The sequence below is a fragment of the Pseudoalteromonas rubra genome (genome assembly GCF_001482385.1).
GTDB lineage: Bacteria > Pseudomonadota > Gammaproteobacteria > Enterobacterales > Alteromonadaceae > Pseudoalteromonas > Pseudoalteromonas ardens.
Map to the genome: position 1 here is coordinate 1,555,990 of NZ_CP013611.1, position 57,671 is coordinate 1,613,660.

General features: G+C 48.9%; 51 protein-coding genes (2 of these 51 only partly in view). 30 read left to right on the top strand and 21 right to left on the bottom strand.

The features are described from left to right. The 14 genes from mrdA to AT705_RS06945 form a co-directional block, all read left to right on the top strand. Nucleotides 1-1,826 carry the 3' portion of a penicillin-binding protein 2 gene (gene mrdA / locus AT705_RS06885; protein WP_058796030.1) on the top strand. 46 nt of this gene lie to the left of the window's left edge, so the window shows 1,826 of its 1,872 coding nt (coding positions 47-1,872); its start codon lies off the left edge, out of view; its stop codon occupies nt 1,824-1,826. Further along, nucleotides 1,823-2,929: a rod shape-determining protein RodA gene (gene rodA, locus AT705_RS06890; RefSeq protein ID WP_049865199.1), complete on the top strand. Its 1,107-nt coding sequence runs from the start codon at nt 1,823-1,825 to the stop codon at nt 2,927-2,929. Before mrdA ends, rodA begins: the two co-directional genes overlap by 4 nt. Beyond that, entirely contained in the window at nt 2,929-3,690 is a 762-nt protein-coding gene (locus AT705_RS06895) for a septal ring lytic transglycosylase RlpA family protein (RefSeq protein WP_058797917.1), read from the top strand. The genes rodA and AT705_RS06895 overlap by 1 nt, the downstream gene beginning before the upstream one ends. 53 nt (nt 3,691-3,743) lie before the next feature. Further along, nucleotides 3,744-4,907: a serine hydrolase gene (locus AT705_RS06900; RefSeq protein ID WP_040644641.1), complete on the top strand. Its 1,164-nt coding sequence runs from the start codon at nt 3,744-3,746 to the stop codon at nt 4,905-4,907. Between the two features lie 140 nt (nt 4,908-5,047). Next, on the top strand, nt 5,048-5,326 hold the full coding sequence (gene ybeD, locus AT705_RS06905) for a DUF493 family protein YbeD (protein WP_040644649.1): 279 nt from the start codon (nt 5,048-5,050) through the stop codon (nt 5,324-5,326). 14 nt (nt 5,327-5,340) lie between these two features. Further along, nucleotides 5,341-5,994: a lipoyl(octanoyl) transferase LipB gene (gene lipB / locus AT705_RS06910; RefSeq protein WP_058796031.1), complete on the top strand. Its 654-nt coding sequence runs from the start codon at nt 5,341-5,343 to the stop codon at nt 5,992-5,994. Next, complete coding sequence (gene lipA / locus AT705_RS06915; protein ID WP_058796032.1) at nt 5,991-6,956, top strand: lipoyl synthase; 966 nt, start codon at nt 5,991-5,993, stop codon at nt 6,954-6,956. The genes lipB and lipA overlap by 4 nt, the downstream gene beginning before the upstream one ends. Before the next feature lie 123 nt (nt 6,957-7,079). Next, nucleotides 7,080-7,247, top strand: coding sequence for a hypothetical protein (locus tag AT705_RS25205; protein ID WP_157576690.1), 168 nt, complete (start codon nt 7,080-7,082; stop codon nt 7,245-7,247). Beyond that, nucleotides 7,229-7,567 (top strand): hypothetical protein, encoded by a 339-nt coding sequence (locus tag AT705_RS06920; RefSeq protein WP_058796033.1) that lies wholly within the window; start codon nt 7,229-7,231, stop codon nt 7,565-7,567. The genes AT705_RS25205 and AT705_RS06920 overlap by 19 nt, the downstream gene beginning before the upstream one ends. Before the next feature lie 290 nt (nt 7,568-7,857). Further along, nucleotides 7,858-8,706: a hypothetical protein gene (locus AT705_RS06925; RefSeq protein WP_058796034.1), complete on the top strand. Its 849-nt coding sequence runs from the start codon at nt 7,858-7,860 to the stop codon at nt 8,704-8,706. A 1,192-nt stretch (nt 8,707-9,898) separates the two neighbouring features. Beyond that, nucleotides 9,899-11,101, top strand: coding sequence for a cytochrome P450 (locus AT705_RS06930; RefSeq protein ID WP_058796035.1), 1,203 nt, complete (start codon nt 9,899-9,901; stop codon nt 11,099-11,101). Beyond that, complete coding sequence (locus AT705_RS06935; protein WP_058796036.1) at nt 11,098-12,228, top strand: cytochrome P450; 1,131 nt, start codon at nt 11,098-11,100, stop codon at nt 12,226-12,228. Before AT705_RS06930 ends, AT705_RS06935 begins: the two co-directional genes overlap by 4 nt. Nucleotides 12,229-12,500: 272 nt before the next feature. Beyond that, nucleotides 12,501-15,620 carry a LodA/GoxA family CTQ-dependent oxidase gene (locus AT705_RS06940; protein WP_082668934.1) on the top strand — a complete coding sequence of 1,040 codons (3,120 nt, stop codon included), beginning with the start codon at nt 12,501-12,503 and terminating at the stop codon, nt 15,618-15,620. Between the two features lie 11 nt (nt 15,621-15,631). Beyond that, the gene (locus AT705_RS06945) at nt 15,632-16,783 is read left to right on the top strand and encodes a tryptophan 7-halogenase (protein ID WP_058796037.1); all 1,152 of its coding nucleotides are present in this window, start codon (nt 15,632-15,634) and stop codon (nt 16,781-16,783) included. Nucleotides 16,784-16,866: 83 nt separating this feature from the next. On the opposite strand, the gene AT705_RS06950 is transcribed toward AT705_RS06945, so the two are convergent. Continuing rightward, the gene (locus AT705_RS06950) at nt 16,867-17,649 is read right to left on the bottom strand and encodes a hypothetical protein (protein WP_058796038.1); all 783 of its coding nucleotides are present in this window, start codon (nt 17,647-17,649) and stop codon (nt 16,867-16,869) included. A 526-nt stretch (nt 17,650-18,175) separates the two neighbouring features. After that, nucleotides 18,176-18,319, bottom strand: a complete 144-nt coding sequence (locus AT705_RS25210; RefSeq protein WP_157576692.1) for a hypothetical protein — start codon at nt 18,317-18,319, stop codon at nt 18,176-18,178. Between the two features lie 431 nt (nt 18,320-18,750). Between AT705_RS25210 and AT705_RS06960 the strand changes: the two genes are divergently transcribed. Beyond that, nucleotides 18,751-19,890, top strand: coding sequence for a S8 family serine peptidase (locus AT705_RS06960; protein WP_058796040.1), 1,140 nt, complete (start codon nt 18,751-18,753; stop codon nt 19,888-19,890). A gap of 89 nt (nt 19,891-19,979) precedes the next feature. Here AT705_RS06960 and AT705_RS06965 read toward each other — a convergent pair whose 3' ends face one another. Beyond that, entirely contained in the window at nt 19,980-20,330 is a 351-nt protein-coding gene (locus AT705_RS06965; protein WP_237113794.1) for a helix-turn-helix domain-containing protein, read from the bottom strand. Nucleotides 20,331-20,607: 277 nt separating this feature from the next. Here AT705_RS06965 and AT705_RS06970 point away from each other — a divergent pair, with 277 nt between their 5' ends. Continuing rightward, the gene (locus AT705_RS06970; protein ID WP_049866054.1) at nt 20,608-21,312 is read left to right on the top strand and encodes an XRE family transcriptional regulator; all 705 of its coding nucleotides are present in this window, start codon (nt 20,608-20,610) and stop codon (nt 21,310-21,312) included. Nucleotides 21,313-21,426: 114 nt separating this feature from the next. On the opposite strand, the gene AT705_RS06975 is transcribed toward AT705_RS06970, so the two are convergent. The 4 genes from AT705_RS06975 to AT705_RS06985 all read right to left on the bottom strand — a co-directional run bounded on the left by AT705_RS06975 (nt 21,427) and on the right by AT705_RS06985 (nt 23,350). Continuing rightward, nucleotides 21,427-21,804 carry a calcium-binding protein gene (locus tag AT705_RS06975; RefSeq protein WP_058796041.1) on the bottom strand — a complete coding sequence of 126 codons (378 nt, stop codon included), beginning with the start codon at nt 21,802-21,804 and terminating at the stop codon, nt 21,427-21,429. A 21-nt stretch (nt 21,805-21,825) separates the two neighbouring features. Continuing rightward, on the bottom strand, nt 21,826-22,041 hold the full coding sequence (locus AT705_RS06980; protein WP_058796042.1) for a hypothetical protein: 216 nt from the start codon (nt 22,039-22,041) through the stop codon (nt 21,826-21,828). Between the two features lie 581 nt (nt 22,042-22,622). Next, on the bottom strand, nt 22,623-22,784 hold the full coding sequence (locus AT705_RS25480) for a hypothetical protein (protein WP_164487840.1): 162 nt from the start codon (nt 22,782-22,784) through the stop codon (nt 22,623-22,625). 98 nt (nt 22,785-22,882) lie between these two features. Beyond that, entirely contained in the window at nt 22,883-23,350 is a 468-nt protein-coding gene (locus tag AT705_RS06985) for a VOC family protein (protein WP_058796043.1), read from the bottom strand. Between the two features lie 232 nt (nt 23,351-23,582). On the opposite strand from AT705_RS06985, the gene AT705_RS06990 reads away from it, so the two are divergent. Together AT705_RS06990 and AT705_RS06995 are read left to right on the top strand one after the other, a co-directional pair. Then, complete coding sequence (locus AT705_RS06990; protein WP_058797920.1) at nt 23,583-24,338, top strand: Nif3-like dinuclear metal center hexameric protein; 756 nt, start codon at nt 23,583-23,585, stop codon at nt 24,336-24,338. Nucleotides 24,339-24,341: 3 nt separating this feature from the next. Beyond that, complete coding sequence (locus AT705_RS06995; protein WP_058796044.1) at nt 24,342-25,163, top strand: methyltransferase domain-containing protein; 822 nt, start codon at nt 24,342-24,344, stop codon at nt 25,161-25,163. A 212-nt stretch (nt 25,164-25,375) separates the two neighbouring features. Here AT705_RS06995 and AT705_RS07000 read toward each other — a convergent pair whose 3' ends face one another. The 3 genes from AT705_RS07000 to AT705_RS07010 all read right to left on the bottom strand — a co-directional run bounded on the left by AT705_RS07000 (nt 25,376) and on the right by AT705_RS07010 (nt 27,826). Further along, entirely contained in the window at nt 25,376-26,254 is an 879-nt protein-coding gene (locus AT705_RS07000; RefSeq protein WP_058796045.1) for a winged helix-turn-helix domain-containing protein, read from the bottom strand. Between the two features lie 162 nt (nt 26,255-26,416). Next, complete coding sequence (locus AT705_RS07005) at nt 26,417-27,103, bottom strand: DUF4336 domain-containing protein (RefSeq protein ID WP_058796046.1); 687 nt, start codon at nt 27,101-27,103, stop codon at nt 26,417-26,419. A 141-nt stretch (nt 27,104-27,244) separates the two neighbouring features. Next, complete coding sequence (locus AT705_RS07010) at nt 27,245-27,826, bottom strand: TetR/AcrR family transcriptional regulator (protein WP_058796047.1); 582 nt, start codon at nt 27,824-27,826, stop codon at nt 27,245-27,247. A gap of 126 nt (nt 27,827-27,952) precedes the next feature. Between AT705_RS07010 and AT705_RS07015 the strand changes: the two genes are divergently transcribed. Beyond that, the gene (locus AT705_RS07015) at nt 27,953-28,996 is read left to right on the top strand and encodes an alkene reductase (protein WP_058796048.1); all 1,044 of its coding nucleotides are present in this window, start codon (nt 27,953-27,955) and stop codon (nt 28,994-28,996) included. Between the two features lie 65 nt (nt 28,997-29,061). Here AT705_RS07015 and AT705_RS07020 read toward each other — a convergent pair whose 3' ends face one another. Beyond that, nucleotides 29,062-29,460: a rhodanese-like domain-containing protein gene (locus AT705_RS07020; RefSeq protein ID WP_058796049.1), complete on the bottom strand. Its 399-nt coding sequence runs from the start codon at nt 29,458-29,460 to the stop codon at nt 29,062-29,064. A gap of 600 nt (nt 29,461-30,060) precedes the next feature. Between AT705_RS07020 and AT705_RS07025 the strand changes: the two genes are divergently transcribed. The 3 genes from AT705_RS07025 (at nt 30,061) to phaC (ending at nt 33,143) form a co-directional block, all read left to right on the top strand. Further along, nucleotides 30,061-30,810 carry an SDR family oxidoreductase gene (locus AT705_RS07025; RefSeq protein ID WP_010382709.1) on the top strand — a complete coding sequence of 250 codons (750 nt, stop codon included), beginning with the start codon at nt 30,061-30,063 and terminating at the stop codon, nt 30,808-30,810. Between the two features lie 90 nt (nt 30,811-30,900). Then, a complete protein-coding gene (locus AT705_RS07030) occupies nt 30,901-31,248 on the top strand; it encodes a phasin family protein (RefSeq protein ID WP_010382711.1) in 348 nt (115 codons plus the stop codon). A 125-nt stretch (nt 31,249-31,373) separates the two neighbouring features. Further along, nucleotides 31,374-33,143: a class I poly(R)-hydroxyalkanoic acid synthase gene (phaC, locus tag AT705_RS07035; RefSeq protein ID WP_058796050.1), complete on the top strand. Its 1,770-nt coding sequence runs from the start codon at nt 31,374-31,376 to the stop codon at nt 33,141-33,143. A 29-nt stretch (nt 33,144-33,172) separates the two neighbouring features. On the opposite strand, the gene AT705_RS07040 is transcribed toward phaC, so the two are convergent. Further along, nucleotides 33,173-34,039 carry a M61 family metallopeptidase gene (locus AT705_RS07040; RefSeq protein WP_058796051.1) on the bottom strand — a complete coding sequence of 289 codons (867 nt, stop codon included), beginning with the start codon at nt 34,037-34,039 and terminating at the stop codon, nt 33,173-33,175. Between the two features lie 219 nt (nt 34,040-34,258). Here AT705_RS07040 and AT705_RS07045 point away from each other — a divergent pair, with 219 nt between their 5' ends. The 5 genes from AT705_RS07045 (at nt 34,259) to AT705_RS07070 (ending at nt 42,525) form a co-directional block, all read left to right on the top strand. Then, nucleotides 34,259-35,014, top strand: coding sequence for a TetR/AcrR family transcriptional regulator (locus tag AT705_RS07045; RefSeq protein WP_058796052.1), 756 nt, complete (start codon nt 34,259-34,261; stop codon nt 35,012-35,014). Between the two features lie 193 nt (nt 35,015-35,207). Continuing rightward, on the top strand, nt 35,208-37,559 hold the full coding sequence (locus AT705_RS07050) for an efflux RND transporter permease subunit (protein ID WP_058796053.1): 2,352 nt from the start codon (nt 35,208-35,210) through the stop codon (nt 37,557-37,559). Between the two features lie 101 nt (nt 37,560-37,660). After that, the gene (locus tag AT705_RS07055; protein WP_237113795.1) at nt 37,661-38,488 is read left to right on the top strand and encodes an outer membrane lipoprotein-sorting protein; all 828 of its coding nucleotides are present in this window, start codon (nt 37,661-37,663) and stop codon (nt 38,486-38,488) included. A 3-nt stretch (nt 38,489-38,491) separates the two neighbouring features. Continuing rightward, the gene (locus tag AT705_RS07060; RefSeq protein ID WP_058796054.1) at nt 38,492-39,751 is read left to right on the top strand and encodes a hypothetical protein; all 1,260 of its coding nucleotides are present in this window, start codon (nt 38,492-38,494) and stop codon (nt 39,749-39,751) included. An 884-nt stretch (nt 39,752-40,635) separates the two neighbouring features. Continuing rightward, nucleotides 40,636-42,525: a hypothetical protein gene (locus AT705_RS07070; protein ID WP_058796055.1), complete on the top strand. Its 1,890-nt coding sequence runs from the start codon at nt 40,636-40,638 to the stop codon at nt 42,523-42,525. A 505-nt stretch (nt 42,526-43,030) separates the two neighbouring features. Here the strand turns inward: AT705_RS07070 and cysS are convergent. Next, nucleotides 43,031-44,410, bottom strand: a complete 1,380-nt coding sequence (gene cysS / locus AT705_RS07075; RefSeq protein WP_058796056.1) for a cysteine--tRNA ligase — start codon at nt 44,408-44,410, stop codon at nt 43,031-43,033. A 206-nt stretch (nt 44,411-44,616) separates the two neighbouring features. Here cysS and AT705_RS07080 point away from each other — a divergent pair, with 206 nt between their 5' ends. Continuing rightward, nucleotides 44,617-45,111, top strand: a complete 495-nt coding sequence (locus tag AT705_RS07080; protein WP_010382721.1) for a peptidylprolyl isomerase — start codon at nt 44,617-44,619, stop codon at nt 45,109-45,111. An 82-nt stretch (nt 45,112-45,193) separates the two neighbouring features. Next, the gene (locus AT705_RS07085) at nt 45,194-45,916 is read left to right on the top strand and encodes a UDP-2,3-diacylglucosamine diphosphatase (RefSeq protein WP_058796057.1); all 723 of its coding nucleotides are present in this window, start codon (nt 45,194-45,196) and stop codon (nt 45,914-45,916) included. 1 nt (nt 45,917) lies between these two features. Here the strand turns inward: AT705_RS07085 and miaE are convergent, their stop codons facing one another. Next, nucleotides 45,918-46,709 carry a tRNA isopentenyl-2-thiomethyl-A-37 hydroxylase MiaE gene (miaE, locus tag AT705_RS07090; protein ID WP_010382724.1) on the bottom strand — a complete coding sequence of 264 codons (792 nt, stop codon included), beginning with the start codon at nt 46,707-46,709 and terminating at the stop codon, nt 45,918-45,920. A 342-nt stretch (nt 46,710-47,051) separates the two neighbouring features. Here miaE and AT705_RS07095 point away from each other — a divergent pair, with 342 nt between their 5' ends. Further along, a complete protein-coding gene (locus AT705_RS07095; protein WP_058796058.1) occupies nt 47,052-47,651 on the top strand; it encodes a Yip1 family protein in 600 nt (199 codons plus the stop codon). A gap of 119 nt (nt 47,652-47,770) precedes the next feature. Here the strand turns inward: AT705_RS07095 and purF are convergent, their stop codons facing one another. The 7 genes from purF to AT705_RS07130 all read right to left on the bottom strand — a co-directional run. After that, complete coding sequence (purF, locus tag AT705_RS07100) at nt 47,771-49,297, bottom strand: amidophosphoribosyltransferase (protein WP_058796059.1); 1,527 nt, start codon at nt 49,295-49,297, stop codon at nt 47,771-47,773. An 18-nt stretch (nt 49,298-49,315) separates the two neighbouring features. After that, nucleotides 49,316-49,810 (bottom strand): CvpA family protein, encoded by a 495-nt coding sequence (locus AT705_RS07105; RefSeq protein WP_010382727.1) that lies wholly within the window; start codon nt 49,808-49,810, stop codon nt 49,316-49,318. A gap of 61 nt (nt 49,811-49,871) precedes the next feature. After that, a complete protein-coding gene (locus AT705_RS07110) occupies nt 49,872-50,570 on the bottom strand; it encodes an SPOR domain-containing protein (RefSeq protein WP_058796060.1) in 699 nt (232 codons plus the stop codon). A 12-nt stretch (nt 50,571-50,582) separates the two neighbouring features. Then, on the bottom strand, nt 50,583-51,845 hold the full coding sequence (folC, locus tag AT705_RS07115; protein ID WP_058796061.1) for a bifunctional tetrahydrofolate synthase/dihydrofolate synthase: 1,263 nt from the start codon (nt 51,843-51,845) through the stop codon (nt 50,583-50,585). Nucleotides 51,846-51,866: 21 nt separating this feature from the next. After that, complete coding sequence (gene accD, locus AT705_RS07120) at nt 51,867-52,742, bottom strand: acetyl-CoA carboxylase, carboxyltransferase subunit beta (RefSeq protein ID WP_058796062.1); 876 nt, start codon at nt 52,740-52,742, stop codon at nt 51,867-51,869. 166 nt (nt 52,743-52,908) lie between these two features. Further along, the gene (truA, locus tag AT705_RS07125; RefSeq protein ID WP_010382734.1) at nt 52,909-53,706 is read right to left on the bottom strand and encodes a tRNA pseudouridine(38-40) synthase TruA; all 798 of its coding nucleotides are present in this window, start codon (nt 53,704-53,706) and stop codon (nt 52,909-52,911) included. Nucleotides 53,707-53,800: 94 nt separating this feature from the next. Then, nucleotides 53,801-57,671: the 3' portion of a FimV/HubP family polar landmark protein gene (locus tag AT705_RS07130; RefSeq protein WP_058796063.1), read on the bottom strand. 1,394 nt of this gene lie beyond the right edge of the window; the window shows 3,871 of its 5,265 coding nt (coding positions 1,395-5,265); its start codon lies off the right edge, out of view — the gene reads right to left on this strand; its stop codon occupies nt 53,801-53,803.

Sequence of the window (57,671 nt, forward strand, 5' to 3'; positions counted from 1 at the left end):
ACCTGTTTGCGCGTCGCGCCTTTATTGGCTTTGTCTTCGTGGTTACCCTGATAGGTATGCTGCTACACAACGTGTATAAGTTACAGGTCACAGAGCACGAAACCTACCAGACCCGCTCCAACGATAACCGCATCAAAGTCATCCCGGTCGCACCAAACCGTGGGCTGATCTACGACCGCAACGGCATCATTCTGGCCGAAAACCGCCCGGTTTATAACCTGGAAGTCATCCCCGAAGACGTGGACGATCTCGAAGCCGCGCTCACGCAGGTACGTCAGCTTATCGACATCAGCGATCAGCAGGTCGAAGAATTTCGTAAAGACATTCGTCACAATCGTCGCTTTAAAAGTCAGATCCTGAAAGGTCGTCTGAATGAACAAGAAGTGGCCACGTTTTCCGTAAATCAGCACAAGTTCCCCGGCTTCAGTATTGAGGCCCGACTGGCACGCTATTACCCTTATGGCGATACCCTCACTCACGCGCTGGGGTATGTCGCCAAACTGAATAAAAAAGAACTCGCCGAGCTGGAGTCAGAAGGCAATGCCAGCAACTATCGCGCAACCCGGGATATCGGCAAACTGGGCATTGAGAAGTTTTATGAGTCTCGTCTGCACGGCGTGGTCGGCTCACAACGCGTAGAAGTCAACAATCGTGGCCGTATCATTCGTACCCTGGGCGTGGAGCCACCACAACCCGGTGACGATCTAATCCTGACTATGGATATTGGCCTGCAGCAAATCGCCCAGAAAGCGCTTGAAGGTGTGCGTGGCGCCATTGTTGTGCTTGACCCCAAAGATGGCGGTGTACTGGCCATGTACTCTAACCCCAGCTATGACCCTAACTTATTTGTCCACGGGATCAGCAGTAAAAAATATCGTGAATTACTCAACCCCGACAGGCCCCTGATCAACCGAGTCACGCAGGGTCGCTATGCACCGGCGTCGACAGTTAAACCACATTTAGCCGTTCTCGCTCTGGAAGAAGGGCTGGTCACAGAACAAACTAAACTCTGGGATCCTGGTTTTTTCCAGATCCCCAATGTTGACCATCGCTGGCGTGACTGGAAACGCTGGGGACATGGTCACGTTGACGTCTATAAAGCCATCGAAGAATCGTGTGATACCTATTTTTATCATACTGCTTACCAGCTGGGGATCACCAAGATCAGTAACTTTATGAGCCAATTTGGCTTTGGTGATTTATCAGGCATAGATATCCATGAAGAGACCTCTGCCATTATGCCCACCACTGACTGGAAGCGTCAGCGTTTCAGGGAAAACTGGTGGCCAGGCGACACCATTTCGGTTGGTATCGGTCAGGGCTACTGGACCGCGACCCCAATCCAAATCGCCAACGCAGTATCTATTTTGGTTAACAAGGGGGCACACAGACCGCCGCATCTGGCACAGGTTGCCCGTCATGACAATGAAGTTACCCAAATGTACATCGATGAGAAGCCCCCCGTGGTGTTAGAGAACCCGGATCACTGGCGAATTGCCCTGGAGGCGATGCACAACACAGTATACAAAACCACAGGCACGGCGCACAAAGCATTCAAGGGCGCAACCTACGATCCAGCCGGTAAAACCGGCACTGCGCAAATCGTCAGTATCGCTCAGGGCGAAAAATACGATGCCGATAAGTTACAGGAAAGACACCGGGACAACGCCATTTATACCGGCTTTGCCCCTTATAACGATCCACGTATTGTAGTGGCCATTGTGGTCGAAAACCAAGGCGGTGGTTCAGCCATTGCAGCCCCGATTGCCCGGCGTCTGATGGACTATTATTTTGCCACCTACCCCAGTGACACGGAGGGACAATGAGCCCGTTGAATCAACAACGCACTATCTGGCAACGGTTGCATATCGACCTGCCGCTGCTGCTCGCCATGCTGGCGATGATGCTCGGCAGTATCACCATAGTCTACAGTGCCAGTGGCCAGGACATGGACATGGTGGTGCGCCACAGCAAACGTATGTTTGCTGCCTTTGCAGCTATGCTCATTGTCGCACAGCTGTCTCCCAACACTTTAAAGAGGCTGGTGTTTCCCATGTATACCATCGGCCTGCTGATGCTCATTGCGGTGTTGTTTGTCGGGGTCAGCAGTAAAGGTGCGCAGCGCTGGCTGGATCTGGGCATTACCCGCTTTCAGCCGTCCGAAATCATGAAAGTCGCCGTACCTATGATGGTTGCATGGTATATCGGCCGCCACCATATGCCGCCGCGCTTTATTCATATTATTGTTGGCTTTGCCATGGTGCTGGTGCCAACTTTGCTTATCAAAGAGCAGCCCGACCTGGGCACCTCAATCCTGATCGCCAGCTCGGGGATTTTTGTGCTATTTCTCGGCGGACTCAGCTGGAAGCTGATAGGCTCAGGTGTTCTGCTGGCCATTCCGGGCGGGTTTGCCCTGTGGCATTTTGGTATGCATGCTTATCAAAAGCAGCGAGTGCTGACCTTTTTGGACCCTGAAAGTGACCCGCTGGGCTCAGGCTATCACATCATACAGTCTAAAATTGCCATTGGCTCAGGCGGCATTGAGGGCAAGGGCTGGCTTCAAGGTACGCAGTCCCAGCTGGAGTTTCTGCCCGAACGTCATACTGACTTCATTTTTTCCGTGTTAAGTGAAGAATTCGGGCTGACGGGTGTGGTGATTTTACTCAGCCTGTACCTGTTTATTATTGGCCGCGGATTATACGTTGCCGTGAATGCGCAAGATGCCTTTAGTAAACTGCTGGCCGGCGCACTGACACTGACCTTTTTCGTATATATTTTTGTTAATATCGGCATGGTTTCGGGCCTGCTTCCTGTCGTCGGGGTGCCATTGCCACTGATCAGTTACGGCGGCACCTCCATGGTGACCCTGATGGCCGGGTTTGGCATTATCATGTCGATAGCCACAGATAAGAGGATGTTATTGAAGTGATCAAGAGGACGTTTAAACAAGCCGCACTACTGGGTTTTGTTGTTGTATTAAGCGCCTGTAGCAGTCGCTATCATGTGAAACAGGACAAAGCACCTGTGCGTGTGCCTACCGAACTGGAAATGCAAGATGCGCTGGTGACCGACGAAGCCAAAAGTGTCAGCGCAGGTCGCCCCTACGAGGTTTTGGGCAAGCACTACACGCCTATGTCGGATGAAAAAGGCTATCAGGCCGAAGGCACCGCATCCTGGTACGGGCGAAAATTTCATGGCTACTACACCTCGAATGGTGAAGTATTCAATATGTTCGATATGACAGCCGCGCACAAAACGCTGCCGTTACCGAGCTTTGTGCGAGTCACCAACATTGAGAATGGTAAAAGCGCGGTGGTACGTGTCAATGACCGTGGACCTTTTCACGAGGACCGCCTGATTGACTTATCCTATGCCGCCGCCTATAAACTAGGCTTTCATCATCAGGGTACAGCACAGGTTAAGATTGAATCCATTACCATAGCGCGCGATACGCCCAGGCTTACCTATGTGCAGGTGGCCGCTGCCAGCAACATCGAAAATGTACAGGCGCTGGCCAGCACTTTGTCGCAGCAATTTCAGCTCGACACGCCCATTGCCTTTGAGGATAACTTATACAAGCTAAGATTAGGCCCGATCACCGACGATAACACGGCGCAGCAGCTCTTAGAGACATTGCGCCAGGGGGAATTTAATCGCGCCTTCTTGCTTTACACTGAGCATGAACTTTAAAATGTTCAGTAATGACTTTAAACATGCCGATCAACAACCAAAAAGCGAGCATAATGACAGTTTTCAAACCTAAATTTATTAAACACTTAGTGGGTGCCGTGTGTTCGTTCACCCTGTTTTCGGCCAGCGCGCAGATCTTACCGTCGCCGCCTCAGGTCAGTGCTAAGGGCTATTTCCTGGTCGACTTTACCACAGGTAAGGTCATTGCCGAGGGTAACCCGGACACCAAACTGGCACCGGCCAGTCTGACCAAAATGATGACCAGCTATGTGATTGGTACTGAGCTGTTAGCCGGTAATATCTCCAACGATGACATGGTTACCGTGAGTGAAAAAGCGTGGGCAAAGAACTTCCCGGAATCTTCTAAGATGTTCATCGAAGTGGGTAAACAGGTCAGCGTTAAAGATTTGAACTATGGCGTAATCATCCAATCGGGTAACGATGCCTGTGTGGCCATGGCCGAGCATATCGCGGGCAGTGAAAGTGCCTTCACCGATCTGATGAACGCCCATGCCGAAAAACTGGGGATGAGCAATTCGCACTTTGCCAATAGTCATGGTCTGGACAGCACTGAGCAGTTCACCACACCAAGAGATATGGCGACCCTGGGTGCCGCACTGATCCGTGACGTGCCAGAAGAGTATGCCATCTACAAAGAGAAATCGTTCACCTTTAATGGTATCAAGCAATACAACCGTAACTCGCTACTGTGGGATGCCAGCCTGGACGTCGACGGAATTAAAACCGGTCACACCTCAGAAGCCGGCTACAGCCTGGTGACTTCTGCGACCAAAGGTGATATGCGTCTGATTGCCGTTGTCATGGGCACAGCCAGTGAACGCGCCCGTAAGGTCGAGAGTAAAAAGCTCCTGAACTACGGTTTCCGTTTCTTCGAAACCATCACGCCTTATAAAGCAGGCGACAGCTTTGCCGACCAGCGCATCTGGATGGGTAACAAAGAAACGGTTTCTCTGGGTATTGCCCAGGATACACCGATCACCATTCCACGTGGTCAGCGTAAAAACCTCAAAGCCCACTTCGAGCTGGACAAAACCCTCGAAGCGCCACTGGCGAAAGGCAGCAAGGTCGGTACTTTATTCTTGCAACTGGAAGGGGAAGACATCGCTCAATACCCACTGGTTACACTTGAAGAAGTGGAAGAAGGCAGCTTCTTCAGCAAGATTTACGACTACTTACGTTTACAGATCATGCAATAACCCCGGTTTTAGTGGGTTTATAATCCAGGACGCCTCCCACCGGAGGCGTTTTTTTTTGCCGCAAAAATGCTAGAATGCCCGCCAAGATATGTAGTGTGCCAGGGTCTGTTCAGACCCAGCCAAGTAGTGAGGATACCGTTGTGGTAACACCTGTAAAAAATACTAAGTTTGACGAGTACTTAGAGTTCCCTTGCCCGTTTACTTTCAAGATCATGGGTCTGGCAAACGTCAACCTGACCGATCAGGTTGTGGCAAAGATGCAAACTTTGGCACCCGGTGACTATGCGCCAAAGACCAAGCCTAGCAGCAAAGGCAACTACGAATCCGTCACTTTAGTTGCCACTGTCACGTCAAAAGAGCACATTGAGCAAATCTATACTGAGATTGGCTCGCTGCCAGACGTCAGATACGTGCTATAAGGCGCAAGCGAGATATGAGCAACCGCAGTATCATAGTTCGTCAACTGGGCCGTCAGGCTTATGAGCCAATCTGGCAAAAAATGCAGTCGTTTACCGACACCCGTGATGATGACAGCCCGGATGAGATTTGGCTGGTTGAGCACGAGCCGGTATTTACTCAGGGCCAGGCTGGCAAAGCTGAGCACCTGTTAGCGCCCGGTGACATTCCTGTCGTCAAAGTCGATCGGGGTGGTCAGGTAACCTATCATGGGCCGGGCCAGCAAATGATGTATGTGCTGTTTAATCTGCGCCGGCTAAAAATTGGTGTACGCGAGCTGGTAACCTGGCTTGAAGAAACCATCATCGACATGCTTCAGGAGCACGGCATTGAGGCCTATGCCAAGCCAGATGCGCCGGGCGTCTATGTCAATGATGCCAAAATCGCGTCGTTAGGACTGCGGGTCCGCCGAGGTTGCTCTTTTCATGGTCTGGCGCTAAACGTCAACATGGATATGAGTCCATTTTTACGCATCAACCCGTGCGGCTATGCCGGCATGGAAATGGTGCAAACCAGTCAACTTAATGGCCCTGCTACGCTTATCGAGGCGGGCAATGGCCTGGTAGAACATATGCTCAAGCGCCTCGCGGCCGAGCAGGTTATACACACCCAGGGGTTTGAAAACGAATGAGTAAACCAGTGAAAATTGAGCCAGGGGTAAAGCTCCGCGACGCAGAAAAAATGGCGTTGATCCCGGTTAAAGTAATGCCGACCGAGCGCGATGAAATGCTCCGTAAACCGGACTGGCTGAAGATCCGTCTGCCTAAATCCAGCGAGCGTATCGATGGCATTAAACAGGCAATGCGTAAACATGGCCTGCACTCCGTCTGTGAAGAAGCCTCGTGCCCTAACCTGTCTGAGTGTTTTAACCATGGTACTGCCACCTTCATGATCTTGGGTGCCATCTGTACCCGTCGTTGTCCATTCTGTGACGTCGCGCATGGTCGCCCGCTGAAGCCAGATGCCGCAGAGCCGGAAAAACTGGCACTAACTATCAAAGACATGAAGTTAAAATACGTGGTAATCACCTCGGTTGACCGTGATGATTTGCGTGACGGCGGTGCACAGCACTTTGCAGACTGTATTCGCGAGATCCGCAAACACAATCCGGGCATTACCATTGAGATCCTGGTACCGGATTTCCGTGGCCGGATGGACCGCGCACTGGAGATCTTAACCGAGACGCCGCCGGATGTGTTTAACCACAACCTGGAAACCGCACCACGCCTGTACAAAATGGCCCGCCCGGGTGCTGACTACAAATGGTCACTGGAACTATTACGTCGTTTTAAAGAAGCACACCCGGAAGTCAAAACCAAGTCTGGCCTGATGGTCGGTCTGGGTGAAGAAATGCCAGAAATCGAAGAAGTACTGCGCGACCTGCGTGAGCACAACGTCGACATGCTGACCGTTGGTCAATACCTGGCACCATCTAAGCACCACCTGCCGGTCAAACGCTATGTGCCACCCGCAGAGTTCGATGCGCTGAAAGAATACGCCGAAGAAATTGGCTTCAGCCATGCCGCCTGTGGTCCGTTCGTTCGCTCCAGCTATCACGCTGATCAGCAAGCTGCGGGTAAAGAGGTAAAGTAGCAACACCTCACACAGTAAAAAACGCGACCAGGGTGTCGCGTTTTTTTATGCCCGCCTCATTAAAATTTATCTCTGGCTCTTGGACCAGCTCCACACCCCATACTCGAAGATTTTAAAACAATCATGACCGGTGAAACCCTGAATGAGTTTTTGCGTTTGTTTGCGCGCCCGGATAAAGCACAACGTATCAAAATAGCGTCAGCGTTTGCGGCAGTGCAAATCAAGTACACGCATAATGAACAAAGTGGTTACCCTAAAAAAGAAACCAATTCATGGCAGACAAAAGTTTAACGCCTCACTACCCTTCAACCCGAAACGCACTTGCCGAAGTGCTCATCGCCACAGCCAGAGAGGCTATCCCTACGCGTATTCCTTATACACTGGCGTGGTTGACCGGACAGGGCCAGGAGACCATTGAATTATTTAGCTGGTCTGCGCAGCATCATCCAGATCATAACGTCAGGCGCTCGTCAATTTATTACATATCAATCCTAGAAGGCGAAGAAGAGGTTACTGCTTCAATTTTGTACAGCCGTATCCATGATCTTGTATACAGTGTTCGAGAACTGGCGCTGGAGCTGCGCTTCAAAAGACTCATCGGAGAAATTTAACTGATCAAGCCACTTGATTAATTCAGTGATTGGTCAGCACGCGTTATTAAAGCCATATTTATCACCGCCAACCATCAAAATAAAAATTATTTTATTATTTTTCAAGATCTTGAATAATGTTATGGAGTTCACATCTGTAAGCTTTCCAGCCATAGCCCAAAACATCGCTCAGCCAGCATGAAATCAACAAAAAGTCAGTGCAAAATCAGGCACTACACAACAAACGCGTTACTGTAGAGACCACTTTATCATATTCCAACCAACTAAAATCAGAAACATAAGGACCCTCAATGCACTCTGTTAATCAATTATTGCCGTTATTGCTTGCAGTATTCACAGCCAGCTACAGTAGCAACGCACACGAAGACACGCCTCTATTCAAAGGTCCTTACCTCGGTCAGCCCTCTCCGGGGCTGATGCCTAAAGCATTTGCACCTGACGTGATTGCAACAGAAGAGCACCTTGAAAGTGAAGTCTTGTTTTTACCCAATATGACAGAACTTTCATTTACCCGCTCTGGTGGCAAGTATGGCCAGAGTACGCTGCTGACAATGCAATACACGAATGACAGCTGGCACTGGAAGACTATCCCTGCTGGTGAAGCGAGCGCCTATCAGTCTCGATATAACCCACCCGTTTCAGAGCTCAGAGAGATAGCACCGCTCAAAGATATTCCCATCATTGGCTACACCCGCTCAGCTGCCGATACCATTTACTTTTACGTATTAGATTTTGACGATGGCAGCGGGCATTTGAGCTATTCACGGCGGGTTGACGGCAAGTATGAAACGCCGATAAAAATGAGCAAAGCAGTAAACAAAGGCAAGTACATCGCCCACCCCTTTGTAGCGCCAGACGAATCATACCTTATGTGGGATGCGGAACAAGACGGCGAAGATACACCCGACATCTACATTAGCTTCCGACAGCCAGATGGCAGCTGGGGAGAAGCGATTGATATGGGCAACAAGATCAACACACCGCTCTACGAACAACGTCCCAAAGTAACGCCGGATGGCAGATATCTGTTCTTCTGGCGCGGAGATGTTAAAACAAGAGAAGACGGCAGCCGCTCTGTTGTTGGCAGCCCCTATTGGGTGGGTGCTCAGATCATTGAACAACTCAGACCAAAGTTATAATTACTATCTGTACCATCTATCATAAATTGAACTGGACCCATGCATCATTTTTTAACCTGTTAGTATCGCCTCCTGGCGCATATACCATGTTAACCTGAATTCGTCACCTCGCGTATAGCGAGGTGCAAGCAGGCACGATGAACTTTATTATGATGCACCGTTCAGCCTACTCAAACCTTAATAAAAACCTAACCAACTAATAAGTATAAATAAAATATAATTACACCTTGTTATTCGGCTGGCAAACCGATTGAGTATCTCTATGTTTATACCCGGAATCATCAAAAAACCACCGCCGTTTCTTCATCCACCTGTGCAATTTACCTCCCATTGTAAACCCACCCCAAATTATCAGGCGTTTAACTCAAATCCCATCTTTTGGTCAAAAAACATTCTTGACATATTCACAATTCGTTAATAGTGTGGAAATGCGACTTATTATTCGCAACAACAAACAATAGAAGGAATTAGTTATGAAAACGATTAAAGCCAAGCTTCTACGTGCACTCGGCGTTCGCAGTGCTAAGCCATCAGCTTCAACGAAATATATATGGCCTTACTATAACAACATCTAATCAACAAGTTAGAAGGAATTAGTTATGAAAACGATTAAAGCTAAGCTACTACGTGCACTCGGCGTTCGCAGTGCAAAACCCTCCACCTCAGCGAAGTATTTCTGGCATCACTACAACAACATCTGATCATTGAAATAGAAGGAATTGACTATGAAAACACTGAAAAATAAGGTGCTTCGCGCACTGGGCGTTCGCGCAACATCCCCTTCTCAGTCCAAGCGTTACCTCTGGATTATGTACAACAATATCTGATTGATATTGCCTGACTAACCACAACTTAGAAGGAATTGATTATGAAAACACTGAAAACTAAGGTGCTTCGCGCACTGGGCGTTCGCGCTACATCGGCCTCTCAGTCCAAGCGTTATTTTTGGATTATGTACAATAATATCTGATTGATATGACCTGAATAACCGCAATCTAGAAGGAATTTAACTATGAAAGCACTTAAAACAAAAGTAATGCGCGCATTGGGCCTTCGCACCGCCACTCAGTCAAAGCGCTATCTGTGGAAGTTGTATAACAACATTTAATTCCGCTCTTCAGCCCATGACCTAACCCATGGGCTGTTTCACCACCTCTCCCCTGAATGGCAACCCACAGAGCGAATAATAACAATGATGATACCCAAAGAGCGCCCTGACATTACGGCAATGAGAGAAGATTGCAGTAAGGGAAAAGAAGATTATCAGGTTGACGACCAGAGCTATGCCTTTTTTAACCCACAAAGTGCCCGGCTGGCGAATCAGCTGAACTTTGCAGACATGACCCTGCCGGAGTCCCTGTTTGATACCCAAGACAACGGTCAGCAGGCAATGAGCTGGCAGCATATTCGCAGTGGCTGGCTTAAAACCCTCAAAGAGTTAGACACTCAGACTGCGCTCAGTCAGGTCAAACAGACAATGAAGGCGCATTTACTGAGTGTCGCTGGCAAGCCTGCTAACCTGGACCTGCTGATCCAGGAATGTATTGCGTTTTCTGTCCTGGATGTGATGATCTGCGATCTCACCGCACAACAGCGGGCACTGATAACGCGCCACATGCGCGCCCAGATCCAGGTGTTATTAAAACCCGAAACGCACACTCGACTAAGACAATATCCCTTGCTCTGGTATAACCTGCGTGCGGCTCAGGTGATCCGCAAGGCGATCCATAAACGCCGCAAAAGCAAGGAGCCCAGGCTCGACCTGTTGCAAAGCATTGTCGATAACTACGCTGCATTGGGTACCGACAGAGCACTGGACGCCATGATGACCCTGGTCACTGCGGTTTCGGGCCCGCCCGGCGCCGTCGCCAGTTGTATGGCTGCGCAGCTGCTGCAATCTCCCCAATGGCAAGACAAGCTTCGCGCAGAACTTAACGCAGCACCCACTCAGGTGCCCGCTCTGCCCTTTAAACACACACCGCAGTTACACTGGTTTATCAAAGAATCGCTGCGCATGTGGAGTGTGCCGATTGTATTTCGTGAGGCACGCTGTCCGTTTAGCGTGGGTAAATTGACCGTGCAGGCTGGCGATACCTTTTTTAACAGCAGCTACTTTGTGCACCGTAACGAGCAGTACTGGCCCGAGCCTCATGTGTTCGATCCGCTGCGCTGGCAACAGGCAAACGTGCAACCCAACACCTATGTGCCATTTGGCTGGAACCCCCGCGCCTGTGTTGGTGCGCAGCTGGGCACCAACCAGCTGGCCATCTTGTGTCAGCTGTTATTGTGTGATCTCAACATCACCCTCACGAGTCCATCGGCGCTCGCGTTTGAAAATATGAACATCCCCTCTGTATCCGGTTTTGAGGGCACCATTAGCGAGCAACAGGCATGAGATTAGAAGACACCGAAGAAAAATTTAACAAGCCTTTTCAGGCGCTGGACCAGGCACTGTCCAAGTGTCCCGCACACATTGAGTTTGAGCAGGATAATTACTATGTGACTGACTTTGACTCCGCGAAACAGGCGATGGGGAATCCCGACGGCAATTATGTCGAACAATCCGATTTTTTTAGCGTTAACGGCGCGATGTTTTCGACCCGGGATGTACAAATTGCCATCGGCAAAGACGCCATCCTCAGCCTCAAACGTTACTATGAGCAGCGCCGGAGCAAGATAATTGAGCAATTCAAACATCAGATAAACCTTGGCCAGCGCTGGCCGGATAGTGCCAATGACCTGATGTACAATGCGTTTTATGACTTTTTAGTCGATAACCAGCGCAGTCCCCAGCTACGTAAACTGCTCGATCAGGTGCTCATTTATTCTCTCTACAGTGGTCAAAAAACCCATGGGGCTGGATGGCGACGCGCCTTTATCCGCATGCGGGTGCACCGGGCACTGCGCGCAGTATTTAAAGCACGCCGCCAGCAAAGCCCGTATCAGGGCAATAACCGCGATGTGATTGACATCTTGCTGGCATCGAGTCCGGAAAACGAGTCGCCCAAAGCGCTGGCACAGATTTTTTTATCCTTCTTTTTTGCCATTAACAGTTCCATGGCGTTTACCCTGGCCTGGTCTTTGTATTTTTGTGCCAAAGAAGGCGGCGTTTTGCACCCCGCCCCCTGGATTGTCAAAGAAGCTTTGAGGCTCTGGCCCGTCGCCTGGAACCTGCCCCGCACACCCAGCAAAGCCCATACCCTGGGGGAACTGAACATCAAGCAGACGGACACAGTTACTGTCTGCCCATACGTGCTGCACCGCCACCCGGACAACTGGCCGCAACCCGAGCGCTTTTATCCGCCACGCTGGGAAAATGCCTCTGCTGACGCGCCCTATATGCCGTTTGGCTGGGGCACCCATAAATGCATTGCCTCTGCCTTTGCACTGACCTTTACCGCAGATCTGATTGGCGCGATACAAGGCCAGCAACTGACATTTGAGCAGCTGTCGGACGAACTGCATCCGGAGCCTGCCATCGCGCCGCCCGCCTTTAAAGTCACAGCACACAACCCAGCCTGATCCTGTTATGTAAAAGCCCGCTCTGCGGGCCTGTCCGAGGACCCTACTCCCTCGCGTAACCGCTTGTAATAGTTATTACACGACTTTGCGTCTAGAGTTTATGCAGATACCGACCGGTGCAACACGGCTATACTCTCAGCCGGCAGGCGTGGATCGTAAGGCCCGGTCGGGACAGGTAAACGGCGTATCTGTGGCTCACGCGTCAACTGGCAAGTGAGTTTGTGCGCCATTGCAGTTACCTGACAAGGAAACATAGATAAGCGGAAACCGTTATGAGCGATAAGAAAAAACGTAGTAAGCAACAACAAGGTGAACTGGTTAACCCCAAGTATCTGGATAAAAACTCCAAACATGCCCCTACTGCCAACAAGGTCAAGTGCTGGACCGGTGGCGATGACTACCAGCCTATTGAGCTGGCCACTCAGCGCCTCAAAGAAATGTTTGTTGAAATGGGACAAAAAACCCGTATAGAGCGCGGTCAGAAACCCGCAGAGCGGGCCGTATTTCGTAAGCAACATGGCATCGCCTATGGTACCTTCGAAATACACGGAAAACTCGATAAAGCCCTCCAGAAAGGTGTGTTTGCCAAACCCGCGAGTTACGACTGTGTGGTGCGTTTTTCCAGCGATACAACACCAGATAGCCCGGATCTGCACACCACCTTAGGTGTTGGGATCAAACTGTTTGGCGTGAAAGGCCAGAAGTTGCTGGGCGACAGCGACAATGTTGATTTTATCATGCAAAACATCGATCGCTTTTTTGCCCGCGATGCCTCACAAATGTGTGCCTTTACCACCGCCGGTGTCATCAACCGCGATTATCCGGCTTATCTTAAAAAGCACCCAAAAACAGCCGCCGTGCTTGATGCCATGACCAAGGTCGAAGCCAGCTGCCTGAGTGCGCATTATTGGGCAATACTGCCATTCAAACTTGGTGAGCAAAATGCCGTGAAATACCGTATTCGCCCTGTGGATACCTATCGCGGTGCGCCGGCACAGGGCAATAATTACCTGGCTGATGATCTACAGATCCGCCTGCGTCAGGGTGAAGCCAAATTTGTATTTGAAATTCAGCGTCGTCCAGCCAATGCCTCAGAAGAAGACTTTCCGATGGACAACGCCATGGTGGTGTGGCCGGAAGATCAGGCACCTTTTGAGCCCGTTGCCACGCTAACGCTGCCACAACAAGATATTTGCACCATTGGTCAGGCCGAGTTTGGTCGCAATCTCGCCTTCAATATCTGGCGAACACTGGCCGACAATGAACCTCTGGGTTCCATCGCTCAGGCACGAAAAGTGGTATATCAGGCCAGTGCCGATACCCGCCACCAGGCCAATGGTCAGCAAATGAATGAGCCCAATGCCATTGAGCCAAAGTTTACTGGTAATACAGACGAAGACAGCACGTGTATTGTGCGTGCCGGCATTTATCCCCCCATTGGTGTGATGCGGGTTGGTGGCAGTAACGAATACTTTATTGGCCCGCAAGTGCCTAACCCCAAACCCCGGCTGGAAAAAGATGCCTATCGTGATGGCAAAGGACTGCTTAAACGTCAGGCGGCCGAATTCCGGATCTATGGCTTCAATGCCGCAGGTAAGGCCGTCAAAGAACTAACTATGGACAATGCCAAAATCAGCTGGCAGGTGCATTTGGCCAATCAAAAGTCGTCCTGGTATGAATTTCAGCTGGCTCTGGACGTACCGGAAGCGGCCGATGCGCCACCCAGCCTGCTGCGTAACGCCAATGTTGCCGATCGCAACCGCTTGCTGATCGATGGCGGCAGCCACACGCTCGATAAGCCCAAAGTGAAAAAAGGCCCGCAATTCCATGGCGAGTTTATGGGAGAAGAAGTCTATTTGGGTGAGCTTAAATCCGATAAACAGGGTCGTTTGATTGTACTGGGCGGCAATGGTGTATCACGTAATATCAACGGCGATATCGCAATCACCTTTGCCAACAATGAAGGCTGGCACGACGACATTTCCGACGGTCCGGTCACTGCCGAGGTAGAATATGAGGGCGTTAAGCTGCAAGTTGACCCGGCCTGGGTGGTGTGTGCCCCACCTGACTATGCGCCAATGCAAAAATCCGTGCGTACCATGTGGGACTTAATGCGCTCAGTGGCCGTCAATGCCGGTATGCTCACCCGCCCGGTTCGTCCTTCTTTCAGGCAGGATATTTTGCCCATTTTCGAGCGTATGACCGACTTGCAATGGGTCAATGCGGGTTTTGCCGCCGGGTTTGGATTTAAAGCCCCCTTTAATTACACCAGCGAAGAATGGAAAGCCAAACTCGGTAACCCCTCCCCGGCTTATAAAGAGCTGCGTCGCACGCTGTCGAACAATTTCCGTCGCTACGGACAACCTGGTGCTCAGGCAGCGCAACTGTGGCCCTGGCTTTATGGCGATGCGTTGTCTATCCCGCCAGCGGGCTCTGAGCGACAGCACTCCACGTTATCAGCACTGCAATTGTCTTTCTTAGATCAGTGGGTTGAGGGCGACTTTACTGCCGACTATATCGATCCGGCAATTTGTCCGCATGCGGCTGAGCCCGATGACATAGACAAAGTACCGGTTGCCGAGCAACCCGATATGCTGACCCGTGGCGCACTGGATTTTTGTCTTGCTGATGCCTTCCACCCGGGGTGTGAAATGACCTGGCCTATGCGTACGGCCGGTATGTATTCAGCGCCGTTCCGTATTAAGCATGCAGACAAAGCGATCTGTAAAGACACCACCTATTATGGTGCGCAGATCAATGGCGATACCATTACACTGGCTCAGGGTCCCATTCTGGGCGGCCAGGTTGCCGGTGGTATCACGCGCTGGATGGCGATCCCCTGGCAAACCGACACAGCCAGTTGCCGGGACGGCTACACACCAGAATACGACCCGTATCTGCCTACCTTCTGGCCAGCGCGGGTACCCAATAATATTCTGGATGTCGCGCGCTACGAAGCAGCAATCAACCCGGCACTGGATCCTCAGACCCGCGTCGAAGCATTCAATTACCGCAGTGACTGGCTGGATGCCCTGCCGCTATATGGTCAGCCGGCCACCTACACCGCACAGATCAACAGCATGATCAAAAACTTCGACAAGCTCGCTGTGGTACAGGGTCGTCCGGGCGCAACCGACGACGTCGAACTGCCCGCCAGCATGCAAGTCGGTATCACGGCTGAAGATCATCGCGAGGGGCTGGCCAGCGAGGCCGAAATCACCGAACTGGGCAAGCTACAAACCATTGCTGAGATTGCTGCTAATCTGGTACCCAGCCCGGATGGCCGCGATCCGGCTCAACCGGTGATGGCAACCTCGCGTTCTCGGGTCGATCTCGGGGTCATCGAAAAGGTCAGCCGCTTTGCGGTGAACTTCCCAAAAGACTTTAAGTAAGGTCGAACGCAATGACACAGGTAAAACACTGTCAAATTGCGATTATAGGTGCCGGGGTGGCGGGCTGTATCGCCGCCCTGGCACTGAGTCGCCACTTTCAGGTACTCTTGATTGATAAGCAAGCTGCCTGCCCCGACAAGGTTGGAGAGTGCCTGCCGCCTGCTGCGGCGCGGGTACTTCGCAACCTGGAGCTGTTGCATGCTTTTGAACAGCGCCAGGATCTGCATATACCAAACTATGGCATTCGAAGCCATTGGGGCAGTGAACATGGCCTTATCAACGATACGCTCAGTAACCCGGATGGAACAGGCTGGCAGCTTAACCGGGCCGGATTTGAAAACTGGTTACGCGAGCAGGTGACTGCGCGGGGCATAGAGACGCTCTGGCCTGCTAAGTTGCTGGATGCTCAGCCTGGCAGCGATGGTTGGCTACTGCACCTGGCTACGCAAACACAAATTCAGGCCAGCGCGCAAAGTATCGCGGTACCTTGTCACTTCGTGATTGATGCAACCGGACGTCACAGTGCGTTTGCCACCAAACTCGGGCTCAAACGTAAAGTACTGGATAAGCAAATTGCGCTGTGGGCCAGCCTGGATTGCGCCATGGAAAATCAACTGGCATGCATTAATACGAGCCCACAAGGGTGGTGGTATAGCGCCAAGTTACCCGCCCAGCGTCGCGTACTGGCATTGCAAACAGACAGCGACTTACTCGAAAAAGGACTGCAACATGACCTGAGTCAGTTTTGCCACCTTGCGCGCTCACAGGCAGGATTAAAAGCTCTGCTGCCAAAGGGGATTGAACAATCAGGGAACATGCAGCTGCATGGAGTGGTATCAGCCAACAGCACCTGTCTGACCCAAACCGCAGGACATCGCTGGGCCGCTTTGGGCGATGCGGCATGTAGCTTCGATCCTTTGTCTTCGCAGGGGATGTTCAATGCCATGGCAACCGCCATGCAGCTGACCAATAGCCTGACAGGCCATGGCCTGACCGATCCCAGTGCCACAATTGAAATTGCCCGCTTGCATCAAACGCAAATCGGCGCAATATGGCAGCGCTATCTGTCTCATCGGGCGCATTTTTATGGCCAGGAGCAACGCTGGCCCGATGCCCCCTACTGGCAACGTCGCCAAACACAAAAAAACGCCGAGTTAAGTTAAGCCCGGCGTGAGGTTCGCAATTCAAGTCCTTTTTAGATACCTATCCATTTTATGTTTGCTCATTTGGGGGGAGCAAAGTGGTATTATTTTACAATCAGCTGATCTTCATAGGTGTAGATGCTGTTTGGATCTGTCAGGTTAAAGACTTTCACTGCCATAGTCTTACCTACTGCGTTTTCACACTCAAGAATTTGATATAGCACTGGATTCTTAGCTTTGTTATCTACCACAGTGTCCAGAGTGAAAACGTCTGAATGGAATGGACCCTTGCGATCTTCACCATGGAATAAGCCCAAAGACACACCACGATCTGCTACTATGCTACAACGCGCGTCGTTGTTCTGGTTATCAATGACCAGGCGGCTGCTAATGTGATAAGCCGTGTGATAGCCATATGAGTAAGGCTGATTCACGAAGTCACCAGCGGGTGTCAGCTCAATTTGCCAATCGACTACAGGCGCTCCCGGTACGTTAACCAGTACTTTGTACCAGTCACCCGCCGCATCATAACAGCTGACATGCAGTACTTTCTTTTCGGTCAGTGTCGCTTCAGGAATAGCAACACCCATTTCAACTGTATTGCGATCCGCAATCGTCTTCACACCCAGGTTAACAATATGACGGCCGTCATTTGCAGAATACAGGTTTGCAGATTCACAGTAAGCACCTTCACCGCGCAGAACCAGTTGCGCTTCAAAATTATGCGCAAACTCACCGGTTAGTAATGCTGAGCTTACCGGGCCTGAGGTGTAGTTAGTCAAACGCTCGTATCCATCAGTATCAAACACATTTTGATAAGCCGTAGCCTGGCTACCAAATGCACTGAACAAAGCGACTGCAGCAAATGACAAAGATAAGGTTTTCATGGTTATGTCCTTTTAGAAAGTAACGAGTAAAAAGTGTTAATGGTTAAACAGAGCAGCGCAGGTCAACGATTGACCATCATATCTGACCCTTGCAGGCTAACTGAGGTCACCATAGCAAGAGAAATTCGCCCCGGACAAATTTCAAAAACAAGTAGGATTACTCATCGGAAAATAAAAAATATCCAATATAATCAAAATTATAAAAATATCCCCCCCATACTCCTAAGCATTGCATAGGGTTTCAAAAGCCACTCCTAAGAGACCCTGTTTTATTCTGTTCAAAAAATAATGAAACTTCATATGAGTCACTTTATTCCCATTTCTATAAGCCGATAAAGCTTGATCTACGACAAAAAAATTTGTCATTCAGCAGCAAAATTTCTCGTCGAAGTAAAGCTTGTGCGCCCACCCCATGCGCCTGCTACTTGCGTGTTTTCTGAAAATAGCCAATCCGAGTACATCGCAGTGGTGTGTTTAGCATGACGTGGTCACCCTGTGGTAAGATGATAGAGCAACTATCGAGGATCTATAACTGGCTCAGATAAAGGTAATACGCTGATGCGTCATAAATACCAGAGTCGCTTTGCGCTAGATCTGAGGCGTTAATCGTGTGCACCCGCATGATGGGTGCATACATCAGTGCAACAGCAACCGACTTCAATTTCTTCAAACGTGCTCCCACAGTGGTAATCAATACTTCACCAGGTCTCAGAAGAGCAACTAAACGCCCCCCCTTCTGAGGCCCCTTCGGCCCTCTACGCTTCATTAATTTACGCACACACAACTGCTGCACGTTCAATAAAGTGCTTTATCGGGAGATCGGACTGGTCATTTCAGGAGAGTGCAATAATTTACGCAACGATATTTCATAGAAAGGAGCGAAACTCAGGTACATGTACCTTAATTTTAAGCAGAAAAAGAAAGAATAATTACTTCTATAAATACTAACACTAAGCATTTTATAGACCTCATATAACACCAGATAAGTTTTTTTATCCAAACCGTTTGACTTTCATTCATTTAAAACTAACTTTTAAAACAACTCGACACACCGGGTTAACCAAATAAGAACAATTACTTTTATGACAACAGGAAAAACGAATGAAACATTCTTTAATTTGCTTATCGATTGTAAGTGCTCTATCCAGTGCCGCTGCGGCGGCGTCAGAACCCGACTACCAGGGTGCAGCCGCTGAGCTGACGATTAACAACACCTGTATCGTCAGATTCGACGACAAGACAGAAAAGCTGGATGTTGAGGGCAAAGCCAGAGGGTTGCTGGCACGTGCAAACGCACAAGCAAAACACATCTATAAACATGCAATGAAAGGCATGGCAGTTAATATGAGCTGCGAGCAGGCACGCACCATGTTTGCCGCAGAATCGGCCACTATGCGCTTTACGCCAGACGGTGCAGTGTATGCCAGCCCGGCAAAAAAACTTGGCAAACCCGGCGGCGGCACGCAAAACCAAACTATTCCGTGGAGTGTCAGCCGCGTTGGTGGCCCGATTGATGGCAGCGGTTATACAGCCTGGGTTATAGATACCGGCATTGATGTTGATCATGCCGACCTGAATGTTGACAGCAGCCGGGGCTTCAGCGCCTTTAACAAAGGCAAGAATGCCGGCGTTGATGATGCTAATGGTCACGGTACCCATGTTGCAGGCACCATTGCAGCGCTGGATAATAGCCTGGATGTGGTTGGAGTCGCGGCTGGGGCCACCGTTATTCCGGTGAAAGTACTCGACTCCCGCGGCTCTGGCAGCTGGTCGGGCGTATTGGCAGGTATTGACCATGTCGCAGCCAATGCATCACCGGGAGATTGTGTCAATATGAGTCTCGGTGGTGGCTTTAACCAGGAGCTGAATGATGCCGTAGAAAGTGCAGCTCAGCAGTCTGGTGCTTTCTTTGTGATTGCAGCAGGTAATGAAAGCCAGCATGCCAGCAACGTCTCACCTGCCAGCGCTTCGCATCCACGCGTATATACCATCTCAGCGACGGATGCCAATGACCGCTTCGCCAGCTTCTCGAATTATGGTAACCCACCTGTTGACTACGCGGCTCCGGGCGTCAGTATTTTGTCAACACGCAGCGGCGGTGGCACGACAACCATGTCGGGCACATCCATGGCATCACCTGCAGCCTGTGCCGTGATCATGATGAACAATGGCAACCCCAGAACTGATGGACGTGCATCTGGTGATCCAGATGGAAATGCAGACAACATTATTCATTTATAAGTGACTATCAGCAGTTCAGCCTTCGCGCTGAACTGCTGTCAACTCAGACATGTTTGATCAGCAATACAGTCCAGGCTGGCCTGATAGGTTCAGACCGTCATCCCCTGCGCTTGCATCGACCTGACGCCAGCAATCGCCTGCATAATATCCATAAAATATACATCCTCAAGCAGTGAAATCACATCATTCCACCTTGGGTTAAATTCGTTATTTTCCCAGCGCCTCAGGGTACGCTCCTCAATACCATAACTTGCGGCAGATTCAGCCTGAGTAAACCCTCTTAATTTACGCGCATACTTTAATAACTGTGCCCCACGGGGAGCACGCAACAAATCAAATGCCTGTGCGTTATCTTGTTGCGGTGATGGCACACCTCCTCCCAGAGTGAACGGGTTAATCATAGTGTCTGTTGGGATCTTGCAGTTTGCTGTGCTGGTCATATCCACTTCCTTACTTTTTTACGCAATCTTGTCATGTTACCCATACATATTGGTGTAATTGGGTCATTATCTACTATCAGCAATGGCTGTTAACGCGGACTGAATCCTTAAAACACCGCCAATGCGTAATTTATGAAAGATGATAGTTTAGTTTTTTACGCAGATCAATGCGTAACAATCAAAATTTTGCGTAAAAATTTGAATTGCGTTTTCCCATATAAGCTCCTATAATGCCTTATTGCTTAAAAATGGGACACCAGAGGCGTGGTATCAAATAATGGAAAAACAACACAATACGGAAGCTGACAGCTCAGCATTCGCAGAGCGCGTTGAATATGCAATTAAACCGCATAGCATTCGTGCCTTTGCGTCAAAAATTGATATTTCGGAAGGCACCTTAAGACGCATACTCAAAGGTGAAGATCCGAAACTGAGTATTGTAGAGCGCATTGCTCAGGTCGCCAATGTTGACCTGATGTGGCTGATCCAGGGGGAAACCGCTGCAGATTGCCCCCAATCTCCCATCATCACCCAGCCTCTGGTCAAACTGGATGAGTTTAACGAAGCCTTTGTCTTAGTGCCTGGTTATCATGTCTCGGTCAGTACCGGGTATGGTGCCTTTAATGATAATGCCCAGGTTGCGCGCCATCTGGCATTCAGAAAAAAGTGGATTGACTACAAAAACCTCGATAAAAGTGAACTGGCAGTTGTGTTTGCTAAAGGCGACTCGATGGAACCCACCATCCACAATAACAATACTATTTTGGTCGATCTGAGCGATAAAAAGCTCAGCGAAGGCCTGATCTATGTGGTCCGGCTGGGTGAAGAGTTATATGCAAAACGGTTACAACAGTATCTGGATGGCTCAGTCAGACTGATCAGTGATAATAAAGAATACGTCGAACAGGTTGTCCGTGCAGACGAGCTGGAGCAACTTGAAATCATTGGTAAAGTCGTGTGGATAGGTAAAGATCTGGCGTAAGCAAGATAGCTAACGGCCACTGAACACGCTCAATGGCCTTGCCTGAGTATGCACATAGGCCTGTCGGGCTCAGTACCAACCGCCTCGTTCTTTTTCGCTGGTGACTATGTCTCCCTAATACAGTTGATTGCGCCCGGCACTGCCGTTCAGAGTATCGTACCCCGGGCCTCCGGCCAGGATATCGTTGCCCTCTTTGCCTTCCAGTGCATCTTTGTCACCACCGCCGTTCAGGGTATCATCGCCAGGCCCACCCACCAGCTTGTCACGCCCTGCAAAACCATTTAATTCATCATTACCAGCACCACCAAATAGCCTATCTCCGCTGCAGCCTCCCATGACCTCATCGTCACCGTTACCTGCCCAGATATACTGCGCTATCGTAATAGTACGACCATCGTAATTGTCTTCACCGTCGCCCAGATAAACCTGAACTTGCTCGACCTGGCTGGCATAAATAAACACACAACTGGCACTGTCAGACGTCGCTCGCATCACTTTAATGCGCCGACCATCTCATGTCAGGCGATATGTTTCTGCCTCAGCAGTCCCAACAACATTAAGTACAACCAGATATTTTACTGATTTCGCCGTTCTCAAAGCCGTACGTTTGACCTCGATAACGGCGCTCCCACCGAGGCCGGTGCAGACACCATCTGATGCAATCGCAATGCGTGTATCAACAAAGCTCAGCGCGCTCAGTATCAGCGCAAACAAACCATACTCATTCATATCCCTCTCATAGTGCCACGCACTCGGGCTGTTTGACAGCACAGCAGCGATATCAGCTCAAGTTGCTGTTATTTTAGCCATGGCGTGTGGACACAATGTGCAGATATCACACTGGGAGCAGGCTTCTGACCCGTTGTGAGTCATCACCATATGGCTAATACTTGCAGCCTTAGCTATGCACCATACTGATAAGTAAACACTTCTAGCATAGCATGCGGTGTGTAATGTGACGTTCACACACAAAGCGCACAGACCAATGGGGCTGTGACAGATCCCGGATAACCATAGACAGCACGCTTTATCACCATGCAAAATTTAAAATCACAACCTTACAATTAGAAATCCATAAAAATACGCCACGAATTTACGGCTCAATAACAATAGAAAATTTATAGGCCTACTTTTAAGGTCGAGAATCAAAACGAGGAGCTTTATTTTTAGCCTGTAGATAATAATGAAAAGATAAAAGCATCAGCAGGAGACAGTAACAAGCAAGCCAAACCTTCTGTCTGGACACGACTGATAGCAAAGATGAGCCCGGATTTCAGGGGCTTAAGTAACATTACGCAATAAGGCGCGTATTAACACATACACTGCCAGAACTGATTGCCGGTTTCTGACTCAGCCGGGCGACAACGGTAGGTATAAGGCGCACCACCCGCGATGTTTGGCGTTTGTTGCTGTGCAAGCTGTTGTGTTTCTGTCAGACGTTTTAATGCAGACTTCTTAATTTGTAGTTTCATATTCTTTTCCTTGAGTTGAATTTTTTATGATCATAAAGATGATGATTACAAATAAACCGACACCAACAGCACAAAAAACCAACAGAACTATTGCTTTTTCATGAATCATCCGTCATCCACTCAGCCATTCTTGCGGCAATTTCCTCTTCACTCAAATCTTCCTGGTGAGTACCTATCGTCCAAACATGGCCGAACGGATCCTGTAAAGTACCAGCTCGATCTCCATAAAACTGATCGACCACAGGGCGAAGTTCTGTGGCACCAGCTGCAATCGCCTGGGCAAAGGTACTGTCTACGTCAGGCACATAAAACATCAAACTTACGGGCGTACCACCAAGCTGTTTCGGACTCTTGAAGTGGGCATCCGGACACATATCAGACAGCATCAAATGGGAGTCACCAATTTTTAGCTCAGCATGCGCTACCCCCCCATCCGGCATTGGCAATTGCATTATCAGCTCAGCGGCGAAGGCTTTACGATAAAAGTCTATCGCCTGCGCCGCATTTTCGGTAATCAAATAGGGGGTCAGGGCATGGTAACCATCCGGTATCGCTGAAACTGTCATGGTGATTTCCTCACAGGTTACGGGCAGTATCACACTTTGTTTGTCGTTACCTATCGCCGATAATCGCGACACTGCTCGTCAGGCAAACGGTACAATTAAAGCTAGCCTAGTTCAGTGAAATGTCGAGTTGCGGCAGCGCTGAGAGAATTCGCTTTGCGGTGTGTTCATCGCTTTTTCAGCAAGACAAAAAGCGCTAAACTAAGCGCTTTTGACGCCTAACAGTGAGAGCATGATGCAACGTAAAAAGCTGGTAAACCACCTCAATGAATATCTTAAGCCGTTCCAGATTAAAGACTATTGTCCAAATGGCTTGCAGGTCGAAGGCAAGCCTGAGATCCGAAAGGTCATCACCGGCGTCACAGCCAGCCAGGCCCTCATCGATGCAGCGATTGAAAAACAAGCGGATGCCATACTGGTTCATCACGGCTACTTCTGGAAGGGCGAAGACCAAGCCGTAACCGGCATGAAAAAGCGCCGGCTCCAGGCACTGCTCGCACATGATATTAACCTGCTTGCTTATCATCTACCGTTGGATGTACACCCAGAAGTGGGCAACAACGCGCAGCTGGGTAAGTTACTTGGCCTAACATTAGAGCGTCCACTGGAACCCTGGAACAGCAACAGTGTTGCGGTAAAAGGAAAACTCAGCGAGCCTATGTCTGCAAGCGACTTCGCAGCATTAATTGAGCAAAAGCTGGGACGCAAGCCACTTGTAAATCAGGCGGGTGATCACCTGATCAAGACCATTGCCTGGTGCACGGGAGGTGGGCAAAGCTTTATCGATTTGGCTGCCAGTCAGGGGGTCGATGCCTACCTGACCGGCGAAGCGTCTGAACAAACTATTCACTCATCCAATGAGCAGCAGATCCACTTCTTTGCCGCCGGACATCACGCAACCGAGCGTTATGGTGCAAAGGCACTGGGTGAGTATCTGGCCACCCAGTTTGACGTAGACGTTGAGTTTGTTGATATCGACAACCCAGTGTGATCTATGGCTAAGCACAAACAACGTACCCTCAACCGTGATGAGGACCGCAATTTCGGCGAGCTAACCGGTAAATTTAAAAACAACATTTATGGCACCACAAAGGGCCAGCTGAGAGAAGCCGTGTTGCAGCGTGATCTCACCCAGCAAGTGCCCTGGCTTGGTATTGATCTGACTAAAACCGTACTTGATGTAGGCGGCGGCCAGGGTCAACTGGCGCTGTTTCTGGCTCAGCTGGGCCATGCAGTAACACTCGTCGATATCTCTGAAGAGATGCTGGCGCAGGCACAGCGTCAGGCCGTCGCGTTGGGCGTGAGTGAGCAGATAACCCTGATCCATGCACCGCTTCAGGCACTCCCGGATCTGGCACTCGGCCAGTTTGAACTGGTGATGTGTCATGCCGTGTTGGAGTGGTTGAGTGAGCAACAACAGGCTTTATCACTGTTGACGCAGCGGCTCACGCCAGATGGGTTTTTGTCGCTGATGTATTACAATCGTGCGGCTCAGCGCATGGCCAATATGATCTATGGTAATTTTGATTACGTACGCAATGGACTTAAGGTAAAACAAAAAGTCGGATTGAGCCCGAACCGTCCGCTCGAACCCACGGATGTCGACCATTGGCTGAGCCAGCTGCCGCTGCAAAAGCGAGTACAATCAGGGGTGCGGTGTTTTCATGATTATTTACGCGACCCAAGTAAAGCCAGTGATGAATTTGATGCATTATTGGAGCTGGAGCTGAAGTACAACCAGCAGGAACCGTATGCCTCACTCGGCAGATACACGCACCTGGTGCTAAAGCACCTCACCACTCCATCAGAGACATAAAAAAGACTCTGGCACCGATTACAAGTGCCAGAGCCGAGACATGTGTCCAGGTCTTTAATCCTGTCGTCATACACTCACATTGCTCAGCAAGTGTATGTCAATGCCAAAGGTCGGGAGAGCAACAATTTAACCGTGGCACAGCACTGTAAAAAAGTCATCAATTATCTTTTGAATAATTTGGAAAAGCATTTTTTTCAATAACTTATGATGAATTATTTCTTCGCAAAGTGCGATAATATCTGGCCATACAACTGGGGCCGTTCAGTGGCAACCCCCTGTCCACCGCTGGTTTTGACCACCTCAAGCATCTCCTGATTATCTATCAGAGTGTAAAAATAATAAGGCGTATGATCCCCCTCAGATCTGAGGTGTTGCAACAACTTTAATCCCGCCATAGGCTCCTGCGCCCGACCCATGTCTGAAATAATCAGATTGTATTCATACATCTGCAACAGCAATAATGCTTCTTCACTGGATTTAACGGTATATACACCAATATGGTGGCGCTCAAAATAGCGTTTTTCCTGCAGGTTATTTGCCGGATTGTCATCCACCCACAGTATTCGCCCAATCGCATCACTCGGCTCACCATAATGTAATCCCGCTGTTTGCTCTGTGCTGTGTGTCATCAGTCCGACAAAACACAGACAGGCAATCACCAAAACAGGCAGCCAATATCGTGCTGGTAGAGCGTTATCGCCCTGGGGAGCAACTGCCTGCACGGGCTGATTGGTCGCCAGCGGTACCTGTGCACTCATTAAGGTGCTGGTTAAGGGGTATTCACTGACTTCAATTGCGGGTGCAAACCGGTAGCCCTGCCCACGAACAGTAACGATACAATTTTGCTGTAAGCCTGCACGATTTAACTGGCTGCGCAGATCGGAGACCAGCTTTGGCAGCGACCAGTCGGATACGACGGTATTTGGCCACAGCAATTTAACCAGATCGGCATGAGCGCAGACCTGCGGCCGGCGCTGCAAAAGACAATGGAGAAGCATAAAGGCACGGTCGTCTAATTGTGTCGACCGCTCATCGATAATGACGCACTGCGTCGCAATATTCAAACGCGCGTTGGCGAATTGAAATTCCATAACCCTGACAATATTCTTGTTATTATCGCACCAGCGTAGCGGATTTCTCATTCACATGCTAGTTACATGCACTTGAATTGTTATCAACTTTGGTCTAGCTGGCGCGGTGATTTACGCTGAAAAAATCAATTTATAATTATTAAAATCATACAATTAAGTGTTTTATTCAAGCCACTCGAAAGCACGTTTTAAAAAAGCAACGGCGTCTTTTTCAATGATCAAACCATGCGCCATAACCAGACGCTCGGGTGCCCAGTCCAGTATGGTGTTCAGGTGTGCCCTTGCGGTGTCATGGTGAAAGATAAAACTCAGTCGCCAGTCCAGTGGAGTCTGACCGTCAGGTGCCACTACGCCTGCACCTTTCGCCACAAAACGCTGGAATGTATTCAGGCTGTTCGGGTCAAAGTTTTCTATCAGGTCTGTAACCAGCAAAGTGCGACTTTGAGGGTGGAAAAACACGGCTTCTTCCATTGCGGGTGAGCCAGTAAAAAGCAGTGTTTTCAGAGTATTAGCCCACGGGTAATGCCGCTCATTATCGAGGACCCCATCAAAACTGAGAGTCTTGCATTTCTCTTTGACCTCTTCAGTGCCAAAGGTTTGTGCCTCCGGGTAGGTTTCCTGCCAGGGCGACATGAATAAATGATGCAGATGATTCGGTGCTAACAGATAGAGCACAGGTCCAAGCGCCTCTACTTGCGCTCGTAACTCAGGCGTCAGGCGGATTGGACTGTGCACCCAAAGGCCGCCGCAAGGTAAACGTACTATGGTCATCCGGGTAGTGAATGGCATGGTGAAAAACGATACGGCTTCACCATCGAAGATCCAGATATTCTCGTCCAGCTGTCTCATATTAATCTCCCTGGGGATCTGATTTCCCCTTATCAAGCTTATCTAATATAAGAAAAAGTGATGAGATTTGAGACTAACACATTTGCTGATATTTTATCCAATGCACACTGTCACATGATCAAATAACGCGTACATTTTACTTTACTGACAGACGTCTTTGAGTATTTGTGCACCCAGATCACGCATGATCTGTGGCTCCGGGTGGGTGTGGGCAAAAGTGCGTAGACCATAAATACTGACAATGAGGCTTCGCGCTCTGTCCAAAGCGCTGCGCGTACCAAGCAGATCCCCCTGCTCAGCAATGCGCTCAAATACTGCGCAAAGTGCATTGCGCCACATGGCACATTGCTCACTAAGAATAGCCTGCGCCTCTTCATCTTGCTCGGCCAGTTCGTTCAGCGCTTTTTGTGTCAGGCATAATTTTTGTGGATCACAACTCACACACTCCTCCACCACATGCGTCAAATACGCCGCCAGTCCGGCACTGGCAGAAGGATGTTGTGAAAACAGTGCCTGTAACTCATCGCTGCGATCTCGATTATATTGCTCCAGTGCAGCCAACAGCAGGCCTCGCTTGTTTTGAAACGCACAGTAAATGGAACCCGGGTGCAATCCAGTTGCCGCTTTGAGATCCTGCATACTGGTTTTTGCATACCCCTTTTCCATAAAGGCCGTCATCGCGGCTCTGAGTACCTGCTCTTTATCAAATTCAGCACTGCGCATTTATTACTCTCCTCATCAAACGTAATGCATTTTACTCATTTTTGAACATTTGTTCAAAATATACTTGAACGAACATTCAAACGATCATATCTTGAATAAGCATTCAAAAACTAACTGGGTCCGACTATGACAAGCAAACTATTTGAAACTTATGCATTAAATGATCAAATTTCACTACAAAATCGTATTTTGATGGCGCCGCTTACCCGCTGTATGGCGGATGATAAATTAGTGCCAACTGATGCAATGGCCGACTATTATGCGCGCCGTGCCGATGCCGGGCTTATTATCTCTGAAGCCACCATCATTCGTCCAGACGCTCAGGGCTACCCGAACACACCAGGCCTGTTTACGAGCGAACAAATTGACGGATGGCGCAAAGTAACCGATGCAGTGCATGCTAAGGGGGGTAAGATTTTTGCCCAGCTATGGCATACTGGCCGGGTCGCTCACCCGCACTTTTTTAATGGTGATAAAGTACTGGCACCCAGTGCTGAGAAAGTGGATGGTACCGTGCCCCGAATGCGGGATCTGAGCTACATCACTCCTACACCAGCCACACTTGATGACATCAATCAGCTTATTGCCGATTATTCGCAAGCCGCCGGCAATGCCATTGATGCGGGTTTTGATGGCATTGAAATTCACGCTGCCAACGGTTATCTGATAGACCAGTTTTTACATTATGACAGTAACACTCGTACTGATAAGTATGGTGGAACCCCTGAAAATATGAGTCGTTTTGCTCTGCAAGTTATCGACGCTATCGCAGATCGTATTGGTGCAGAGCGCACTGCCGTGCGTCTGACACCAGGTGCTTACTTCAATATGCAGGCTGATCCCCGTGATAGAACTGTTTTTGATTACCTGCTGGCACAACTGGAGCTGCGTACACTGGCATTTGTGCATATAGGTACTTTTGATGACGCCATGGAGTTTGACTTCCTGGGTGGACGGGTCTCTGATTACGTCAGAGCCAACTATAGTAAAACTCTGGTTGGCGTGGGCGGCTTTACACCGCAATCAGGTGATCAAGCGCTCCGTGACGAACGTTTTGACTTACTGGCAATTGGCAGACCTTTTATTGCCAACCCGGATTACGTAGAAAAAGTCAGACAGGGTGAGACATTAACGCCCTATTCTGAAGAAATGCTGGAGACCTTAGTATAACCAGCTGAAGGCAAGGAAACAGATGCGGATGATCCCCTTCCGCTCTGTTTACCTTATTACGATGCTCACTGCTCAGTCTTTACGGGGTTGGACGTAATCACGGGAAGCTGAGCAGCTTGCCAGTCACGGAAATCGCCTCTGAGGTGCAACAGTCTAAAAGCCTGCTCAGCCAACGCTTGTTCAAAAATTGCAGCACGACGCCCGGAGCGACAATAAACCACCAGTGTTTCGGGTTTGAGTGTATCCAATAAAGATTGATGCTGTGAGATCAGGTCAAATGGAATATTAATGGCCCCTTTGAGATGTCCTGCCTCGAACTCGGTTGCACTTCTGACATCCACTATGACATGCGGCCGGGCTGACATCTGATTGCACAGCAACGCCTGCTGACTAATGATATCGGTTGCTGCTTGTGCAACTACACAAAACACACTGAGCAACACAAAAATACTAATCCTTATCATAAAACGATTTCTACTTCATAGACTTTCCAGTAACTGAAAGCGTAGCAAAAAAGTACATTAATCACCTCAGGAATAATTTAACACCCCAAAAACAAGAAGCTGAAATAACACTCTTTCTTGATTTGAACTTACCCTCAACAGGCACATTACGCAAGATGGGAATTTTTCATGCTGAAACCTTACCATTTAATTTACAATTACTTAGTTATTTGATCTGGCTCATTGGTAAGACAACTAAGGCTATAGTCTAATACTCATGAGCTTGTTTTACTTCTATTACTAATACCTTGAAGCTAGTGGTCACTTGGTAGATCAATGAAAAAGAAACACTATGATAAAACTTGAGCTTTTACTCTATTTTGCTATATTTTTTATCAAGCCTGACATGACAATGCTTTAACCCCCTATAAGGGACAAAACAATAATAACGAATAAACAGATAAAAAATTGTCTTGGGAATTAAATATATCGGTTATTAATTCGTCACAATGACGGATGACAATAACGCCAGTTCGTAAACCTTTTCGGTTGTATACAACCCAACCGGAAACGTGGCTTAGAAGTGCGATAGTTGAGCCGCCTTAAGTTCGGAAGAGCAATATGGAAAGCAAAAAAATCGCAGTCGTCACTGGTGCACTGGGTGGCATCGGTTCAGCTATCGTCAAAGAGCTGGTAAATGCAAACTGTTTTGTAGTGGCTGTTGCCAGCCCAAGACGTACCTCAGCGGATATTGACGCATGGCTCAATGAGCAGTCAATCAACCCGGCTGCCGTACATGGCATATTCCTGGATGTGACTGATCACCAGGCGTGCCAGGAACAGCTAGATGACGTAATCGACCAGTTTGGTCGCATTGATATTCTGGTGAACAATGCAGGCATCACACGGGATACCTCATTTAAAAAGATGACCCTGACACAATGGCAGGAAGTTATCGACACCAACTTTAACTCTATGTTCAACATGACTCACCCGGTCTTTGCACACATGTGTGCAAACAAATCAGGCCGCATCATCAATATCTCCAGCGTGAACGGCCAAAAAGGTCAGTTTGGTCAGGCGAACTACTCGGCTGCCAAGGCCGGCATGATCGGCTTCAGCAAAGCGCTGGCTTACGAAGGCGCCCGCGCAGGCGTAACCGTAAACGTGGTTGCCCCTGGCTATACGGCCACCCCTATGGTTGAAAAAATGCGTGAAGATGTGCTTGAAAGCATCAAGGCACAAGTGCCGATGCAGCGCTTAGCCACGCCACTCGAAGTGGCTCAGTCGGTCGCTTACCTGGCGTCTGATCAGGCAGGCTATATCACAGGTGAAACGCTGGCGATTAACGGCGGACTTTATATGAACTAAGCGGCGTATATCAGGGTTGAGCCTACGCTCTGAAGTACCTGGTCAGTAACGCTACCTATACGGACTTTTTTGATAAACAGGAAGCACACCATGTACAACGATCTAATGAAAACTTTTACTGAGCAAAGCGAGCAGTTTTTCTCTCCGGCAATTAAGTTCAACCAACTAGTTGCTAAAAACATTGAACAACTGGCTCAAATCCAGCTTGATGCAACAGAGAGCTTCACTAAAACTTCTGTTGAGCAGCTTAAAACAGCCGCTGAAGTAAAAGATGTTAAATCTTTCATCGACTTCAACGCAAGTCAGCTCACTGCAATGAACAAGCTAAGCCAGCAAATGATCGACGATGGTCAGAAACTGACTCAACTTGGCAACGAGTTCAAAGAGCACCTTGACGCAATTTCTAAAGACAGTGTTAAAACCACTGCTAAAGCTTAATCGCTGTCGTCTGCCCCTGCCTGTTGCGGGGGCATTTTTTTAGCCTGTTTTTTGTAGTGGCTGATCCGCTATACCAAACACGACACAAGACACGTGCAATCAATTTGCCTATTAGGACACGAGTAATGGATACCGATAACACAGATCTTAATAAAACGCTGACGGCCTGGTGGCAGTACAATCAAGATCTCTACACTATATTCAGTAATAACCTGCTCAAAGAAAACCCCGTTCAACAAGCCCTGAACGAGCAAAGTGCCCGGGATTTTGGTGTCTGGTTGAACGAAATAGCGAAGCAGCCAGAAACCTTTGTTCAGCACCAGTTTGGCTGGTGGCAGGAACAAATCAAAATTATGCAACAAACTTGGGGCCAGGGATTCGACACCGAACAACCTGATATCATCGAAGCTGAACGCGGAGACCGCCGTTTCAAGGCCGAAGAATGGCGTGATAACCCCTGGTTTAATTACATCAAACAAAGCTACTTGCTGTTTGGTCAGTCTTTATTATCATCTATCCGTGAAACACCAGGACTAGATGACAAGCTCAAAGAGCGTCTGGAATTTTTTGCCCGCCAGGTAGTGAACTCAATTTCCCCCAGCAACTTTATTTCGACCAATCCTGAGCTGCTTAAGCTGACGTTAGATTCAAAAGGTGAAAACCTGATCAAAGGACTGGACATGTTTAAAAAAGATCTGGCCAAAAGTGGTGACATGCTGCGGATCAGCATGACAGACGAACACGCTTTTGAGCTGGGTAAAGACATCGCGACCACCCCTGGGCGCGTGATATTCCAGAATCATTTATTTGAACTTATTCAGTATGATGCAACCACCAAAGACGTATTCAAAACGCCTCTGCTGATCGTGCCGCCTTATGTCAATAAATACTATATCCTGGATCTGAAACAACAGAACTCTCTGGTAAAGTGGTCTGTTGATCAGGGCCATACCGTGTTTATGATTTCATGGAAAAACCCGGATGCCAGTATGGCTGATGTGGGTTTTGAAGACTATATCGTAGATGGGGTCATTGCGGCGCTGGATGCCATTGAAAAGCAAACCGGTGAAGCGTATGTCAATGCCGTGGGCTACTGCATTGCGGGTACGCTGGTCACCACAGCGATGGCGTACTTTGTCTCGAAACGCATGAAGCACCGTATCAAAAGTGCCACCTTGTTAACGACCCTGTTGGATTTCTCGCAGCCCGGCGAGATTGGCGTATTTGTTAATGAACCAACGATTTCTGCGCTGGAAAAGTACAACCTGCAAAATGGCATCATGCATGGCCACTTGCTGGGTGTCTCATTCAGCATGCTGCGCGAAAACAGCCTGTACTGGAACTACTACGTTAATAACTACCTAAAAGGTGAGGCCCCCATGGATCTGGATCTGCTGTACTGGAACGGCGACAGCACCAACCTCACCGCAAAATGTCATAACTTTATGCTGCGCGACCTGTATCTGGAAAACCGCCTCGTACAACCTCGCGAAATTGAAGTCAGAGGCACTAAGATAGACCTCAGTAAAGTCAAGCAGCCTATCTATATGTTATCAACACGGGACGACCATATTGCCCTGTGGCAAGCCACTTTCCAGGGTATTCAGCACACCAGTGCAAAAACCACATTTGTATTGGGTGAGTCAGGCCACATTGCCGGTGTGATCAACCCACCAGCCGCCGAGAAATATGGTTTCTGGTATGGCCCGGAAGCAACCGGTGAAGCCAATGCCTGGCTGGACAAAGCCAAGCATCAGAGTGGCTCATGGTGGCCACACTGGGGTAAATGGTTAAGCCAGTATACCGACGAGAAAGTGCCCAAGCGCGTTACCAGCAGCAAAACTAACCCAGGCATTTATGCTGCGCCCGGTGAATACGTTAAAGTTAAAATCTAACCAACTAAGAGGCTGCCAATTGGCAGCCTTTATTTTTGCCGGAACAGCTCACGACTTTTGGCAGACATCATATGTAAACCACTCAATCTGACGGCCTGCTTGCTTAATCTTGGAAAATCCTGACGTAGCTTATAACTGTGATAAAGATTACTGAAAATACTGCTGCGAGAGAGCCTGTCCAGCTGACCCAGAAACAGCTTTGCGCTGTCTGGCTGTCCCGCTGGTGCCTTCGCTCTGCAACAGGTCTGATAACGCTTGAGCAAACTCACCAAAGTCAGGGTCGGGTCTTTTTGTCGCAATGCCAGATCTGCTTCTATAAAAAATGCCGCGCCACTCCAGTAAACACGCGCATGAGCCCTGAGCCGCCACATATCCTCACTGACCCGGGCAAGCGGACCTGGTGTCTCCCAGGTGCCCAATCGACCCCGCTCCAGGCCAGCCATGACCCGCTGTACGTACTCATCACTGGTGATCACACCGCCGTGCAGCATAATGACGTTTTGTAAATAGGTGGCAAGCCCTTCTGCTAACCAGAAGTCCGGATAATCGAGCAAAGGATGATATAAGTGGGCCAGCTCATGATACAGGGTCCAGTCACTGAGCAGCTGCTGCTGCGTCGCGAAATAGCTGATATGCAACTCAATTCCATCCACTTCCGAGCGGTTTACGGCCCCCCAGGGGACCGGCTCACTACTCAAATACACGTTTTGTAACTTCACTGGCAGATGAGGTTGTGCCAGGGGACCTAAAGTCTGCTCGGTCGTTTTTAGCCCCTGACTCAGCCAACTCTTGACAATGGCTTGCTGCTTCGCATCCAGTACATGCAAATCCTGGTAAACCACTTCCGTGGCCCAGCTCTGCGAGCACAGTAATATCGCCACTATCAATCCACGCATCATGCCTCCTGTCCGCCTCTGTCTCTCACCATAACATACACGAGGTATTTGTGACGTGCAGTAATAGTCTATCATTCAGCGGGCAACACACCGTATCGCGAGTAAATTAACAATGTTGAGAATTTAATTGTTATTGACAATAGACGAAATTCAACTACCATACAATTATATGTGACGAATCGTCATATATAATGAAATAAACAGACTATACAGGTAAATATGGCACCCAAAGTACTAGATGAATTCAGCCTTAGAGCACGAGAGCAGGAAATTATTGACGCGACCATTGTGTTGATTGACAAGCTCGGCGTGGAGAATATCACCATGGACAAGGTAGTCGCGGCTGTTTCCTATTCTAAAGGTACCGTGTATAAACACTTTCTTGGTAAAGAAGATTTGTTTTTGGCAATTGGTAATCAGGCCATCGCCATTATGTACGATTTATTCAGCCGGGCGGCGCAACATCAGGGTTGCCCGCGTGAACGTATGCTGCTGTTAAATATCTCGTACTTGATTTATGCCATCTTACACCCGGCTTTGTTTAAAAGTGTGCAGTGTGCAAGAAGCCCCAATGTGTATGGCAAATCGAGCGAAAAACGCTTGCAAGAGCAGGAGCGGCTCGAAGCCCAGGTGATGGGTGCTACTATGGGGATTATTGAGGATGCCATAGCACAAAAGCAACTGACTTTGCCTGCGCATATGACAATGCATCAAGTGTGTTTTGCTATCTGGTCACAAAATTTTGGCACCATTTCACTGCTGTCAAACGAAGTGGAACAATGTAGTGGCGCATCAGGTATGGTTGTGGAACGCGAGTTGCTTAACCAGGCAAACCTGCTATTTGATGGCATGCAATGGCTTCCCGCAACCCGAGAGCATAACTATCGTCAGCAGATTGAACTGGCGTTACAGAAAGTCTTTCCCAGTGAACTGGCATTAATGAAGGCGATGGGAAGAGAATTGAGTTTTGAATAAGGCATAAAACGCCTTTATGTATTGATGCGTTTTACACTCGTAATTGAGCGGCTTTTTGCCGTTTTTTTTAAAAGTTATAGTGACGATTCGTCACCATAAAAGAAAACTATTGACCTAAAAACGAAGAGTTAACTGGGCATTTGTGCCCTTTTTTTAGAATACTATAGTGACGATTCGTCACAATGGAGAGCATATGAAAGACAAGCTATTTGGCTTTGTTGGAAAGCACCCTTTCTGGGTCATCCTTGTGAGCCTGACTTTAGCATTTCTCGCAGCTTCTGGGGCGCAGAATCTGGTGTTTAAGAGTGACTATAGGGTATTTTTTGGCAAAGACAACCCGCAGCTTGTCGCTTATGAGTCGATGCAAAACATTTACTCCAAGAGTGACAATGTGTCATTTGTCGTTATACCCAAAGATGGCAATGTCTTTACCGCAAAGCACCTTGAGTCACTGAAAACGCTGACTAAGCAAAGCTGGCAAATTCCCTACTCAACACGCGTGGACTCTGTTACCAATTTTCAATATACCTATGCAGAGGAAGATGACCTAATCGTCGAAGACTTGGTCGGTAACACACTGAATCTTGATCAGGCAGCACTTGCCAAAATCAAAGCTATTGCAGTCAAAGAGCCGCTTCTGGTGAATAAAATCATTTCGCCGGAAGGCCATGTTTCTGTCGTTAACGTAAGCATTCAATTTCCGGGGAAAGATCTCAATGCGGAAGTGCCTGAAGTATCATCCTACGTGAAGACGATGACCGAGGCGTTTTTGCAGGCGCACCCGGATGTACAGATACACTTATCCGGTATGGTTATGATGAATGGTGCGTTTACCGATGTTGCAATGAGCGACAGCGCGACGCTGGTGCCACTCATGTTCCTGATCGTGATTGTATTTATCGGCGTCCTGTTACGCACCATATCGGGCACTTTTGCAACTGTCGTGGTAATTGTGCTGAGCATTGCAGCCACAATGGGCATTGCTGGCTGGATGGGTATTTTCTTAACTGGCCCTTCTTCATCTGCACCAACCATGATCCTGACGCTCGCAGTGGCAGACTGTATCCATATTCTGTCGAGCATGTTCTACGAAATGCGCCGTGGCGTCGACAAAAAAACCGCAATCGCACGCAGTCTGCGCCTGAACTTCCAGCCAATTTTGCTCACCAGTGTAACAACCGCGATTGGCTTTTTGAGTATGAACTTTTCTGACTCACCGCCTTTCCATGATCTGGGCAATATGGTGGCCATCGGTGTGATGCTCGCCTTTGTGTTTGCTATCACGATTTTCCCGGCATTACTGAGTGTGCTACCGATAAAAGTAAAACAAGTGAGCACTAAGAAGCACGACAAGATGGAGAAACTGGCCGAGTTCGTTATTGAAAAACGTCGCTTACTGCTGCCCGTCACCAGCGCTATCATCATTGCTTCAGCCTTGTTCATTCCTAAAAATGAACTGAACGATGATTTCGTCAAGTACTTCGATACGTCAGTTCCTTATCGTGTTGCGACGGATTTCATGCAGGCGCATTTGTCAGGTATGACGTTGCTGGAAATTTCAGTTCAGACTAACGAAAGTAGCGGCATTAACAAACCCGATTACCTGCGTACCGTTTCTGATTTTAGTGACTGGTTGCGGAAACAACCGGAAACTGACCACGTAAACACGATAACAGATACGTTGAAACGCCTGAATAAAAACATGCATGGCGACGACCCAGCCTGGTACACACTGCCCACCGATCAGGAAATGGCAGCACAGTATCTATTGCTGTACGAAATGTCATTGCCATATGGGCTCGACTTAAACAACCAGCTCAACGTAGACAAATCGTCGTCAAAAATCGTGGGAACGTTCAAAAACATGACCAGCAATGAGCTTATCGCACTGGAAACCAAGATCCAGGACTGGTTCGGCACTCATGCAGCACAGTACAAGATCGACATAGCCAGCCCAAGCCTGATGTTTGCCCATATTGGTCAGCGTAGTATCAACAGCATGTTGCTCGGTACCGTACTGGCACTGCTACTGATCTCTGTGATTTTAGGTGTGGCCTTAAAGAGCTGGCGCTTTGGCGCAATCAGCCTGTTGCCAAACTTAATTCCGGCAGGTGTAGCCTTTGGTATATGGGGACTGAGCGTGGGTCAGGTCGGTATGAGTATTTCCGTTGTGATAGGCATGACACTGGGTATTGTGGTCGATGATACCGTGCACTTCCTGAGTAAGTACCTGCATGCCCGTCGCGAGCAAAAGGCCGACACGCACACCGCGGTTAAATATGCCTTTGGTCATGTTGGCACAGCCTTATGGACCACCACATTTGTACTGGTTGCCGGGTTTATTGTTTTAGCTCAGTCCTCCTTTAGCCTCAATGCAGATATGGGACTGATGACGGCAATCACCATTTTTGTGGCTCTAGTTGTCGACTTCCTGTTCCTTCCTCCTCTGCTAATGATGCTCGACAAACAAAAAAGTAGTCCGTCGCCTGTACAGAGTGAAGAAACACAACAGACCGAAGCGCCATTGGCAAATACAACCGGCTAAACCGCCTACACAAAAACAATGAGAACACTCTGCCACAGTGCAGGCAAACAGATGCGGGCAGAGTGTTGATTAACAAAGAAACAAATAATCTGGAGTACTTTATGTTCAACAAACTCGCTTTTAAATCACAAACCCTGAATGGCATGTTCTTTACCAGCTTACTGACTGTCGCAGCTTTTTCTGCGTCAGCGTCCACCACAGGCAGTACAGAAGCAGAGGCAAAAGGATTGGCAATTTCGCAGCAAGCTAAAGCCCGCGACACCGGCTGGGGAGACTCAACCGCAGATATGCTGATGATCTTGCGCAACAAGCAGGGTCAGGAAAGTATCAGGGAAATATCCACCAAAACCCTGGAACTACTGGATGATGGCGACAAAAGCCTGACGATTTTTAACAAACCCAGGGATGTTAAAGGTACGACTTTTCTGAGCTTTTCACACCCGGTTGGCAATGACGACCAGTGGCTGTACCTGCCGTCTTTGAAACGCGTTAAACGCATCGCGTCGCGCAACAAGTCAGGTCCTTTCATGGGTTCAGAGTTTTCTTTTGAGGATCTCAGCTCCTTTGAAATTGAGAAGTATCGCTACAATTACGTCGGTGACGAACAGCTGAACGGCCTGGATAACTTTGTCGTAGAGCAATTTCCCGTCGATGAAAACTCAGGCTATACCCGCCGCCTGGTCTGGATTGACAAATCTGAATATCGCTTACAAAAAGTCGACTTTTATGATCGTAAAAATACGTTGCTTAAAACTCTGTCATATCAGGGCTATCAGCAGTATCTGGGCAAATACTGGCGGGCCGACAGCGCAGAAATGGTTAATCACCAAAGTGGTAAAAGCACCACATTAAAATGGCAAAACTACGCCTTTAAAACCGGTTTGACCGACGGTGACTTTAACCGCAACTCTTTGAAAAGAGCGCGCTAAGCCATGTTAAAGTCAGCGATCTCTTTGACCAAAAAGACGCTATTAAGTGCCGCCGCGCTGGGCTGCGCGCTAGCGACGTCCACTTTGCACGCTGCTGAGTTCGAACTGTCCGGTAAAGTGGGCGCTGAGCAGCGCTACTTTTTTAACGAGGGGCAGTATCAAGCGCAACTGGGAAACACTCAGGCGTCAGTGTATATAGAGCCCGAATTATACTGGAGCTGGGACGACGGGGTTCAGTCCGTCACCTTTAAGCCTTACTACCGGTTTGATGAGCGCGACAGTGAACGAGACCACGGCGACATTCGCGAATTGTCTTACGTGTATGTAGGTGATGACTGGGAGCTGCGCGCAGGTATTCGCAAGGAGTTTTGGGGCGTCACTGAATTTCAGCATCTGGTCGATGTGATCAATCAAACCGATAGCGTTGAAGACTTTGATGGAGAAGACAAACTTGGCCAGCAAATGTTAAACCTCTCTCTGGTCAGGGATTGGGGGATTGTGGATCTGTATGTCTTACCTGGTTTTAGGGAGCGCACATTCAATGGAAAACACGCCCGCTTGCGCTCAGACTTGATTGTGGATACGGACAGTGTCCGCTATGAATCATCAGCAGAAGAGCATCACCTCGATTTTGCCGCGCGCTGGAGTCATAGCATCGATGTGTTTGACCTGGGGGTTTACTGGTTTCACGGTACCAATCGCGAGCCGATATTGGCACCGCGTTTTGCCAGTTCGCCTGATACTGTAAATGGAAATGTGCCCATCGGACTCTCCCCTTATTATTTACAGATGGACCAGCTGGGTGCAGACATTCAGGCAACGGTAGATGACTGGTTATGGAAATTCGAAACCATTTACCGCAGTACCAGTGAAGAAGACTTTGTGGCAACTCAGGCTGGGGTTGAATATACCTATGTCGGTGTCTTTAATTCAGTGGCTGATCTGGGGTTGCTGGTTGAGTATGCCTGGGACTCCCGGGGAGAAGGTGACCAAAACAACCCCGGTGCTGCAATGCAGAATGATGTCTTTATGGGGGCCAGATTGGCATTGAATGACATACAAAGCAGTGAGCTATTGATGGGCTTTGGCTCTGACCTTGATCACAGTGCGGTGAACTTTATCCTGGAAGCCAATCGTCGTCTTGGTGAGGATGTAAAAGTGAGCATTGATATACGATTGATGCAAAGCTCCGAGCCTACTGATTTTTTATACTCAATAAAAGAAGACGACCACGTACAACTATCCCTGGAATGGTACTTCTGACCGGGACACCCCTCTTATCCGAATGATGAATAACAGGCAGGGAAGCTTGGTTTATCTTACCCCCTTTGAATCCTTTTAAATTACCTAATTAATATACAAACACCTTGAGGGAGGCTCAGCGAGGTGGTAGTTTATACCCACTGCAAGAGCCTGTTTGCACTGTCTTTGGCGCCCGGATAACAGTACTTCACAAGGAACTAACATGGATAATAATCGCCCACTTTTTATCGCAGGCTGTTTGAGCTTTATGGCGTCATTCCTTCACCTTGTGTGTATCTGGGGTGGCGCTGGGTGCCGGTGAGGAAATGGCCAACCTGGCCGCAGCGGGAGATCCCTACCCCACAATAGTGACCTCGGCGATTGCCACTGTCCTGACGCTCTGGGGACTGTATGCTTTTTCCGGCGCAGGCCTGATCTTAAAACTCCCCCTGCTAAAGACCGGTCTGGTAATCATTAGCGCAATCTACTTACTACGGGGTACAGGCGGCTTGTTTGCCCCCTTTGTAACAACATCCCCGGTGATACAGCAAAATTCCACTACTTTCTGGCTCGTTAGCTCCCTCATCTGTTGTCTCTTTGGGGCATGTTACTTGTTGGGCACAATCAGGCTATGGAGTGAGAGTAATAGTCCCTATCCCACCTAGCTTTGTTGCTATCCGCACAAAAAACGTCCCAAACCATGCCTTTTTCGTATCCTCTTTATTTACCATCACTGCTAATTTATTTCTCTGTGAAAGGCGGTTATTCTAGACACCGCCTGTTGCAGGAGTGCAGTGAGTTTTGTCACTCAGTGCTGTGCGCTTAATTCAAGAACGCACAGTACTGTACAACGTACTGCAACAAAATGGATGACGTCTTTTTGGTCAATTGGAATGGTCAAACTTATGAAAACACATACTTATGCAACCCTCACAGCGGGGGCTTTATCGCTCGGTCTATCTCTTCCCCTTCTAGCAGCAACCAGCGATAACGCCAACTCAGGCGTGGGGATTAATCTCACAGGCATTAATTACTGGTCAAGTCAGTGGACCACGCTGGATGTCATGAAGCATGCTTCTAACGGCAGCGGTCAGCTATGGGCAACCAGTAATGCTCATACCTGGGAATACAACACCGGCGATCAAGCGTTGCTGGACCTGGACGAGCAAGGCTGGCCGCGATCTTTGCCGGGCGACTCACCCGATGCGCCTTTTCACTATGTCACCACCATTATTTATCACGATAACCCGCACCACCCGGTTGGCGAATTTGTGATTTTATATGAGGGCGAAGGCGAGCTTTATTACCCGGGCCCTGAACTCATCAGCTCGGAGCCCGGGCGCGATGTGGTACGTATGACTGCAAACAGTTTCTTCCATTTGCAGATCCACAGCACCGATCCTAACAGTACCGGCGATCATATCCGCAATATTCGTATTATTGCCCCGGGCGGCAGTTGCAGTAACGCAGCTACTGATTATGCCGCCAGTGCTGCAGACTGTGCCAACCCAGAGCAATTTGTTTCATTCGAGCACAGCTATCAGGAACGTCTATTCCATCCACTCTTTTTGGATGACATGCGTCAGTTCCGTACTTTGCGTTTTATGCAGCTGCTGAGCACCATAGACAACCCGGTTCAGCACTGGGCGCAGAGAAACCAGTATGAGTACGCCAGCTGGGCCCTCAATGGCGGCAGCCCCTATGAAGTGGCCATTGCCATGAGTAACAAGCTGAGTGCCGAGCCCTGGTACACGCTCCCGGTTCGGGTAGATGATGACTATATCCGTCAGTTTGCCCGACTGCTGAAGACGCAAAGCGAAGGCGACTCTGCCATTTATGTAGAGTTTGGCAACGAGCTGTGGAACAACGCCTGGCCATATATTTTCGATGGTCTGTATCTTGAGGAGCAAGGTAAAGCTCGGTGGCCAGACACCCATTACCACGATATCGAATATCGCATGAACTACTACGGGCTGCGCAGCGCGCAGATGTGCGACATCATCAAAACAGAGTTTGCCGAGGAAGCAGGCCGGATACAATGCGTGATGGGTGGCCAGACCGGTGTACCCTGGATAAGCGAACAAGCACTGAACTGCCCGATTCACGCAGCGGGTGTGGGCAGACGGTGTGCCGATAATATGGATGTGCTGGCAGTGGGCAGTTATTTCGCCGGATACTTTGCCGATCAAAAATATCTGCCAATTTTACGAAACTGGGCCAGTAACGGTACTGAAGGCCTGAATAACCTGTTTGAGGAAATGGAGTCAGGCGTGCTCTATGACCTGACTTACAACCCCGATGAGCCGCCCTGGTGGCAGGCACCTGAGCATGGCGCACTGGCACAGGCCAGAGACAATATTCAGGGCAACCTGGCTCTGGCGCAGCAAGATGGTTTGATGCTCGCAGCCTATGAAGGCGGCCAGCACCTCACCTACGCCGGAGATATTCGTGATGGCCGCGATACCATTAGCGAGGCCTTATTCCTGAGCGCCAATCGCGACCCGCGCATGGCAGCAGCCTTTACCAGTCACCTAAGTGACTGGCAAAACTCCGGTGCGGGTTTATATGTAGTATTTGAAAGTATCGGCCGCTGGGATAGCTGGGGCGCATTTCCGCTTAAGGAATATCAGACTCAACCCCGTGAGCAGGCATATAAATTCGATGCGGTGCAGAGCTTTATTGAGCAAACCCCTTGCTGGTGGGCAGGGTGTGAACAAAGCCTAAACGATGGGAACAGTGCAAATAGCCAACCTGCTGGTGACGTGCCAGTCAACGTGCAACCTGCTCGCAAATAAAATGCGGTTGCCAGCAGCAGCTGGCAACCTGTACCTTCCAGCGAATCTCTTTTTGTCGTGACTTTTAAGTCAAAATAGCGCTCCGAAGCCCTAATCAACAAACCAAAACAACGTCTTATCGGTCTGTTTGTCATCAATCTGACATTTTTTCAAATTTTTTACTAAAGAAGTCGCACAGCCGGACGATACACTAATCATGGCAGGCAGTGACTATCTCTTCCATCGCCATGACTTTAAAAGCTTTATCAACTTATACCCCAAGATAGTGCTAATTGATACGGCTCGTTCCTGGCTTTTGGCTTTGAACGAGCAATCACCTTCTCATATTAAATTAAATCCGTAAAACTCCACTTTCTGGCCTCTTTCCAAACAATATAACGAAAACAATGCTAAAAGCGCTGTTTTTTCATACCAGAATACACGCTCTGAAACTGAGCTTACAGAAAAGAAAAAGGCATATGCGAACACATATGCCTTTGTAAAAAAGTTATTATATTACTTTATGTTAAGCTTTGCGCCAGGTCGTTTTACCGGCGCTGTCTTCTAGCACCACGCCCATAGCTGTTAGTGCGTCACGGGCGGCATCGGCTGCAGCCCAGTCTTTGTTCGCACGGGCATTTTTACGTTGCTCTATCAGGGCTTCAATTTTTGCCACTTCGTCTTCATCCTGATCACCGTGTAAGAAGGCTTCCGGATCTTGCTGAGCAATACCCAGTACTTCCGCCAGTTTCACCAGGATAAAAGCGTGTTCACCCGCCGCTTTGGCATCTGAGTCTTTCAGCAGGTTCACTTCTTTGGCCAGCTCAAAGATCACGGGTAACGCTTCGGGTGTGTTGAAATCGTCGTTCATCGCAGTTTCAAAGCGTGCAACGAACAGGTTGCCTACCAGTTCCGTTTCAACCAGTTCAACGCCACGCAGTGCTGTGTAGATACGCTCCAATGATGAACGTGCCTGCTCGAGGTTTTCCTGTGAGTAATTCAACTGACTACGATAGTGGCCGTTGATCAGGAAATAACGCACGGTTTCACGGTCATAAGCTTTAAGCACTTCACGCACCGTAAAGAAGTTACCCAGTGATTTAGACATCTTCTCTTTGTTTACCTGCACCATTCCGGTGTGGATCCAGGTATTTACGTAACGACCGTTGTTGGCGCAGCATGACTGCGCAATTTCGTTTTCATGGTGTGGAAATTGTAAATCCGAACCGCCACCGTGGATATCAAAAAACTCTCCCAGGTGCTTAGAACTCATTGCACTACACTCAATGTGCCAGCCCGGACGGCCTTCACCCCAGGGTGATGTCCAGCTAGGTTCACCGGCTTTGGCTTTTTTCCACAGCACAAAGTCAAGCGGATCATCTTTGCCTTCTGCCACTTCAACCCGCGCGCCCGCCTGGAGCATATCCAGATCCTGCTGAGACAGCTGGCCATACGCTTCAAAGGTAGAAACATCGAACAGCACATCGCCATTACTGGCGACATAGGCATGGCCTTTCTCAATCAGGCGTTCAATCATTGCGATAATCTCGTCCATATGGCCGGTGACAGTCGGCTCAATATCTGCAGGCAGAATATTGAGGGCTTCAAAGTCTTCGTGCATGGCCTTGGTCATACGTACAGTCAGCGCGTCGATCTCTTCATTGTTTTCTGCGGCACGTTTAATAATTTTATCGTCCACGTCCGTAATGTTGCGTACATAAGTGACCTGATAGCCCAAGTGGCGCAGGTAGCGATTCATCACATCAAAAGAGACATAAGTACGGGCGTGGCCTACATGGCAGAAGTCATAGATAGTAATACCACACACGTACATGTCTACTTTGCCTTCCACAAGCGGTTTAAACTCAGTCTTTTGACGTGTTAGTGTGTTGTAGATCTGCAACATGTAGCTTTATTCCTAAAATTTATCCAAATTCCCTGCAATCATATCACTTGCACCGCTCTGGCTCTATAAAAAATCCTCCGCTCAGTGGATGAAAAAGTAACAGTTAGTTGACAATTTAGCCGCTCGTCCACTCTGGGACTTTGTAGTTATCAATTTGTGCTATAAAATAGGCTCCTAATATGAAACATGTAAATCAAGGACCTGTTATGGTTGTTTTACAAACAAACTTTGGCGATATCAAAATCAACCTGTTTGCTGACAAAGCGCCGGCAACGGTTGAGAACTTCTTAAAGTACGTTGAATCTGGTTTTTACAACGGTACTATCTTCCACCGTGTTATTGATGGCTTTATGGTTCAGGGCGGTGGTTTCGAGCCTGGCATGAACCAAAAAGAAGTCGGTGCGCCAGTTAAAAACGAAGCCAATAATGGCGTTGCCAATAAAACAGGCACGCTGGCAATGGCACGTACGCCTGATCCGCACTCTGCAACAGCCCAGTTCTTTATCAATGTGAACGACAATGACTTTTTGAACTTCAGCAGTGAAACAGCACAGGGCTGGGGTTACTGTGTGTTCGGTGAAGTTGCCGAAGGCATGGACATCGTGAACAAGATTAAAGATGTCGCGACTGGCTCTGCGGGCTTCCATCAGGATGTACCACTGGAAGATGTTGTGATTGAAAAAGCATTCGTTGCTGAGTAAACGACTGCTTTTACAGCTTGAGAGGGATGTGTCACGCATACGTCCCTCTTCTCCTTTCCTGCCCTAGCCTGAAGTTGTCTCCATGCGCAAAAGCTACTTTATTTCTGATCTGCATTTAACCGAGCACCGCCCTGACATCACTGCCGCCTTTTATCGTTTCCTCAGTAAACATATGCAGGATGACGTCGATGCCTTGTACATTTTAGGTGACTTTTTCGAGGTCTGGATTGGCGATGACGAAGGCAATCCGCTGGCACTGGAGATTGCAACTAAGCTGCGCGCCATTTCCGAACGCGGTATCAAATTGTTCTTTATCCATGGCAACCGGGATTTCCTGGTAGGTCAGCATTACGCCAAACTATGCGGCATGACCTTACTGCCCGAGCAAACAGTCATTGACCTGTACGGCACCCCAACCGTTATTTTACACGGTGATGAAATGTGTACGCAGGACGAGGTGTATCAGAAATTTCGTAAAAAAAGCCGTGGCTGGTGGTGGCCAAGACTAATGCTGTCTATGCCATTATGGTATCGTCGTAGGGTGGCACGCAATGCCAGAGAGAAAAGCAAACAAAGCCAGATGGGAAAAGCGCCAGAAATTTTAGATGTGACCGAGGAAGCCGTGCTGGCCATGTTTGCCCGCTACAAAGTCAGCAACATGATCCATGGCCACACACACAGGCCTGATGTTCATCATTATACTGGCCAGACCCGCACGGTGTTAGGTGACTGGTATAGCCAAAGCTCTTATCTGGTGGCGACTGAGCAAGGTCAGAGCCTCACTCAGCACCCTTTTTCAGACTAGCTCATGCAACCAGTTGTGGCGCACCACTGTGGAATTTAAAATCGCTGTCTGGCGTTAAGATCAGCGCGTTTTCGATCTCTTTAAATTCACCAACGCGTGCCGCAATATCGAATCGCTGTGGATCCGTGGCGTCGGCAACTTGCTGTGCCAATTCCAGATAGTCCTGATAATGACGTGCTTCTGAGCGCAGCAGCGACACATAAAAGCGTCCGATGTCCGGCTCCAGATACGGTGCCAGTTTGGCAAACCGCTCACAAGAACGCGCTTCAATAAAGGCACCTATGATCAGTTTATCAATTAATGCGGCGGGTTCGAACGTACGCACATGCTTGATCATCCCGGACGCATAACGGGATGCATTGAGGCTCTGGACCCGTAACCCTTTCTCGTTAATGATATCCAGTACCTGCTCAAAGTGGTGCAGCTCTTCTTTGATTAACCGCACCATTTTATCCAGTATATCCTGGTTGTAGGCATACTCGGGCTTGGCGGTTAAGCTACCAATGAGCTCATTCTTACTGGCACTAAACTGACCATCGCCAATTTTACGGTAGACAAAGTCTTCATAAGGCTTGATCCAGCCCAACAAAGTCTGCGCAGAAGCGTTATCTACCGCATATTTACGGATTAAAAAAGCGGCGCTTTGTGCGGCTTTCAGCTCACAGTGCATGTGATCAACCAGCAAGGCTTGAAGATGTGCTGGTTTTTTCGCTTCGTCTATCCAGCTATCGGGCGTTTCACATCCCAGAAACTGATAAATGGGTGCCAGCAGGTCGGCATACTTCTCTAACATGTCTCAGATAATCATTCGCAAAAAATTGCCGCCATTCTACCACAAGCGTGCCAGAGGGCACTATGAGAGGCTGCGAGTTAACATAAGTTTGTGCCAGATCAAAGACGCTGGGATTTCAGATTTGTTTCTTGACAAAAATTAACCAATCTTTCATAACTAAAGTGATGTTGTATAAATTTCATACTCACAGGCGTCGCCAGTGGCCCCGTTTTTATGGTGATTACACTGATTAGCTACATCCGCTCATGATGTTACTAAGCTGTTATAAAAGACAAGGAGTGCACCCGTGATCACCGGGCAACTTAGGCACGTCGGACAACAATCTTTTTTGAGGGGCTCGTTATGATTTTAAATCATCTGTGGGGCTTATATGCCCACCCAATCGAAGAGTGGCAAACCATAGACAACCGCCACGAAAGCGCGACCTACAGTTTATCTCACATTGCCTTGATTGCCCTGATCCCAAGTTTAATGGGCTACTATTCTTCCGTTTATCTTGGCTGGAAAATAGGCACAGGGGATGCCGTTTTCCTCACCCATAACAGTGCCGTATTGATTGGCATTGCCATGTATTTTGCCCTGATCATTGGCGTATTCGCGCTGTCTTATCTGGCACACTGGATGGCTGTCACTTTCGGCGCTAAACCAACCTACACGCAAACGCTGGAATTGTCGGCGTACACGGCAACCCCCGTGTTTATGTCGGCCTTTGCCGCCTTTTACCCTGAATTGTGGTTTGTGGTGTCGGTGGGTCTGGCAGCGCTTGCCTACTCGGTCTACCTGCTCTACACAGGTGTGCCTATTCTGATGCATATACCGGAAGAGCGTGGCTTTATCTATGCCAGCTCAGTGGTGACCTGTGGCCTGGTTTTATTGGTGATAATTCTGGCTGCAACCGCGATATTGTGGACGAATGGTATAATCAGTCCTACATTTACCTAGGGAGCGCGCTTATGCCCCACTGAGGTGCATAGGTCAGCTTGCTTCCTTTGCTTTTATCCTATAGAAATCTAACAAAAAGGGCCGCAATCGCGGCCTTTTTTTAAACGAACTAGGCAAGATTATTCGCCTTCACCCGTTTCCTGATTATGCAGTTCCAGACTGGCCGACATCGCTTTTTCACGTGTCGATTTTGCCGAGTCGTTACGCAGTGCATCAATACGATTCAGGTAATCCTGATTGACGTCGCCGGTGATGTACTGGCCGTCAAACACCGAGGTTTCAAAACGTGTGATATCTGGATTCTCAAGCGCAACCGCATCTTTCAGATCCGAAATAGACTGGTAGATAAGGCCATCTGACCCGATACTGGCATTGATATCTTCTACGTCGCGACCGTGCGCGATGAGTTCAGCTGCCGAGGGCATATCGATACCATAGACATTCGGGAAACGTACTTCAGGGGCTGCCGATGCAAAGTAAACATTTTTAGCGCCTGCATCACGTGCCATTTCAACGATCTGTGCAGATGTGGTACCACGTACAATAGAATCATCCACCAGCAGTACATTTTTACCGGCAAATTCTCTGTCAATGGCATTTAGCTTACGGCGTACCGATTTTTTCCGTTGTTCCTGACCTGGCATAATGAAAGTACGGCCAATATAGCGGTTTTTCACAAACCCCTGACGATAAGGTAACTCTAGTACGGATGCGATTTCCAACGCAATATCACAGGAAGTTTCTGGAATAGGGATGACGACATCAATGTCTTTGTCAGCCCACTCATGCTTGATTTTTTCACCCAGCTTAGTACCCATGTTCACACGAGTTGCATAAACCGACATATTGTCGATGTTCGAATCCGGGCGTGCGAAGTACACAAATTCAAAAATACACGGCGCGTGCATGGTTTTGTCAGCACAGATCTGCGAAAAGAACTGACCGTCTTCAGTTACATAGATGGCTTCACCTGGCGCAACGTCACGAACGAATTCAAACCCGTCGATAGACAAAGCCACACTTTCAGAAGCGAACATGTATTCAACACCACGTTCCGTTTCGCGCTTACCAAATACCAATGGGCGAATGCCGTGCGGGTCACGAAATGCCAGAATACCATGACCAATGATCATCGCGATGGTCGCGTAACCACCAGATACCTGTTGGTTAACTTCGCTGATGGCGTTAAACATATCCGCCGCATCCAGCTTCATTTTATCGTTACGACCTAACTCATAAGCCAGGATGTTCAGCAGCACTTCAGAGTCAGACGTTGTATTTACATGACGGCGTGCTTTAGTGAACAAGCGCTCTTTTAGCTCTTCCGCATTGGTTAAATTACCGTTATGCGCCATCGCGATGCCAAACGGTGAATTCACATAGAACGGCTGAGCTTCTGCCGAACTAGAAGAGCCAGCAGTAGGATAACGCACATGCCCTATGCCAATGTTACCCTGCAGACGCTTCATATGACGGGTATGAAACACGTCTTTTACCAGGCCATTGGCCTTGCGCAAGCTGAACGTATTGTTGTCAATGGTAATGATGCCGGCTGCATCTTGGCCACGGTGTTGCAAAACAGTTAAGCCGTCATAAATCGCCTGATTAACAGGAGATGTTCCGACTATCCCAACGATACCACACATTAAAAATTTCCTCGCCGATTAACGGTTTGCTGAATTCAAAAAGCTTGAGTTATGTTCTAGATAGGAAAAAAACCATTCTATTACAAAGCCAAATTCAGGGATTACTTGGGATGCCTGCCACCACGATGTATCGGGGGCTTTGGTGAAGGCATCCAGAAAAAACAACGTGGCGCTAACGACCAGCACGCCCCGCATCGCACCGAACACAATGCCAACCAGGCGATCGGTACCAGACAAGCCCGTACGCTGTACGAGTTCACCTAAGATATAATTGACAAACCCACCTAACACAAGTGTCGCAATGAAAAGTATGGCGATTGCGGCGGCATTTCTTAAAAGGGGTTCTGAAATGAAGGTCAGGAAGGTTGCAAGATATTGGTAGAATAAGCTGGATATGAAAAAGGCACCGATCCAAACCACGAGTGACATGGTTTCTTTCACAAAACCTCTCATCAGGCCAAACACTGTCGAAATACCGACAATTGCAAAGATGGCGTAATCAACCCAGATCATATAAACCAATAAGTCGTTAATTTGGGGCGCATTCTATAAGACACGCCCATCAATTACCAGATCATTTTACCACGGTAAATTGAGTAAGGCGGCCGTTCAACTTAGTTAATTTCTTTAATTCTGGGAGCTTAGCTTCGAGTTTTGCTTTATTTAAATCTGGTCCGACAAACACTTTAGTTAAAGTTCCATTTGGCGTTTTCACCGGACGGGTAAAGGTCTTGAAACCATTTTGGGTAAGCTTTTTCGTCAACGCATCGACATTGGACTTATGTGAGAAGCTACCGAGCTGGATCACATAGGCCATTTGCGTAAAGTTAGACGCCTCAGGGCGCGTTAGCGGCTCGCTTTTTACCTCAGGTGTGACTGTTGGTGCCGGACTTGATTCAACTGCTGGCACAGTTGGCTCAGGCTGCACAGTAACTTCACTCACAGTGGTGGTTTGATCCACCTCTTGAAGGTCTGTATGCGCAGTTTCGGACGCTGCCTCACTCGATTCTGACACAGATAAATCAGTACTTAACTTGGCATCATCTGCTTTGATGTCTTCAACTGTTTCCGCCATCGGCTCAGTGGCCAGTGATGCACGTTCATCGATCCGTGTCTTTAATTCTATGGTTGAGAACTCAGGGCGCTCCGGGATAGGCTTAAATCCCTCCTTATAATGGACTTTTTCGCCATCCAGAATATTGGGTATAAACACCACCGCTGCAATCACAACAATGCAGGTGCCGACCAGTCGGTTAATAAATCCTGAGTTCACAACTATTGCTCTCTACTGTTCAAAGTACTGCATGGCCGCAGCCACAGTCACAAATGAGCCAAATATGATCAGTGCCGTGTCCTGGTGTTGCTGGGGAAGCAGACTTTGCAGGGCCGAGTCGACACTCGGAAATACCTGACTGTGCTCACGGTGCGTTGCAGGCAACAAGGTGAGTAGCTGCTCAGCATGCTCGCCACGGGGACCTTCCAAAGACGCACAGCTCCATTTTTCTACCACATCTGACAGGGCATCAATCACGCTCGCTTTATCCTTATCAGCAAGCATAGCGACTAAGGCATGAATTTTAAAGCCCTGATTTTTCAAACGCATTAATTGCGTTCTCAGGTAACGGGCCGATTCCGGATTATGTGCCACATCGGTGTAAATCAATGGCTGCTGGCTAAGCTGCATAAACCGCCCTTCGACTTGTAACTCAGCAAGAGTTTGCTTTACCAGCTCGGCATCGGGCATTAAATTGAGCCGGGCAAGGACGGTTAACGCTGTTGCCACGTTTTGCGCTGGGATGGCAGGCTGTGCCAGTGTCAGGTCATACTCACCATATTGCCAGCGCAACCCATCGGGCAAGGGCGTAAAGTGGAAATCGCGTTTGGACAGAATGAGTTCTGCGTTAATTTCCTCGCCATAGTCCGTCACCGTATGCGGAATCTCCAGGTCGCCTACAATTGCAGGTGTGTCTGTGCGAAAAATGCCGGCTTTATCATAGCCCACTAACTCTCGTGTATCACCGAGATATTCCTTGTGATCGAGATCGATAGTTGTAATCACACTAGCATAAGGTGTGACAATATTGGTCGCGTCAAAACGCCCACCCAGACCCACTTCAAGAAGCACGTAATCCACCGCGTGCTGCTTAAACAGCCATAATGCCCCCAATGTGCCGTACTCAAAGAAAGTCAGCTCAACCTTTCCACGGCCCTGATCCAATGCATAGAAGGCATCAACATGTGACTGATCAGGTAAAGTTTTACCATTGATCCGAACACGCTCGTTATAGTGGATTAGGTGCGGGGAAGCATACGTACCAACACTGTAACCTTGTGCCAACAACATGGCCTCGAGGCAACGAGCCGTAGTGCCTTTGCCGTTAGTGCCACCAATAAGAATGATTTTACTGCTGCTGTTAAGCAGGTCGATATTGTTGGCAGCCTGCGCTACGCGCTCCAGGCCCATTGCAATGTTGGCGGGATGTAACTGCTCTAAATAACAAAGCCAATCATTCAGAGTCGATGATTGGCTTGGTGTAGTCTTTGACATAGTGCGCTCAAATTAAAAAATTTACGCTACTCTATGCTCTTGTTCGGTAGAAGGCAAGTTCATGAACTTGGCCAGAATACGTGCCAGTGAATCACGCATTTCACGACGGTCGATGATCATGTCAACTGCACCGTGCTCCAACAGGAATTCACTGCGCTGGAAACCTTCAGGTAAGGTTTCACGTACCGTCTGCTCGATAACGCGTGGACCCGCAAAACCGATCAGTGCTTTAGGCTCAGCCACGTTAATGTCGCCCAGCATAGCCAGAGACGCGGAAACACCACCCATGGTCGGGTCAGTCATCACTGAAATAAAAGGCAGGCCACGCTCACTCATCTTAGCCAAAGCTGCGCTGGTTTTAGCCATCTGCATCAATGACATCAGGGCTTCCTGCATACGCGCACCACCTGACGCTGAAAAACAAACCAGCGGCATATTGTGCTCAAGACACTCGTTCACAGCATCGACAAAGCGCGCACCAACGACAGAAGCCATTGATCCACCCATAAATGAAAACTCAAACGCAACGGCAGCAACCGGGATACCTTTGAGGTTGCCTTTCATAGCTACCAGGGCATCTTTCTCGCCACTGACTTTTTGTGCCGCAGTGATACGATCTGAGTACTTTTTCGAATCTTTAAACTTGAGTACGTCCTTTGGCTCGTGCTGCGTACCCAGCTCGACGCGACCACCATCGTCCAGGAAACTTTCCAGACGCTTACGTGCGCTGATCCGCATGTGATGATCACACTTAGGACAAACGTGTAATGACTTTTCCAGCTCCGCTTTGTACAGGATTGAATCGCAGTCTGTACATTTTGCCCAAACGCCTTCAGGGATCTCTTTTTTGCCCGTCGATTTAGCCGTTTTAGGTAAGATTTTTTCTAACCAACTCATTTGCAACTCTCTTAGTGCTCAATCTGTGTCGCTCTCTGCAAATAGCAGACATATTTTCTCAATTAAAACATGATTAAGACATCAGTGATATAAAAAACTGGTCTTAGTTGTATCAAATGATTAAGACGCTCGCGCTCAGTTTTGCTTTAGTCATTATTCAACTAAATTAGCGGATAGTCACTTCTGGTAAAAACAGCGGTCCGGCAGGTGTTGACGGGATCTGCCAGCGCTCAGGATAATCCACATCGACCAGATACAAGCCATTCGGTTTCGCAGTCGCACTGGCCTGAGTACGGTCTTTAATGCGTAATAACTCAGCCATCCACTCCGGCGGGTACTTGCCCACCCCGATATCCATCAAACATCCCGTGATGTTGCGCACCATGTGATGCAAAAATGCGTTGGCTTTAACATCAATAACAATGTAGTCGCCAAACCGGTCTACCTGTAAATGATGGATATTGCGACACGGCGAATTTGACTGGCAATGGACTGCCCGAAAAGAAGAGAAATCATGCTCGCCAATCATCACAGGACAAGCTGCCTGCATCAATTCTGCATCCAGCGGATGATAGTAATGGGTCACGCCGCTGCGTAAAATACCCGGACGATTGACACTATTGTAGATCACGTAGCGATAGCGTCTTGCCGTTGCACTAAAACGAGCACTGAACTCGTCATGGACCGGTGTGGCGTAGCGCACGGCAATGTCGTCAGGCAACTGAGAGTTCACACCGAGTGTGAATGCTTTCATATCCCTGTCAGCGTGGGTATCGAAATGGATGACCTGACCAGTGGCATGCACACCCGCATCTGTTCGCCCGGCACAGACCACGTCAACCTTGTGATTACAAATGTTAGACAGGGCTGTCTCCAGTTCCTCCTGAACACTATTTACATTACACTGACGTTGCCAGCCACTGTAATTACCACCATTGTATTCAATCCCCAAAGCTACACGCATAAACTACTTAAACTCTCATTTCGAACTTAGCCGCGCATTTTATGCGATCGCCGCCGATAATACCAACTTCATCGTACCACTCGTGGCTGACGGCTTATTTGATCTGCTTTTGGAGTGCCTGCGCTTCAGCCTGTACCGACTCTGGCCCATCAGCAAGAATTTCTTCAACGGCGTCTTGCGCCGAATCAAAATCGCCAATTTCAATGTAGGCACGAACCAGGTCAAGTTTGGCGGCATAGCCACCCTCTTCGAGGTCAACATCAGTGGCATTCTCACCGGCCAGCAGCTCTTCAAAGTCTCCCAATCCCACATCCATATCCGGAGATTGATAGGGTTCTTCCTGTGCCGGCTCATCTTCGCTTTGCGAAAGCAAATCGTCTATCTCCAGGAAGTCCCCTTCTGCCGCAGCCGTTTCGCTGTCGACGAGATCACTGTCAGCTGGCTCATCGATATTCTCAATTTCCAGATCCTGTGCCAGCTCTTCACTCAATAACGCGTCAAAATCCAGCTCAGGTTCCTCTGACAAGACCACTTCGGAAGTATCCGGCTCCGCAGACTCATCGAGTAAGGCACTGAAATCAGTGTCATTGAGCTCTGCAAGAAACTCATCTTCTATGGCCGCTTCGTCTATATTGATTTCAGGCTCTGACGTTTCGTCTGCGTCATCCTCATCGGCCAGCTCACCCAGCTCATCCAAAAATGCATCTGGCTCTTGTGTAAGTGCAGGTTCTTCAGAGGCATCGGCTTCTTCTGGGTTGCTTTGCGCCAGCTCAGTCAAATCGTCATCCGTCAGCATCAGATCGGATAAGTCATCCTCCAGATCTTCAAGCTCCAGCTCCCCTTCAGGCTCCGACGCCATGGCACTGAGTGCATCTTCTTCATTGAACTCAGGGAAGTCTTCGTCTGCCAGCGCCTCATCCGCTAACAACTCTTCTGCTGTCTCGACTGCTTCTGAAGGGACCGCTTCAGCCTCCGGCTCTGCCACTGCTGGCTCAGCCTCCATCGCTTCTAAAGCATCGTCCTCTTCAAACGCCGGGAAGTCTTCGTCTACCAGCGCGTCATCCGCTAGCAACTCTTCTGATGTTTCTTCTGCTTCTGAAGGTGCCGCTTCAGCCACTGGCTCTGCCGCTGCTGGCTCAGCCTCCATCGCTTCTAAAGCATCATCTTCTTCGAACGCCGGGAAGTCTTCGTCTTCCAGCACCTCATCCGCTAGCAACTCTTCTGCTGTTTCTTCTGCTTCTGAAGGTGCCGCTTCAGCCACTGGCTCCGCCACTGCTGGCTCAGCCTCCATCGCTTCTAAAGCATCGTCTTCTTCAAATGCCGGGATGTCTTCGTCTGCCAGTACCTCATCCGCGAGCAACTCTTCTGCTGTTTCTGCTGTTTCTGCTGCTTCTGAAGGGACTTCTTCAACCTCTGGCTCCGCCACTGCTGGCTCAGCCTCCATCGCTTCTAAAGCATCGTCTTCTTCAAATGCCGGGATGTCTTCATCTGCCAGCGCCTCATCCATTAAATCGTCATCCAGAGAGGTGTCTTCCTCTAGCTGCTCTGCGACTGGCTCAACGCTCTGCTCAGCATCCCCTTCCAGCTCTATTTCGAAATCGGGCCCATCCAGATCATCAAAGTCACCACCGAAATCCAGTAAATCGTCACCGTCTTCATCAAGTCCATCACCCAGCAAACCAGCAGCTTCATCTTGGTCCAGGCTTTGTGCCAGTGCTCTTTCCGTTTCGCTGATTGCCGACTCAGAATCATCATCCAGAGAGAGCACATCCTCCTCTAATTCGTCCATCTGCAATTCAGGATAACTGCTCAGCTCTTCACTGGGCGTAACAGGGTCAAGTTCTGTAAGCTCTTCATCTTCAGACAGATCTATGTCTTCATCGGCAAGTGGATCATCACCAAGGTCAATCTCAACGTCGTTGTCCAGCGCAGTTTCAAAGTCATCCGTTTCAGCCTCGAGCGCTTCAAGTAACTCATCGACATTTTGTAACTGAAGCGGTGCCTGAGTTTCAGCTTCTTCTGATGGGTGAACCAGCTCCTCGGCAAACTCATCGAGTAACTCATCTTCTGTTTCGGCTAACGCTGGCTCATCCAACTCTGCAACTGGCTCAGTGACCTCCAGCTCTAGCTCAACAGAGCCCTCGGCCTTATCGTGTAATGACTGAAGATCTTCTTCCTCTTCAAGCATACCGTCCAAGTGGCCTGCTCCAGTCGATGAACTAAACTCAGGCTCTTCTTCTAACAAACCATCGAGATTATCCGGTTCTTCTGCCAGTAGTTCATCTTCCGGCGCTACCTCGGGCTCTTCTTCTAACAAACCATCGAGATCATCCGGTTCTTCTGCCAGTAGTTCATCTTCCAGCGCTGCGTCAGGCCCTTCTTCTAACAAACCATCCAGGTCATCCGGTTCTTCTGCCGGAAGCTCGTCTTCCGCCGCTGCGTCGACCCCCTCTTCTAACAAACCATCGAGGTCACCCGGTTCTTCAACCAAAAGCTCGTCTTCCGCCGCTGCGTCAGGCCCTTCTTCTAACAAACCATCGAGGTCACCCGATTCTTCTGCCAGTAGTTCGTCTTCTGGGGCTGTGTCAGGCCCCTCTTCTAACAAACCATCGAGGTCATCCGGTTCTTCTGCCAGTAGTTCGTCTTCTGGGGCTGTGTCAGGCTCTTCCTCTAACAAACCATCGAGGTCACCCGGTTCTTCAGCCAGTAGTTCGTCTTCTGGGGCTGCGTCAGGCCCTTCTTCTAACAAACCATCGAGATCATCGGGCTCTTCAGCCAGTAGTTCATCTTCCAGCGCTACATTAGGCTCTTCTTCTAACAAACCGTCCAGATCATCCGGTTCTTCTGCCAGTAGTTCGTCTTCCGCCGCTGCGTCAGGCTCTTCTTCTAACAAACCATCGAGATCATCCGGCTCTTCAGCCAGTAGTTCACCTTCCAGCGCTGCGTCAGGCCCCTCTTCTAACAAACCATCGAGATCATCCGGCTCTTCAGCCAGTAGTTCACCTTCCAGCGCTGCGTCAGGCCCCTCTTCTAACAAACTATCGAGGTCACCCGGTTCTTCAACCAAAAGCTCGTCTTCTGGGGCTGTGTCAGGCTCTTCTTCTAACAAACCATCGAGATCATCTGGTTCTTCAACCAGAAGCTCGTCTTCCGCCGCTGCGTCAGGCTCTTCTTCTAACAAACCATCGAGGTCATCCGGTTCTTCAACCAGAAGCTCGTCTTCTGGGGCTGTGTCAGGCTCCTCTTCTAACAAACCATCGAGAGCATCCGGTTCTTCTGCCAGTAGTTCGTCTTCCAAAGCTACCTCAGGCTCTTCTTCTAACAACCCGTCGAGATCATCCGGATCTTCAGCCAGAAGTTCATCTTCCAGCAAACTATCCAGGTCATCCGGTTCTACTGTCAGTAGATCGTCTTCCGGCGCTGCTTCAGGCTCTTCTAATAAGCTATCAATATCATCTAGCTCTTCAGTCAACGCATCGTCTTCGACGGCTGTATCCGCGGCTTCTTCTAATAAGCTGTCGATGTCATCCGGTTCTTGGACCAACACATCGTCTTCGACAACCGAATCTTCGGCTTCTTCAAGCAAGCTGTCAATGTCATCCGGTTCTTGAGCCAGTAACTCATCTCCAACGGCTGTGTCAGTGGTTTCATCTAACAAACTGTCGATATCATCCGGTTCTAGGGCCTGCAAGTCGTCTTCTGTAGCTGTATCAGCGGCTTCGTCTATTAGACTATCTATGTCATCAACATCGAAGTCGTCTTCGGCAATATCCGGTTCATCATCCAGCGCACCATCGAGCAAGTCATCGATATCGTCGGCGCTCAGAATGCCGTCGTCTGTTGCTGCTCCCTCAGCCGCTGGGGACTTTGGGGGCGACTCCCCGACTTCGTCGATCAAACTGTCAATGTCATCAAGATCAAAGTCTTCGTCAGCTGCTGTATCCGAACTATCACCTTCTTCAAGG

Bases quoted from the DNA above. Each gene is read 5' to 3' on its own strand.
- rodA (WP_049865199.1), top strand. From the start codon at position 1,823: ATGAGCCCGTTGAATCAACAACGCACTATCTGGCAACGGTTGCATATC.
- AT705_RS06900 (WP_040644641.1), top strand. From the start codon at position 3,744: ATGACAGTTTTCAAACCTAAATTTATTAAACACTTAGTGGGTGCCGTG.
- lipB (WP_058796031.1), top strand. From the start codon at position 5,341: ATGAGCAACCGCAGTATCATAGTTCGTCAACTGGGCCGTCAGGCTTAT.
- lipA (WP_058796032.1), top strand. From the start codon at position 5,991: ATGAGTAAACCAGTGAAAATTGAGCCAGGGGTAAAGCTCCGCGACGCA.
- AT705_RS25205 (WP_157576690.1), top strand. From the start codon at position 7,080: ATGACCGGTGAAACCCTGAATGAGTTTTTGCGTTTGTTTGCGCGCCCG.
- AT705_RS06920 (WP_058796033.1), top strand. From the start codon at position 7,229: ATGGCAGACAAAAGTTTAACGCCTCACTACCCTTCAACCCGAAACGCA.
- AT705_RS06925 (WP_058796034.1), top strand. From the start codon at position 7,858: ATGCACTCTGTTAATCAATTATTGCCGTTATTGCTTGCAGTATTCACA.
- AT705_RS06930 (WP_058796035.1), top strand. From the start codon at position 9,899: ATGATGATACCCAAAGAGCGCCCTGACATTACGGCAATGAGAGAAGAT.
- AT705_RS06935 (WP_058796036.1), top strand. From the start codon at position 11,098: ATGAGATTAGAAGACACCGAAGAAAAATTTAACAAGCCTTTTCAGGCG.
- AT705_RS06940 (WP_082668934.1), top strand. From the start codon at position 12,501: ATGAGCGATAAGAAAAAACGTAGTAAGCAACAACAAGGTGAACTGGTT.
- AT705_RS06945 (WP_058796037.1), top strand. From the start codon at position 15,632: ATGACACAGGTAAAACACTGTCAAATTGCGATTATAGGTGCCGGGGTG.
- AT705_RS06950 (WP_058796038.1), bottom strand. From the start codon at position 17,649: ATGAAAACCTTATCTTTGTCATTTGCTGCAGTCGCTTTGTTCAGTGCA.
- AT705_RS06960 (WP_058796040.1), top strand. From the start codon at position 18,751: ATGAAACATTCTTTAATTTGCTTATCGATTGTAAGTGCTCTATCCAGT.
- AT705_RS06965 (WP_237113794.1), bottom strand. From the start codon at position 20,330: ATGACCAGCACAGCAAACTGCAAGATCCCAACAGACACTATGATTAAC.
- AT705_RS06970 (WP_049866054.1), top strand. From the start codon at position 20,608: ATGGAAAAACAACACAATACGGAAGCTGACAGCTCAGCATTCGCAGAG.
- AT705_RS06975 (WP_058796041.1), bottom strand. From the start codon at position 21,804: ATGCGAGCGACGTCTGACAGTGCCAGTTGTGTGTTTATTTATGCCAGC.
- AT705_RS06980 (WP_058796042.1), bottom strand. From the start codon at position 22,041: ATGAATGAGTATGGTTTGTTTGCGCTGATACTGAGCGCGCTGAGCTTT.
- AT705_RS25480 (WP_164487840.1), bottom strand. From the start codon at position 22,784: ATGAAACTACAAATTAAGAAGTCTGCATTAAAACGTCTGACAGAAACA.
- AT705_RS06985 (WP_058796043.1), bottom strand. From the start codon at position 23,350: ATGACAGTTTCAGCGATACCGGATGGTTACCATGCCCTGACCCCCTAT.
- AT705_RS06990 (WP_058797920.1), top strand. From the start codon at position 23,583: ATGCAACGTAAAAAGCTGGTAAACCACCTCAATGAATATCTTAAGCCG.
- AT705_RS06995 (WP_058796044.1), top strand. From the start codon at position 24,342: ATGGCTAAGCACAAACAACGTACCCTCAACCGTGATGAGGACCGCAAT.
- AT705_RS07000 (WP_058796045.1), bottom strand. From the start codon at position 26,254: ATGGAATTTCAATTCGCCAACGCGCGTTTGAATATTGCGACGCAGTGC.
- AT705_RS07005 (WP_058796046.1), bottom strand. From the start codon at position 27,103: ATGAGACAGCTGGACGAGAATATCTGGATCTTCGATGGTGAAGCCGTA.
- AT705_RS07010 (WP_058796047.1), bottom strand. From the start codon at position 27,826: ATGCGCAGTGCTGAATTTGATAAAGAGCAGGTACTCAGAGCCGCGATG.
- AT705_RS07015 (WP_058796048.1), top strand. From the start codon at position 27,953: ATGACAAGCAAACTATTTGAAACTTATGCATTAAATGATCAAATTTCA.
- AT705_RS07020 (WP_058796049.1), bottom strand. From the start codon at position 29,460: ATGATAAGGATTAGTATTTTTGTGTTGCTCAGTGTGTTTTGTGTAGTT.
- AT705_RS07025 (WP_010382709.1), top strand. From the start codon at position 30,061: ATGGAAAGCAAAAAAATCGCAGTCGTCACTGGTGCACTGGGTGGCATC.
- AT705_RS07030 (WP_010382711.1), top strand. From the start codon at position 30,901: ATGTACAACGATCTAATGAAAACTTTTACTGAGCAAAGCGAGCAGTTT.
- phaC (WP_058796050.1), top strand. From the start codon at position 31,374: ATGGATACCGATAACACAGATCTTAATAAAACGCTGACGGCCTGGTGG.
- AT705_RS07040 (WP_058796051.1), bottom strand. From the start codon at position 34,039: ATGCGTGGATTGATAGTGGCGATATTACTGTGCTCGCAGAGCTGGGCC.
- AT705_RS07045 (WP_058796052.1), top strand. From the start codon at position 34,259: ATGGCACCCAAAGTACTAGATGAATTCAGCCTTAGAGCACGAGAGCAG.
- AT705_RS07050 (WP_058796053.1), top strand. From the start codon at position 35,208: ATGAAAGACAAGCTATTTGGCTTTGTTGGAAAGCACCCTTTCTGGGTC.
- AT705_RS07055 (WP_237113795.1), top strand. From the start codon at position 37,661: ATGTTCAACAAACTCGCTTTTAAATCACAAACCCTGAATGGCATGTTC.
- AT705_RS07060 (WP_058796054.1), top strand. From the start codon at position 38,492: ATGTTAAAGTCAGCGATCTCTTTGACCAAAAAGACGCTATTAAGTGCC.
- AT705_RS07070 (WP_058796055.1), top strand. From the start codon at position 40,636: ATGAAAACACATACTTATGCAACCCTCACAGCGGGGGCTTTATCGCTC.
- cysS (WP_058796056.1), bottom strand. From the start codon at position 44,410: ATGTTGCAGATCTACAACACACTAACACGTCAAAAGACTGAGTTTAAA.
- AT705_RS07080 (WP_010382721.1), top strand. From the start codon at position 44,617: ATGGTTGTTTTACAAACAAACTTTGGCGATATCAAAATCAACCTGTTT.
- AT705_RS07085 (WP_058796057.1), top strand. From the start codon at position 45,194: ATGCGCAAAAGCTACTTTATTTCTGATCTGCATTTAACCGAGCACCGC.
- miaE (WP_010382724.1), bottom strand. From the start codon at position 46,709: ATGTTAGAGAAGTATGCCGACCTGCTGGCACCCATTTATCAGTTTCTG.
- AT705_RS07095 (WP_058796058.1), top strand. From the start codon at position 47,052: ATGATTTTAAATCATCTGTGGGGCTTATATGCCCACCCAATCGAAGAG.
- purF (WP_058796059.1), bottom strand. From the start codon at position 49,297: ATGTGTGGTATCGTTGGGATAGTCGGAACATCTCCTGTTAATCAGGCG.
- AT705_RS07105 (WP_010382727.1), bottom strand. From the start codon at position 49,810: ATGATCTGGGTTGATTACGCCATCTTTGCAATTGTCGGTATTTCGACA.
- folC (WP_058796061.1), bottom strand. From the start codon at position 51,845: ATGTCAAAGACTACACCAAGCCAATCATCGACTCTGAATGATTGGCTT.
- accD (WP_058796062.1), bottom strand. From the start codon at position 52,742: ATGAGTTGGTTAGAAAAAATCTTACCTAAAACGGCTAAATCGACGGGC.
- truA (WP_010382734.1), bottom strand. From the start codon at position 53,706: ATGCGTGTAGCTTTGGGGATTGAATACAATGGTGGTAATTACAGTGGC.